Genomic DNA, 53,945 nt, shown 5'->3' on the forward strand with positions numbered 1-53,945 from the left:
GTCCTCGACTTCCTCGAAGCCGACGAATTCGGTCGAGAACTGCACCTGCACCCGGTTGGAATGCTCGATGACCCGGTAGATCTCCTCTTCCACCGCATCCTGTGCCACCACGCTTTTCCACGCCGGCGTCTGCCCGAGATTGGGCTCCGGGCGCGACCGGCTGATCTCGCGACCGGCGATGCTTTCAACCTGCACGAACATGTCGGAATCATCCTGCAGCCCGCGGTCGCGGATCGCCTGCTCAATCCCCCATTGCCGGAAGATCTCCATGGTGCGGACCCAGCAGCCGCGCGATTTCGGATGATCTGTCGTGGTCGGGCTCTTCTCGACGATGACGGCGTCGATCCCGAAGCGGTCGAGCAACAGCCCCATGGCGAGGCCAACCGGTCCGCCGCCAACAATAAATACTGACGTCCGGCGGGGTGTTTCCGCGGCGATGTCCATGCTCGTTTCCTCTCGATCTTCTCTTTGGCAGCAGACTGCCCGGTTTTTGGTATCTCACAAGAATATGTTTGATATGATCTCCATCTCAGACCGAGATGGAGGGTGGAATGGACCTGCGGCAGCTTCGCTATTTCGTGGCGGTGGCCGAGCGCGGCGGCTTCGGCGCCGCGGCCAGTGCCCTCAACGTCGCGCAGTCGGCGCTCAGCCGCCACGTCAAGGAACTCGAGCACGAATTGGGAGGCGCCTTGCTCGAGCGCGGCGCGCGCGGCGTCTCGGTGACCGAGTCCGGCAAGGTGCTGTTGGCGCGCGGGCGCTGGCTGCTCGGCGCCATAGATGACGTCAAGGCGGAGGTGCGCACGGAAAACCGCGAGCCCAGCGGCACGGTGCGGCTGGGAGCGCCCTCGAGCCTCGCCGACAACTTCTACGCGCCGCTCGCAAAGATATTCACCACGCGCTTTCCGCGCGTCCGGCTGGAGTTGAGCGAGGGCCTGACCGAGACGATGTGCGATCATCTGCTGCGCGCGGAGCTCGACCTCGCCATTGTCACCACGCCGCGACCCAACGACCATCTCGACTACGAAACGCTGGTGGTCGAGCCGGTCTTCTTGATCGGTCCGCCGCGTGATCCCAGGCTCAAGCGCGGCCGGCTGACACGCAAGGAGGTCAATGATCTGCCGACCGCCGTCGTACCACTCAGCCGCAACCCGTTCCCGCCAGACGTGCCGTTCTCCTTGCGGGTCGAGAACAGCACGCCGATGAAACAGATCGTGGGCTCGGGGCTTGGCTACGGGCTGTTGCCGTTCTCGGGGATTCACCAGGAAGTGGCGGCAGGCACGCTGTCGGCGGCTCTCTTGCCATGGATGCGCGCCGACCGCGTCCTCGCCCTGCCGCGCGGCCGGCCCGTTAGCCGCGCCACCCGCGAAGTCGTTGCAGCTTTAAAGGAGGTCTGCAGCAATCTTATCGACGACGGCAAGATCCTGACGATGCCGAGGCGCGCGAGATCCCGCTAAACCAAACCTATTCCTGGCTTCACGGGCCACTTCATCCGTTGGAGAAAGACGGGCCGTGAGACAGCGCACATCGCCCGACCAGCCGCCCCCATCGATCGTACGAAATCGTAGACGATCGCAGTATGGCGCACAAAATCGCGCAAATGGCGGAGAGAGTGGGACTCACCCCTATCCGGGCTCTGAAACCCCTTGTTTACAAGTTTAGCCTTCAAATCAAGCGGTTCTTGAACGGCCGGTGCTACACCGAGGTGCTCCACCATGCCGAGTTTCAAGATGCCTACCCCCGTTAAACGTCCGACCTCCGCAAATTATTGGATCCGCAAGAAGGTCCCAGCGGACCTTCGTCCTGTGGTCGGCAAGACCGAGATTTGGGCCACGCTCGGGACCAGTAACGAGCGGCAGGCCAATATCAGGATTGGCGCGGTCAACGCCTCCATCGAGGCTGAGTGGACCCGACTGCGAGCCGAAGCCACCCGCCTGACCGGTGCCGCCCCGCCGCTCGTCCCCGTCCCTTACAAGCTCTCCCATCAGGACCTCTATGCTTTGCGCCGGGAGGAGCATACTCGTATCCGCGATTGCTGGATGAAAGACCCGCCGACCGGTTTCGGCAAGCTTAGGATCACGCTGGGCCATGACGAGGAATCGCTCCAGCTCGATGCCATCGATCTGCTATAGCGCGGCGGCTACGATGTCTCGCCCGCCAACGTGGAACGACTCGTTCCGCTTCTGCTCAAGGCCAGGCAGGATGCCGCTGCGGACGTGGAGCATGCCCGGGTCGGCGACTACGACAAGGTCGCGGACCTGTCAAAAATCCCGGAGCGCGCCACCCCGGCGCTCGATTTCGTCGCCGGCTTCGAGAGTACGCCGCGAAGGGCGGCCTGAGAGGCGGCGCTGCGGGGCGCACCGCGACGCGCTGGCGCTCCAAGGTGCGGGAGTTCTGCGACTTCGTCGGCCACCGCGACCTCAAGAAGATGAAGACCTCCGACGGATACGACTGGGTCGACCATCTCATCGAGAGGGAAATCCCTCGCGACAGCATCCGAAAAGTCTGGATCGCGGCGCTGTCAGCAGCGGCAGGCTTCCTGGTCGAGCGGCGCAAACTCGATCAGAATCCGTTCCTCGGCATCCGCGTCCGCGACAAGGATGATTCGGAGGACGAGGAAGAGAAGCAGCAGGAGCAGCAGAGCGATCCGCCGCGGAAGGGTTTCACGCCTCAGGAAGCCAAACGCATCCTGACGGCCACGCTCGTCGCGCCGAGCGAGTTCATTTCGACCGAGATGGCGATGGCCCGCCGTTGGGTCCCTTGGCTGTGCGCCTACTCGGGGGCCCGGGTCAACGAACTGACGAGCCTCCGGCCGGAGGACATCAAGCCGTACGGCATCAACAAGTGGGCGATGAAGATCAAGCCGTCGCTTGAGAAGACGAAGACTTGGCGCGTGGTGCCGATCCATTCGCACATCATTGAACAAGGAGACGAGGGACGGCACTTCCTCGACTACGTGGAGACCCGCGCCAAGCTGAAGAAGCCGTTGTTCTACGATCCGGAGCGCCGACGCGGCGGAACGGTGAGACACCCGCAATTTCACAAGGTAGCGGAGCGGATCGGCGAATGGGTGCACGGGCCCGGAATCAACATTCCGTACGACGTGAAGCCGAATCATGGCTGGCGCCATCTCTTCAAGAGCGTGGCGCGGCACGTCGGGATGGACTGCGAGGTCGAAGGATTATTCATCACCGGCCACCGTCCCAAGGATTCGAACGCAGGCAACGACTACGGAGATCCCTGGATCGAGACGATGGCGGCGGAGATCCACGCTTCGAGATCGACGCCCTGAACCATCCGCCGGCGCCGCACAAGCGGCGTCGACGCACGAATTTCGACGTCGCGGTCGCGAAAGCCGCGAAGGAAAAGCGCAAGGTGGCGCGCGAGAGGCGAGTTCCGGGTCCACTGGATGATCCAGCCGAAGGAGGGTGAGAAAGTGGGACTCTCTTCCCCTTCACCGTCGTTGCGCGAAAACCCGCGGAAAACAAGGATTCCCAAAAAGCCCAGTCGGATATTGTGACCACGGCTGTGTACCACCGATTCGGGCTGGCGGGCGGTCAACCTCGAGCGATTTCGAGGCGTCCCGATACAGTCCATTCAAACCGGGATAGAGAAGCGGAAGGCATTTGGCGGCCGGAGCTGCCTCAGTAGCTCGCATTGGCTAGGCAGTATGCAGGGGTCCTCGCAGCAGCGCTTCTACACTGGCTGCGATCTCGAACAAGCGCCGGTCGGCGTTTCTACGACCGATGAGCATCAGGCCGACGGGAAGACCATCGACCGGCAACGGCAGCGAAATCGACGGGCAGTCGAGCAAGTTGGCGATGCGTGGATTGCGCAGTACGAGGCCATTGAGATCGTGGAATGCCGCATCCTCCGCAACGGAGGAAAGAAGCGGCGCCCGGATGGGCGTCGTCGGCAGGACGAACACCTCATTGTTGCCGAAACACTGTTCGAACGACCGGATCGCCACCTCCCGAAGCCGCATCATGCGCACATAGTCCGTGGCGAGAATGCCTGCGCAGGCCTCGATGCGGACGCGCGTTCGAGGATCGACCCCATCCAACGCCGAGATGCCTAAACTGCGCAGCGTTGCTCCGACCTCGATCGACGGGAAGGTTCCGATCTTGTCGATTTGGGCGAGATCGTCGAGAGCGGCCTCGATGGTCCCCTCCTTGATCTGCAAGCCGCCGGATCGAAGCCGCTCCATGGCCTTCTCGAACGCAGCGAGTACCTCGGGTTCGCATCGATCGAACAAGCGTCCGCGGGCAACGTTCAGGCGGAACGTGCCCGGGGATGCGGGCCGTAGCGGCGACGGCGTGCCTTCACCTGAAAGTATCTGATCAGCCACGAAGCAATCTGTGACATTCGCGGCGATCGGGCCGATCGTATCGAGGCTCGAGGATAACGAGAACGCACCGGTGGTCGGCACGAAGCCGCTGGTCGGCTTGAAACCGACAGCGCCCGACAGCGCGGCCGGAATTCGCAGGGAGCCCCCGGTATCGCTGCCGATGGCGATGTCGGCCATGCCTGCGATCACCGACACCGCCGCGCCCGATGATGAACCTCCCGGAACGCGGGCACGATCTCGCGGATTGCCTGGCGTACCATCATGCGGGTTCGTACCAAGCGCGGAGAAGGCAAACTCCGTCATCTGGGTCTTGCCGACGACGATGGCGCCCGCAGCCCGCAACCGTTTCACGACTTCAGCATCTTCGCTGGCCGGCGGCAGACGGCGCAGGACGGCGGACCCGGGGTTCGTGACCGTTCCGGCAACGTCGAACAACGCTTTCACCGAGACGATGCGGCCATCGAGCGGGCCGCGGGACGCTCCAGCAGCGGCGCGCCGATCCGCGGCCTCGGCCTCCCACCGGGAGCTGTCGGCAAACACTGCCGTGAAGACATCCTTCGCTTCCGGCGAACGGATCCGCGCAAGTGCCGCCTCCAGCCGCGCGGCGGCCGAAGGGTGCGATGAATCCCTTGTTGCTGTCATGACACCCGCTTAGGGAAAAGATCAGGAGACGACTGGCAGGACGTCGATGTCGTAGCCATGGGTCAGGGATCGGTTAAGGACCGGATCCTCCAGCTCCATCTCGAAACGTGTCCCAGGCCGAATGCCACCGATTGCGCCCGGGGTTCCGCAGAACATCAGCGTGCCGGCCGGCAGCATGTCCGTGCCGGTGTAGCGACGAATGAGATCGCGCGGCGTCCTGAGCGAGGACACCGGGCTGTCCTGGTAGAGCACCCGTTTTCCGTCGATCGTCGCCCACGAACGAAGGACCAGCTCGTCCCAATGACCCTCGACATCTGCATAAGACCAGAGCTGTGGGCCGACCGGCTTGCCGCACAGCTGCTTCGAAAGTGCGATGCCCGACGCTTCCGCCTTGCGGTCGGTATGATCGGATCCGATCCCAACCCAGAGCCCGTCAGCCATCGCGACAATAACGGGCTCAACCTCGCCGGAACTGTCCGGGCCAAGGACGGTCAGGCTGCTATCCTGGGTCAATGTTTGCGCGGCGATGCGATAGTAGAGCGGTGTGGTCGAGGGGCGCGGGATGTCGAGCGCAGCGAGCTCCTCGATATGGTGCTCGATCGCCGCCGCATCCCTGCCCGCCCAGCCAGCGATGACGAGGGAGTCGATCTTGATCCCGACACGGTCAGTCCGGTCCTTCGCGAGGCGTTCAAATTGCAGCAACATGGAATTCCCTATCCTTGCTGGATGTGGTCAGGATTTCGCCACGCTCGATCTGCAGCGTTGTGTCGGCGATGCGGTCGAGCAGCGCGGGCGACGATTCGGTAATCAGCATGGCAAGCTCTGGCCGGTGCTTGCGCAGCTCGCCGAGCGTCCGCGCATAGTCGAGCGCGAGGGCCGGCGCCAGACCCTGGAAGGGCTCGTCGAGCAACAGCACCTTGCCTGCCACCGTCAGCGCCCGCCCCAGCGCCACCATCTTGCCCTGCCCTCCAGAAACGCCGCCGGCAGGCCGGGACCGCATCACCCGCAATTCGGGCAACAGCTGGTAGATCTCGTCCAGCCTGCGCGCGATCTCGGTTCGGTCGAGCTTCAGCGCCAGCGTCGGAAGGCGGATGTTCTCCTCCACGCTCAGCTCCGGAATGAGGCGTCGGTCCTCCGGCGCATAACCAATCCCGGCACGGGCGCGGGTATGGGCAGGCCTGCTGCCGAGATCATCGGCATCGAGACGGACCGATCCCTCGTCAAGCGCGATGAGGCCCATGATTGCACGAAGGGTCGTGGTCTTGCCGGCGCCGTTGCGCCCGATCAACACCGTCGTCTTGCGCGCGCTGATCTCGCAACTGACGCCGCGCAGCACACGGACGCCCCCGATCGAGACGTTGACCTTGTCGAGCCTGAGCATCAGGCCACCCCTACGACGCGTTGGCGCACTTGTGCATTGCTGAACACCTCGTCGGGGCGTCCCTCGGCCATGATGTTGCCGGCGTTCCACACCAGGACGCGGCTCGCGTAGCGCGCGACCACGTCCATGTCGTGCTCCACGAACAGTGCGGTGATGCGGCGCTGGCGCAGAGCGCTCATGAGCGCCTCCATGAGCGGGAACCGTTCGAGGGCGCTCACCCCGCTGGTCGGCTCATCGAGCAGGAGCAGTCGGGGCTTGAGCGCCAGCGCAACCGCGATATCCAGCAGCTTGCGATGGCCTTCCGGAAGCGTGCTGCTGATCCTGTCGGCATCCCCGGCGAGCCCGACCAGGTCGAGCAATTCGCAGGCCTCTTCGCGCCGTCTCGCCGTTTCGAGCGGCCGGACCGCGCTCCAGAGACCATCCGTTGCCGCCAGTGCCAGCATCATGTTGTCGATCACGCGCTGTGCCGAAAACAGCTGCGGGATCTGGAACGCGCGGGCGACGCCACGGCGCGCGATGGCACGCGGCGACAGGTGGGTGATGTCGTGGCCGTCGAACAGCACGCTGCCGGATCTCGGACGGATGTAGCCCGTGCAAATGTTGAGCAGCGTCGTCTTGCCCGAGCCATTCGGACCGATGATCGCGAGAAACTCGCCGTCGTGGATCGCGATACTGACGTCGTCAGCGGCCTTGACGCCGTTGAATGCGACGTGGAGGCCTTTTGCCTCCAGGATGGGACGCGTCATAGGCTCGTCGCCTCCTTGCGCGCAAACAATCCATAGATCCCCTGCGGCATGAACATGATCACGATGATCAGCGTCATGCCCACAATCAAATTCCAGGAATCGGTGACGGTGACTGCGGCGCTGTGCAGCAATTCCAGGAACAGGGCACCGATGAACGCGCCCGGCACGCCACCGATGCCGCCGAGCACGGCGATCAGCACGAGATGACCCGATGCGGTCCAGAACGCGAACTCCGGAACCACCCGGCCGATCGCAAAGCCGGCAATCGCACCGCCAAGACCGGCAAGCGCCGCCGAGACGACATAGGCCATCAGCAGAACCGCCCAGACCGGAATGCCCAGATATTCAAGCCGGATCTCATTGGTATGGACGGCCGAGAGCGCATGACCGAGCGGGCTGTTCAGGTAGCGCTGCACGGCAAGACCGACGAGCACCATCAGCCCCAGGCTGAGATAGAACAGCACACTCTTGAAGGCCGGTTCGCCAAGGACGACGCCAAACACAGCCGGGACCGGCACGGGCATGCCATCGGTCCCGCCGGTGACGCCATAGAGCTTGGCGCACAACGCGTAGAACACCATGGAGACCGCAAGATTCAGCATCGCAAAGAAGATTGCGCGGTAGCGGACGAGAAACGATCCGGCGACGGCGCCCACGAGTGCCCCGCCCAGCATCGACAGGATCAGCATCAGCCCGAGATCGTTGACCCCGGCCCGCGCCAGGAACGCGACCGCATAGGCGCTCGCGGCAAAGAACATCGCGTGACCGATCGAGATCAACCCGGCGCGAAGCAACACGGCGACGCCAAGTGCCGCAAAGCCCTTGGCGATCGCAAGAGTCAGCACGAATTGGAGCCAGGGCGCGGCCACGGGCAGCAGCGCAAGGACGAGGACCGCCGCAGTGGCAACAATCGTTGGCATCATATCCTCCGCGCCGTCACCGATCCGAACAGGCCGTAGGGACGGATCAGGAGAACGACAAGCATGGCTGCATAGGGCGCGACGGCATCCAGCGACGGCGCCAGATAGATCGCGAGCACACGCGCCAGGCCGACGATCAGCGAGGCCAATGCAGCCCCCTCGATCTGTCCCAGCCCTCCGATCGCCGCGACCGCAAAGGCGAGCACCATGGTCTCGGCGCCGAGACCGGGCGCGATGCCTGACGTAGGAGTCGCCAGCGCGCCGCCCAATGCGGCGAGGAACACGCCAAGCGAAAACGCCAGAATGAAGATCCGGTTGGTATCGATGCCGATCGACTGCGCCATCTCGCGGTCGGTCACCACGGCCGTGATCAGGCGTCCCAGCCGGGTGTGGTTGATCAGGAGCCTCAGGCCGATCACGACCAGGAGGGCCATCCCGATCAGCAGGATCTGGTAGTTGAGATAGACGACGCCCCCGATTGAAGTGGTGCCGAGCAGTCGCATCGGCGCGTCTTCGTAGAAGGATTGCACGCCGAAGATCACACGCTGAAGGTCTTCGAGAATGAGGAACAATCCGAACGTGATCAGGATCTGCACCGCCTCCGATTTGCCGTAGGTCCAGCGGACCAGCCCGCGCTCGATCAACGGGCCGAAGATCGCCGCCACGCACACGGCGCTGAGCAGGAGCGCCAGGAACGACAAATACGGGTTGAGCTGTCGGCTCGCGATGAACAGGCAAATGGAGGCCGCGACATAGCCGCCGATCGAATAGAGGCTGCCATGGGCGACGTTGAGGACACGCAGCACGCTGAACACCAGCGTCAGGCCGACCGCCGCGAAGAAGATCAACGCGGCGCTCGCCAGACTGTCCAGCAGCAGGGGGGTGATTGCATTCAACATCGGCTTCCGCCTTCCGTGACTGGAATCAAGGTGAACGTCATCCCGCTCTATTTGTAGCTGCCCGGCTTCGGCAGGCTCTTGGCAAACTCGGGCTTGAGCGTCGCAATCCAGGCGAGCGGATCCTGGCCGGCCTGCGGCATCAGTCTCTCGCCCTTATAACGGACCATGTCGCCGATCACGGGAAACTGCTGCGCTGACGTCTTCACGGTCACGCCGACGATCTGGTCGACGAGGCCGTCATTGTCGGAGCGCGTCTGCGCGGTGCCGGTCAAGGTTTCGACCTTGCTGCCCTTCATGGCGGCGGCGAGCTCGGCACGCGTCGGCCATTTGCCGCCGTTCTTCTGCATCGCGGCCTCATAGGCCGCCTTCACGTAGATCAGCGCATTGGCCATCTTGATCGACGGGAACACTGGATACTCACTGAAGCGCGCCTTGTAGGCTTCGGCAAACCTCACCATCTCCGGCTTAGCCTTCGCATCCGGCGACATCCACCAGCCGTCGCCGAGAACACCAACGATCACGCCGTCAGGCAGCGGCACGCGCTGCAGCACTGTCTCGCCGAGTGCCAGGATGACCTGACTGGAGGTGAAGATTCCACGCGGTGCGGCCTGGCGAACGAAGTTCTCGAGGTCGGCGCCCCAGAGATTTGAGAAGACGACGTCCGGACGCGCGGTGGCAAGGCGCGAGATCTCGGTCTGATAGTTCGGCGAACCAAGCTTCGGATAGAGTTCGGCGACGATCTCGACGTCTGGCTTGAGGGCCTTCAACGCCGCGGTGAAGATCTTGGCCGCGTCATGACCGAAGGCATAGTCCGGATTGATGATCGCCACCGTCTTCACGTCGGGTTTGCGGTCTAGCAGGTAGATCGCGTAGGCGATGAATTCGGGCACGGTGTTGCCGTTTGGGCGGAACACATATTTGCTTTTGCCTTCGATCAGCAATTGATGGGTATCGCAGTTCCAGCCCACGGTCGGGACCTCCAGCTGCTCGGCGAGCGGCGCCAGCGCCAGGCAATTCGCGCTCGACAAGGCGGCGACCATGACCTGGTTCTTCGCGTCCCCGGCGAGCCGGCGATACTCCGCGATCACGCCTTGCGCGCCCTGCGCCTCATCGACATAAGTCGCGCTGACCGGCACGCCCCCGATGCCGCCCTTTGCATTGATCTCGTCGATCATGAGGTCGGCGGCGTTCTTGCCCGGCATGCCGTAGGCTGCGGCAGGACCTGATGTGAACGTGAAGATGCCCAGTCCCAATGCGCTCGGCTTGTCCTGCGCCGTGGCAGGCGTGACGGCGACGACACCGAGCGCGAGTGCCCCGGCAAGTCCATCCACCATCCATCGGACATTCCCCTGCGGCAGGCCGCAATCCAGCCTGAAGAGCCGTTCAAGCGACGACAGGCAACGCGCAACTACGACAGAGATACCTTTGGACGGCATGACTTCTCTTCCCCCTGTGCTGGTCGAATGATGTTGTGCGGAAGCGATCCGGATCAGACCGGATCGAAATAGTGCATCTCGAGAAGCAGACAGCCGTTGACCGACTTGAACGGGCCATGCGGCGCGTGTGGCGGCCGGCAGGCATAGGTGTTCGGCGGGAAGCTTTTGCCGCCCTCGCCCTTCGCATCGTTACCGACGATCAAATCGCCCGAGACCAGATAAACTTCTTCCCAATATTCGTGGGAGAACGGCGCGGTGGTGTAGACGCCGGGCGCAAAGCGGAGCAGCCGCGTCCGCGTTCCGCGCCGGTTTTCCTCATCTAGCCCGCCTGCGATGATCTTCTGCTGGATGCCGGCCGGATATCCCGCAGGCACTTCCCAGCCGCTGGTCATGTCGAGCGTGTAGAATTCGTCGTGCTTCTTGTTGACGGGCATGAATTGTCTCCTTCGGATCAGGCGGCTTTGCTGGCGGTCGAGACGCCGTTGAGGTCGTAGGAATCGAGCATGGTCTGCACCAACCGGTCGGCGTCGGCCCAGTCGTAGGTGCGATAGGAGTGGCCCTTGGTGACGAAGGTCGCGCCGGCGTAGAACATCTCGTATTGCTGGTGGCGCGAGCCAAACTCGGAGCCCACGGCATCCCAGGCGAGCTTGTAGAACTTCACGCGGTCATGCGAACTGGCCTTCGGCGACTGCTGGGTCTTGCCGATCAGGGCCGCGATCTCAGGGTTGTCGAAATCCGCAACCGACGACGGCAGCATGATCATGCCACCGCCGGCGAGCTCCCGAAGCGTATTAACGACGTGGGCGTAGAGCTGCTGCGTCAGCACCTGCGCGGAGTAGAGCGTGTGCCGGTCCGGGATGAAATAGGGACCGACCTGCGTGCCCTTGGCCTCCATCGCAGCCACCAGCGCGTCGACCATGCCGGTCTCGGCCGCGAGCTGGCCGAGCATTTCGCGCACTTGCGGGAATTGGGTGACGCCGTTCATGTCGGCGGTGCGATGCGCAAGGCCGGTCAGAAACTTGAGCTTCACGCTCAGGCGCACCATCGCCTGGTAATTCTGGTAGACGTGGCAAGGCGTGGCGTGGAACTGCTTCTGGCACATCTCGACATTGCCTTCGATGAAGACACGGTCCCACGGCACCTTCACGTCATCAAAATAGAGAACGGAGTCGTTCTCGTCGAAACGGCTCGACAAGGGATTGTCGAACACTGCGCCGGCGGCATCCTCGTAGGATTTCCGCGACAGCATCTTCAGGCCCTTGGTGTTCATCGGAATGGCGAAGGACATCGCATAACGCTCTTCGCCTGGACGCATCGGCTGGATGGTGGTGACGAAGACCTCATCGGCAACCACACCGCCGGTGGCGAGCATCTTGGCGCCGCGAATCGTGATCCCTTCTGCGTCGCGATCGACGACGCCGGCGGTGAGGAACGGATCGGCCTGTTCGGCAGCACCCTTCGAGCGATCGGCCTGCGGATTGATGATGACGTAGGTGAGATAGAGATCCTTGTCGCGGGCGTAGCGGTAGTAGCTCTCGAGCGCGCCGGCGCGGACGGGATCATAGGCCTTGAAGACGTCGAGCCCCATATAGAGCCCGGAAATACAGGACGCCACGTGGTCCGGCGCCCGGCCCATGAAGCCGGCATGCAGCGAGGCCCACGCCTCCAACGCCTTTCGCCGCATCACGAGCTCGGCGTAGGAGGACGGAAGCTGCCAGATACGGTTGGCGCGACCTACGTCCGTATCGAACGTCATCAGCTCCGCGTTCTCCCGCGCGCTCGCGAAGTCGAACAGACCCGCCATGGAAGTGGCCAGATTGCGGAAGGCATGGTGTGTCGCGACATCGCCGACCGAGGCGCCGTTGATGTAGATGGTCCGACCGTCTTTCAGGCCCGACAGATATTCCTTTGCGCTACGCATCGCAGGTCTCCGGTTCAACGCTAGTAATGAATGGGAAGCGGCCAGGTCGGCTCGCGCTGGGTTTCGTCGATGAGATCGCGGTATCGACCGCGGAAGAAGATCAGCGGGGCGGCGGCCTCGGCGCGGCTCGCGTGCCTGATGACCCTGATGACGAAGATGAGGTGGTCACCGCCCTCGTAAATCGCGTACGGCTCGCACTCGAAGTGCGCCATCGCGCCCGAGATCAGAGGCGCCTCGGCATGGCCGACCGACGTCTTCACCTGGTCCCATTTGTTGGAGAGAGCGCGCGCAAACTGGTTGGAGATATTCTCCTGGTCGCGCGCCAGGATGTTGACGGCAAAACCTTTGGCCTCGAGCATCGCAGGCAGGCTGCGCGCCTTGCGATCGACGCTGAAGAGAACCAGCGGCGGATCGAGCGACACGGAGTTGAACGAGCTCATGGTCATGCCGATGAGCTCTTCGCCGCTCCCGCGCGCGGTCACCACCGCAACGCCGGTGGCGAACTCTCCTAGGGCACGCCTGAATGCACGATCCTCCATGGACACCGCCTCGTCGCTCGGCCCTGATTTATAATTCTCAACTAGCTTTCTGGCAAAGCTATTTTGAAATGTCAATACCCTTGCTGAGTGAGCGCATGCGTGCTCTTTAGGCAGCGTCCAACGCTATGATTTTGCGGAGAGAATGCCCGTGTCCGATGCGCTGCTGACGGCCTCGAAGCCCGAGTTGCTCGACAAGGAAGGAGATCGCACGCTTCGCGGTGTCCTCTACGACTATTTCGCGTTTGGACGAAGCTTGGAAGCTGCGCGCGAGATCTTCGCCAGCTTTGTTGGCCTGTCCCCCACTCAGTATCTCATACTGATCGCCATCAAGAATTCGACCGCGGAACAACCGATGGGCGTCAATCAGGTTGCCGAGCGCCTGTATCTAAGTGGTGCCTTCGTCACCAACGAGATCAACAAGTTGGTCTCTGACGGTCTGATCGCGAAAAGCCCACACCCGGGCGACGGGCGGCGCGTGCAACTCACGCTGACCGAACACGGGATAAACCTGTTGATCCGCCTCGCCGCTCTACAACGCCCCGTTAACGATGCGCTGTTTGGAATGTTGACGCGCGAGGAGTTCAAACTCCTCTCGCAAATGCTTTCTCGTCTCGCGTCAAACGCCGAAGGCGCGCTGAAGCTCGCCGAGCACGTTCGGGTGACGCTTACATCGCAAAATAATGAAGCGTACCGCATCGAGCCGCAGAAAGGTCGCAAGAAACAACGAAGAAGCCGGTAAAGTCCGAAGTAGTGACTATTCAGACCAAAGCCTTGGCTGCTTCTCAGATCCCGGACTAACGTTGCATCGTCAACGCGACCCTAGAGACGATGGCGAAGGCGGCACGCCAGCGTGGCCTCGAATATTTTCGGAGTCGCTGACCATTCCAAGTCTGCACACTATACCGGAGGCCTGTCGGTGGAGGAGATCGCGCGGCAGCACCGAGTGTGAATCGGCGCGGCATGTGACTCCCGACCAGCGCGCAACATTGACCCCACCTGATGTGCAGTAAGCGCCTGGATCCATTTCGAACTGGTGCAGTGAGCCGGCGTCAATGCTTGAAGGCTAGGCGGCGGCCTTCAGAGAGTCGAGACGCTTGCGCAGAAATGCCAGAACCATGATCTCGTCCGGCGTGAGCTTGGCGTACTGGCGCTTGAACTTCCGAGCGATCTTGGCTTCGATCATCTTGACGAGGTCACCGGACATGTAGGCGTCCAAGACTTCAGGGTGCACGTAGCACTTGCGGCAGATTGCGGGCGTGTTGCCGAGCTGCTTCGAGACGCTCTCGATCGTGGCGACGACGTTGCGCTTCGCCTCGGCCTGGCTATCGTATTTCTTGAACTCGGCCAGCGCCAACGCCGCCAGAACCGTCCCCGCCCAAGTCCGGAAATCCTTGGCGCTGAAGTCCTCGCCTGTGATGTCCTTGATGTAGGCGTTGACGTCGCCGGAGTCGACGGTGCGGGGCTGTCCGTCGTCGTCGAGGTACTTGAAGAGCTCGTGCCCCGGAATTTCCGCGCAGCGCTTCACGATGGCGGCAATCCGCTTGTCCTCGACGCGAAGTTTCCACTGTTTGCCCGATTTGCCCGTGAAGTCGAACCGAAGGACGCCGCGGCCCACCGCAACGTGCTTTCGTCGCATCGTGGTGAGCCCGTAGGATTTGTTTTTCTCGGCATACTCGGCGTTACCGACCCGGATCAAAGTCTTCTCCAGAAGACTGACGATCGTGGCCAGAACCTTCTCGCGAGGTAGCCCTTCCAGCTTCATGTCGGCCGCGACACGGTCGCGCAGCGCGGGCAGCGCGGCAGCAAACTGGACGATGTGTTCGTACTTGTTCTGGTCGCGCAGCTCGCGCCATTTCGCGTGGTAGCGGTACTGCTTGCGGCCCCGCGCATCGAGCCCGGTCGCCTGGATGTGGCCGTTCGCCGAGGGGCAGATCCAGACGGATTCATAGGCTGGCGGGATACCGATGGACTTGATGCGTCGGATAACGGCGGCATCGGTGATGCGCTTCCCGTCCTTGTCGTAGTAGCTGAAGGTAGTCCCCGTCCGCTTGCGGGTGTAACCGGGCGCGGAGTCGCTGACATAGCGAAGGCCTTCTTCCGCGATGGTGGCTGCGACCTCGGCGGTGCGGTCCAGAACCTGTTCTTCGTTGCGAGTCTCTCTGAGCATGGGCCTCTCCCTCGGAAGCACCCTGGGATCGAGGCTCCACTCCTTTCTAAGGAATGAAGGCAGCGGTTGGTTCCGTTCGGAGATCGGCGGGCCGCAGATGCAGATCAGTAACCGCGCAGAATACTTGACCCCAGCTAGAGCCGGCGGTTCCTCTCGACGGGGCGCTGCGCAGTCTGACGATGGCGGCAAAGCCTAACTTCAGACAATCGCCACAAAGTTGACCGACACGCTTCCTCAATTAGTGTGTGCGAAGGCCGCTATGTCCCAATATTCGCTCGATGTGTTGCGTCAGCGCTATGTCGTCGAGAAACGACCACTCGAGGCCAGCGTCGAGCAGATCCTGCGGGCTGACGGCCGCGCGGGAGCACGTGCCATCCTGGCATCCATCGATAAAAGGCGCTTCGAAAACAGGTCCGAAGGGCAGCGCCTCCGCAAGATGCTCCGTTTCGAGACCTCTCTCTGGGAAAGCGGCCACCATGCCGTGGCAGGCGTGGACGAGGCCGGAGTGAGCCCTCTTGCGGGGCCAGTCTCCGCTGGCGCCGTGATCCTGAAACCTGGCACGCGGATCATCGGAATCGACGACTCGAAAAAGCTCGACGCTTCGGCTCGCGAAGAACTCGCGGAGGAGATCAAGGAGAAGGCTGAGAGTTGGTGTGTGGCGTTCGTCGAAGTCGAGGAGATCGACGCGATCAACATCTACTGGGCCGGCATCCAGGCCATGCAGCGTGCGGTCCGGGGGCTGGGATCGACGCCACAGCATCTGCTGATCGACGCGAAGCGATTGAAGGAAATCGACCTCCCCCAGCAGGCCATCATTAAAGGCGACGCCAAGTCCGCCAGCATCGCCGCCGCCTCCATTCTCGCGAAAGTCGAGCGCGACACCATCATGCGCGCGCTCGACGTGCGTCACCCCGGCTACGGATTCGCCGATCACAAGGGCTACCCGGTGCCGGCTCATTATGAGGCGCTCGCCAGGCTTGGCGCATGCGCAGCTCACCGGCGGTCGTTCGGACCTGTACGCAAGGCTCTAGGGTTGCCGCCCCTGCCGCCGTGGCCGTCTGCATCCGAGCGCGCCGCCGGTTGACCGGGTCGGACGTCTCTTCTCAGCGGCGCTATTTGCGCGACGAACTCTTTTCGCGAACGACATCCTTAGCCTTTTTGTCGGACCGCAGGCCGAGATAGACCGGCTGGCGCAGCTCGCCCTTGCTGGTCCACTCCGCGAACTTCACTTCCGCGACCAACGAAGGACGGACCCACGTCGTGACCCGCTCATTCTTCACCTTACCGGAAAACGGCGACTTGCCTGCCTTGAGCTTCACGAGCTTGCCGTGAAGCTGTTCGAGAACTTGGTGACTGAAGCCGGTGCCGACGTGGCCGATGTACCGCCACGCATCGCCTTCGCTTACCGCCAGCACTAGGGCGCCGAAGAATGGCCGGGTTCGCCGCGGCGCCGTGAAGCCGGCGATCACGACCTCCTGCCGCTGCGCGGTCTTCACCTTCAGCCAATCTGCAGTCCGGCGTCCGGACGCGTACGGACTGTCGGCGCGCTTGGCCATGATGCCTTCGAGATGCCTTCGCTCAGCTTCTGCGAAGAACTTCGTTCCATTGCCTTTGCGGTGGTTGCTGAACGCGATCAGCTTGTGGCGCGGCAGGATGGCCTTGAGCCGCTTCTTGCGCTCCAAGAGCGGCAGCGCGCGCAGGTCTACTCCGTCCGCAAACATGAGATCGAACGCGCAGTACAGAAGCTTGGCCTCATGGCGCAGGGCGTTCTGGAGCAATTGGAAATGGGAGACGCCGTCCTTGCCGATCGCGACGAGCTCGCCATCGATCACGGCGTTCGCCTTCACGCCCTCTAGCGCTTTCGCGACCTCGACGTAGGAGTGGCTGATGATCTTCCCATTACGGCTGTAGAGCGCGACCCGACCATGCCGGATCTCCGCGACCATGCGGAAACCATCGAACTTGTCCTCGAAGACCCAATCGGGATCGTCGAACGGCGCATCCGTCAGCGTGGCCAGCATGGGCTGCAGGCGAAGAGGCAAGGTCGATTTTCGGGCCATGGCAGGGGCTCGCTATAGGGCCGGCAAAGGCCGAAACGAGGAGGATGGAAGGCGAACCCGCGCGCTGTCGCCAGCCACGACCGGTCCCCCGGCCCGGACCACGCCCAGCACCCCGGATTTGAACGGAGGGCCCGTTTCCGCCGACGAGAGCACCTGCCGCTTGAGGCCTGCTCGGAAGCGGTCGATGAGGACGCAGGGCGTCCGGAGCCCCGTCAGCTCGACGGCCGCGGACGGTCCGAGCTCGATCAGGGTCCCGAGCGGCATCCGTTCGAGGTCCAATCCGGCGGTGGTGACGTTCTCGCCGAGGTCGCCGGCGCCAACCTCGAAGCCAACTTCGAGGAGAGACGGGAAGAGTTCGCACGGGATCAGGTGGACCTGCCGGAGATTGGGCTGGCGGGGCCCACGGCGTGCCAAATAGCGGTGCCGGACGAACGGGCCGGCGTGTGCGTCGCCTTCGACGCCGTGGCCTTCCACCAGGATGATGCGGTCCTGAGTTGGTTTGCTGAAATGGTGCCCGCGATCGGCGGCGACCGCTACGACCCTCCCCTCAAGTGCCAGATCGTGCGCTTGGGACATCAGGCGGCAGGGGCGAGCGAGCGCCGCTTCTGGCGCAAGTAGCGCGTGATCTCCGGGAGCGTCATCGCATTCAGGACCCGCTGGGCAGGGACGCCGCCTTTTCGGGCCATCTGGACGCCCCAGTGCATGTGGTCGAGTTCGGGGATCGAGTGCGCATCCGGATTGATGCTCAGCATGCAACCAAAGTCGAGGGCCGCCTGGTGCCAGCGCCAGTCCAGGTCGAGACGCCATGGGTGGGCGTTAATCTCGACAACGACGTCGTGCTTGGCGCACGCCCGCAGCACCTTCTCAACGTCGATTTCGTAGCCCGGCCGCCGCTGGAGTTGCCGCCCCGTCATGTGGCCGATGATGGTGGTATGAGGATCGGAGATAGCCCGAAGCAGGCGCTGCGTCTGCGCCTTGCGATCCAGCTTGAACCGCCCATGGATGCTGGCGACCACGAAATCGAAGCGCTCCAGAACGTGGTCGTCATAGTCGAGCGACCCGTCCGCCAGGATGTCGGACTCGATACCCTTGAGGATCCGGAAGTCCTTGCCGAAGCGCTTGTTCAGTCGATCGGCTTCGCGGTGCTGCTGCGCGATCTCCTCAACGGAGAGACCGCCGGCATAGTGAGCAGACTTGGAATGATCCGCCACGCCGAAATACTCGAAGCCCCGCTGGCGCGTGGCCTTAGCCATGGTCTCCAGGGTCTCCGTGCCATCGGAGGCATCGGTGTGGCAGTGAAGGATGCCGCGCAGATCCTGGTCGGTGACGAGCTTCGGTAACTTGCCTTGCAGAGCCAGCTCGATCTCGCCGCGCCCCTCCCGGAGCTCAGGGTCGATGAAGGGCAGACTAAGGGCGCGGTAGATCTCGGCCTCCTCGCCGGCGACAAGGGCGCGGCCCTTGTGCAGGCCGTCGGCCTTCAACCGCATGCCCTTCTCGGCAGCCAAGGCTTGGAGCTGCTCGATATGTGCGGCGGAGCCGGTGGCGAACAGAAGCGTGGCGCCGAAGTGTTTGCGATCTGACAGCCGAATCTGCAGTCCGTCGGCGGGTGACGGATTCGGTCCCTTGACGGCCTCCGGAGCTTCCGCGACGATGGCGAGATCGCCGACGAGCTCGCAGCCCCGACGGAAATCGCCGGCGATCGTCACGCGCTTGAGTTCGGGGCGAGCCTTGCGGATCGAGTCCTGCGCGTGCGCGAGCAGAGCGGCGGCCCGATGAAGGTGAAGGCGGCCTTCTCCGCTTTTGGCGATCGCCAGGTTCTGCAGGATCTTGGTCTGCAGCGCGGCGCCGAGTCCTTTCGACTTCTTGATGCGGTCGTCCTTGGCAGCGGCCTCCAATTCCGCCAGTGAGGCGATGCCGAGATCCTTATACAGGCGCAGCGCCTTCTCCGGACGAAGGCCGGGCACGGCGAGCATCTCGAGCACGCCCTCGGGAATCTCTTTTCGCAGCTTTTCGAGGCTGGGATGACTGCCCGTCTTGTGAAGCTTGGTGATGATGTCGGCGATAGCATCGCCGACCCCTGGGATCTCCGTAAGACGATCTTCGGCGATGAGCACATCCAGAGGAACGGCAAGGGCGGCCAAGCTGTCGGCAGCCCGAGAGTAGGCTTTCGCCCGGTAGGGATTGCCGCCTCGCAAGGCGGTGCGCTGCGCGTACTCTCGCAAGAGACTTGCCACACCGCGAGCGTCGAGCGAAGGCATTCAGCCAGCCTCCCGGTCCGCGCTTTGCGAGACCGCCGGAGCAACGCGGCCGCCAGAGCGGTCGCTTGGCCCGCGTTCGAGAGAGCTCTCGAGCTTCTGAGCTGCGCGAAAATCCTCGAGGTGCTGCGTATTGGGGCCGTAGGCGGCCTCCTTCTTGAGGAGATTGTAGATCCGGCCGGCCACCAGCTGCAGGTGCTTCATCCGGCCCTTCGGCATCGCTCGCGCCTTGCAAAGAGCTCGGACGGCATAGGCGCGGAAGTAGTCGAACGCGTCTGACATGGTCGGTAAACGCCTGTTCTCGCCGATAGTTCGGCCGCACTCGCCTCTCAAAGGTCCTCGCGCAGCCCCTTGAAAAACGGGTGCCTCACCTTTCCTTCCGCCGACTTGGTCCGATATTCGACCCTCGGCGAGCAGCTTCGGCTCCACCCAGATGCCCTTGTGGGCGATCCGCTTCGCGTACGGCTGCGTCTTCCGGATTAGTGGCTTCAGTCGCCTTTGCAGGTCGGTTGCGGAGACCTTATCGAAGCCGTGGTCGACCTTGCCGGCGTAGACCAGATTGTCCCCCTCGCGCCGACCGAGATAGATGCCGTCCCATTTGCCTTCGTCGAGCGCGAAACCGGCGATCGTCAGGGTCTCGCGCTGCGCGCAGGTTTTCTTGACCCAGTTGTTGCCGCGGCCGCTGGCGTACGCGCTGTCGCGTACCTTCGAGACAACGCCCTCCAATCCGATCTTGCTGGCGTGCGCGAACATCTCGCGGCCTTCAATCTCGAAGCTTTCGCTGAACTGGATCTCGGTGCCGTCGATGATCTTCTTGAGTTCGGTCTTGCGTTGAAAGAGCGGCACCTTTCGGAGGTCGCGGCCGTTCAAGTACAGGAGATCGAAGGCGACCAGTACGATGCTGGTCGACCTGCCTTTCAGTTCGTTTTGAAGGACCGAGAAGTCCGTCGTGCCATCCGCAGCGGGGACCACGACTTCCCCGTCCACGATCGCCGACCCAGCCTTGATGTGCCAGGCGTCGTCGGCGACCTTCTTGAAGCGGTTGGTCCAGTCGTGACCGCGGCGGGTGAAGACCTTCACGGCTTCGTTCGCCAGATGGACCTGCACGCGGTAGCCGTCGAACTTGATCTCATGAATCCATCGGGCTCCGGACGGCACCTTTTCGATCGATGATGCCAAGGCCGGTTCTACGAACCCGGGGAACGGCGCCTTGACGCCGATCGCCGCCGGTTTACGCCGCTGAAACGCCACTCGACGAACTCCAACGCAACAACACGCGGATTCAAACCGGCACGGCAGGATTCGTTTCCGGAACCCGCGAATCCTTGCGGCGTTGCATCGCCGTCAGTTCGCAAGAGGAGGAGCCGATGGCGGCAGCGAAGAAAACCGCGCGTGGGCGGAAGCAGGACCGGGCACGCGTCGCCAAGGGACAGGACTACGAAGTCCGCTACGAAGCGAAGAAGACCGGCCGCTCGGCATCGGCCGTGAAGGCCGTCAAGAAGGTCGGCAACAGCCGCAAGCGGGTCGAGAAGCGTCTCGGCCGCTAGGCCGCCTCAGATCCGGCCGGAGAACCGTGTGAATGCGGTCAGCCTCTGCACGGTTGGCTCGACGTCCTGCATGTAGATCTGGGTTCGCAGGAACACGATCTCGTCGGCGAGAGCGGTCTCGTCGACGTCGATGTACCAGGACTTGGGTCGCCCGTCGCTTCCGTCGTTCCAGCGGTAGCCGCGGCGCTTCAACGAGTCCTTGAGTTCGAATGCGGTCTGCTCCGCCCATACCCGCAGCGTCGGCTTGCGGGCGGTCTCCAGCAGGAGCGCGAGCGCCGGCGCCCCCGTTGTCGGCAATTCGAAGGCGAGGACCTCCAGCAGTGCGTGGCAGTCGTCGACGGCGCGGTGCGCCTGGTGGAAGTACCCCGCGCCGTTCAGCAGGTATCCGAGCTGCGCGCCTGCGAAGCCGTGCGAGCGCCAGTCGATCTCGGTCGCGCTGCAGCCCCAGGCCTTGCGCTCGAAGATCGGCCAGTATCTCTCGGCGAACTTTCTGTCGAAACCGCTGTTATGCGCGATGACCACGACCACCGAATCGTCGACGAAGGCGTTCACAGCGGCCTCGTCGAATTTGTGACCCGCCACGATCTCGTCGGTGATGCCGGTGAGCGCCGTCACGTCGGGCGGGATCGGCGCGGACGGCTCGTTGAAGGCGGAGAACGTGTCTCTGACGCCGACGATCCGCCCGTCCGGAGTGTATTCGAATTTGACCATCCCCAATTCGATGATCTCGTCCTTGGTGTGGTCGAGGCCGGTCGTCTCGGTGTCGAGCAGAATGCCGGTCCTGACCTCCAGTCCCGGAGTTGGGATGCAGGTCGGTCGGGCAACCAGGCGCCGCAGGACCCGGTAGTCGGGCGACCGGGCCAGCGCCTCCGCCAGCGCTTCCAGATCGCTCGGGTTCGGTAGCATCTCGCCTTGCGAGGCTTGGGAAAGGATCATGGGCCTTGTCTGGCACACGAAAGGTTCACGGGGTACCGGAGACTCGGGCGATCCACCGCCTTTTCGAGCAGGTCGCCCCCGTTTGGCTGGGCTGGCCTCGGTCCAGGGCTCCCGGCGAGCGCCGCGAGCGACGGCAGGCCGCAAAGCTGCGCGTGAGCCGAGAAGCTGCGCCGCCGGGTAGCCCGACCGCCCCCCGGCGCCGGAAACAGTTCAGAACAGGTCCGGCACGGAACTGACGCCGAAGGCCATGGCCGCCACAAGGGACAGCAGGAGGCCGGCGACGCAGAAGATCGCGACGATCTTCAGATTCTCGGCATCGACCTCCGCGCGGGCGGTTCGCGAGAACGCTCTGGCCAAGGTGGCTATCATCGGTCGCCTCCGAAGAACGGGAGAGGACACCATAGGCGGCGGAGCGGAGGCGCAGTGTGAACTGGGTCTCACACGCTGCGCGATTTGCGCGAGCCCGGTCGGCATGGCGGCTGGCAATCGCAGCGAGCAGCAGTCGCGCCTCGATTCATCCGACTCCCAAAACCTGAAAACGCCGCTATGCTGGGGTTTTCCCGTCCAGGGGCAACTCATGTTCGATACCGCCACCACCGCACTTTTGCGCGCGGTCCTCGATGAAGTCTGCGAGAGCCTTTCGCACCGCGAGATCGGGGCGCGGACGCACGTCGCCTCGAAGATCTTGGAAGCCGCCACCAAGGGCGAGACCTCGCCCGAAGGTCTCCGACAGGTCGGTCGCGAAGCGCTCTCCCGCGGGCCGACGATGTGGCGCTGACCGAGGGACCGCGGTGAACTTCCAGGTCACGGTGCTGAAGATCCTGGTGAGCTATCCATGCGGCTTCGCCGTCATGGCCGACCTCAAACGCGACATGGCGATCCTGGCGACCAGCGGCCGGGATTGGGCTGAGCGCACGAAGCGGCTTGCCGCGCGCATGCCCGATCTCGACATCTTCTCGCAAGGCTTGGTCGAGCGCGAAAGCGGCGGGTGGAAGATCACCGAGAAGGGGCGCGCGGTGCTGGAATTCCTCGAGGCTCGCCCCGGGACCGACCAGATGCTCGCGGAGCCTTCGGCCCAGACCGTCGCAGCGCCGGTGCCTGCGCTGCGGCAGCCGGCCGACCGGGCGAAACGGCGGCGCGAACGCCGCGAGCGGCGCCGGGAGGCCCGCGAACGAGCTCGGGCAAACGCTTCCTAACGTCACCGTGCTCCGTGTTTCGCAACGCCTCTCCACGATAAGGCCGCCCTCGCGGATTCTACGGAGAACAGTTGTAGAAACCTGGGAAATTTCCCGGCGCTCAAATCGCGAACGCGGCGGTTGGCGTAGGGCACGGAACTGGTACGCAAGACAAATTGCGCGCGAGCCGATTTACGGAGTGAGGTCGTCGCTTTCGCCGGGCGCCCGAACCGCGCCGGCGCGCCGCTGGAGCTGCTGCCCGGCGGGCCGCGGCACGGCGCGCTCGCGCGAGGGTGGCCGCTCCGAGAGGTCCCGGCCGACTTTGGATCGCAACTCCACCAGGTCGATGAAGACATCGGCTTGCCGCCGAAGCTCGTCGGCGATCATCGGTGGCTGGCCGGAGATGGTCGAGACCACGGTCACCCGGACGCCGCGGCGCTGCACCGCCTCGACCAGAGAGCGGAAGTCGCCGTCGCCGGAAAACAGCACCATCTCGTCGATCTGCCCGGCCAGGCACATGGCATCGACCGCGAGCTCGATATCCATGTTGCCCTTCACTTTCCGGCGTCCGTAGGAATCGACGAACTCCTTCGTCGCTTTGGTGACGACCGTGTATCCGTTGTAGTCCAGCCAGTCGACCAGAGGACGGAGCGAGGAGAACTCCTGATCCTCGATCATCGCGGTGTAGTAGAACGCTCGAACGAGCGGGCCGCGGCTCTGGAATTCGATCAGTAGCCGCTTGTAGTCGATGTCGAAGCCCAGCGTCTTCGAAGTGGCATGCAGGTTGGCGCCGTCGATAAAGAGAGCGACCTTGCGAGGAACGGGCGACATGACAATCTCGGCTTGCCCCGCGCGGAGCAACGCGCTCCCGCAGGAGGTCTGGTTATCGGTAGCTGAAGGTGGGACTGGGGCGGCTTAGATGCTGCCGCTCACTCGCAGTGCCGACGCGAGGCATGCGGGCTCCGACGCGCATGAACGTAGCTTTAATCGATTGGGCTTTCAATCTGTTTGATCCTTGCCGTGCTTGAACCTGCGACGGGAAGGAAAGACAGACCATAGATGGAAGTCCCTCTGGCCGATCCTACGGTGGCAATGCCCGACCAGCTGCCCGTTTTCGAGACCCACGTCAAAAAGCGCGGCCGCGCCTGGAAGTGGTACGTGTGTACGACTGAAGGCGACGTGGTCATGCAGGGGGCGGAGAGCAGGAGGCGGGCCGCCAGGTACAATGCTAATCGCGCGCTTCTGCTGACGCTGCTGTCGGCCGCCCATCGGACCGTGTGGCGCGGTGAAGCGGAGCCGAGCCGCCACGTCTCGCGCCGCAGCCGCTCGGCCAGTTGAGCGCAGCGGGACCGCTCACCGGCAAGATGTCCTAGGCGCATTCAAAACTCGGACGACGCTTCTGAAGGACTGGCCGCCGGCGCCGACAGCGTCCTAGTCGCGCGCTCGCCCTAGGACCGATGGCGCCTTCGACCGAGACCGCCGCCGCCTCGGTGCCTTGTCCTGCGGCGGGCGCGCGGGCGCGCGAAACGACGCGCGAACGCCGCGAGCGGCGCCGGGAGGCTCGCGAACAGCCAACACATCTTGGGTTCGGACCTTCGCGAGCTCAAGGCTTGCCGTCATGGCTTCCGCTGCTCCTGGCCGGAGACAAGAGGAACGAAGCGGACCTCCTCTATCCTTTCCTCGACGAATCGACCGTCCGCCTCTCTTGTCAGCTTCGTCAGCCACTGCACACCGTCCGGATGGCCGAGCGGGATCAGGAGTCTTCCCGATGGAGCTAGTTGAGCCTTGAGAGCCCCGGGCGTCTGCGCGGTGGCGGCCGACACCAGGATCACGTCGAACTCGCCGCCATCTGGCCATCCTGCAGTCCCGTCGCCCGCGCGCAGATCCACGTTGCGGCAGCCAAGGTGACGAAGGCGCGATCGGGCGCGCTGCACCAATGCTTCGTGGCGCTCGATCGCGCAAACCTCCTGTCCGAGCTTGGCGGCGAGTGCCGCCAGATAACCCGAACCCGCGCCGATCTCCGGAACCCGGTCCGACTTCGCGATCGCGGCAGCCTCAAGCATCCTGGCGACGATGTAGGGCTGAGAGATGGTCTGCCCTTTCGGGATCGGCACGGCGCAGTCTTCGTACGCGGCTTCCGCGAACCGCCGATCGAGGAAAATCTCGCGGGGACCTGCCGCATCGCCAGCAGGACCCGTCTGCTGCGGATGCCGCGGCTGGCAATCTGCACGTCGACCATCGCGTCGCGGAGAAAGCGGGACCTTCTGGACCGTTTGCTCTCCTTGACCGCGCGCATGACCTCTCCGAGCGGGAAAGATTTCGTTCCAACAGAGGGAAACTCGGAGGCCAGCGAGTTGCTCCTTGACGAGAGGGGGTGGACGGCGACTCTCGCCGACGAGGCCGGCTCCGCTGCCGATGAGCGAAATCGCGGAGCTGCAGTCACGACCGCGCTCGCAGCGGGAACGACCGCCTCCGGATCGAATTGGTCTCGCGGATTCCGATCCCGAAGAAGAACCCGAACAATTCGAATGCTCAGGCCCCGCCGGGCTAGAAGTGACCTTCCGGATCTGCGGGCCGTTCGTCGTGACGCTGCCTTGCGCCGGAGGCTGACCCGAACGTGGCACCATGATGATCGAAGCCGAGACGCCGCTCGTCGGGTCTTCATGATTCCCGGGAGGACACGCGATGAAATGGACAGTGCCGGCGCTCGTTCTTCTTGCCGCTTCGATCGCGACGGTCTCGGCCCAACCGGTGAGATGGACGACCTATTCCATCCCGCAGACGGGTACCTCGGTGGATTTTCCGGCCTCGATCTTTACCGAAGAAGCGGGCCGTCCGGACGGCTACGGACAGCGATTTCGGACGGCTGACGGCCGAGCCGACCTCACGATACAGGCCGCACCCAACGTCTCGAACGATTCGCCCGCTGCATTTCTCGCAAAGAAGCATCCGCCCGCGCGCATTCAGTACAAGCGAACGACGCCTCGGTTCTTTGCGGTGTCCAGCTATAAGGGCGACAAGGTCTGGTATAACCGGTGCAACTTCTCGAGCGGATTGATTCACTGCGTCCTGATCAACTACCCGGCGAGCGAAGAGCGCGAGTGGGACGACATCGTAACGCGCATCAGCCTCTCGCTAAGGGGCAGATAAGTCGGGTGCGGGATGGCCCTCGCGCGGGCCAGGCGGTCGCGTAGGCGCGCGGCTCCGGAGAACACGGAGGTCCGGAGAGGCCGTCGCCTTTGGCTATCCTCGCGAGCGCTAGTTCTGAATAGCGGGCGTGAGGCCTTTGGCTATCCGCGACAGGCGCCGTAGTTCAACGGCGGGCGACGGTCCCTGCAGGGTCAATGGGGTGGCAAGGTTATCGTTCCTCCTGCCCGCGGCTCGCCGATCTGTGGTTCACGCGGTAGCCGCCGCCCGCCCGGCCTCGGTGATGCGGTACTCGATATCTCCGGATGGAAGCGGTTCGGTTTCCAGGAGACCCAGCTCCACAAGCCGCGCCACGATTTCGTGGTCGAACGTCGGCGGGCTGACCCAGGATTCGCCAAGGAGCTTCCTCAGAAAATCGCGCTCCAGATCGGTCAGCTCCATCCTCGAACTCCGTCGCCGACTGCTTCCGGCACGCATTGCAGCGCGTCATGCGATCCGGCCGCTTCATCCCTGGAAACCAAACATTTCGCCGCGGATTGCGCTAGGAACGGACGCATCGTCGCACCGTTGATTTCCGAAGACAACATCCAGGAGGTCAACCATGGCCATGGAAGATCGCGAGACGTTCAGCCTGATCGGCAGCGACAAGGTCGAGGGCACGAACGTGTACGGGGCCGACGGTGAAAAGGTCGGCTACATCGAGCGCGTCATGATCGACAAGGTCAGCGGCAAGGTTTCGTACGCGGTGCTCAGCTTCGGCGGCCTGCTCGGTATCGGCGACGATCACTATCCGCTGCCCTGGCAGGCGTTGAAATACGACACCAACCTCGGCGGCTACGTCACCGGCATCACCCAGGATCAGCTCCGCGGCGCCCCCAAATACGCCGACGAGAGCAGTTGGAATTGGAGCGACCCGGCGACCACGCGCTCCGTGAACGCCTACTACGGTGTGCCGGTGGCCTGAGGCGGGACGACACTCTGGCGTCTGGCTGCTCGACGCACCGCCGCCCGGTCGACGATCAGGCCTGATCGCCGAGGAGACTTGAAAGTGAGTGATGCCGTTCGTGTTCTGGTCGTGGAGGACGAGGCTCTCATCGCAAGCTTCGTCGAGGACGCCTTGTCCGACGTCGGTTTCGAGGCCTGCTCGGTCCATTCGGGGGAGGAGGCCATGTCCACTTTTTGCGATGGCCGCGAGGGATGTCGGGTCCTGCTGACGGACATCAACCTGGGTGACGGCATCAGCGGCTGGGAACTGGCGCGGAAGATCAGGGAAATCACGCCTAGCTTTCCTGTGCTCTACATGACGAGCGCCAGCGCGCCGGACTGGGAATCGCAGGGTGTCGGTGGCAGCGTCCTGATTCAGAAGCCCTTTGCGCCGGCGCAATTGGCTGCCGCCGTCTCGCAGCTACTCGATACCGGGGCCTCACCGACTTGAACCGTGAATCGTTGTGAGTTTCCGATCCTTCGATCGAGCCTGTAAGGGTGGCAGCGGATCGTCGCTTGCTCGCGCTATCCCTTAGCCCTGCATGCGGCCGCGGCGCGAGCCGCCGCGACGGCCATCCAGTCCCGCAGCAGGCCTCTATCCTCTCTCGAAAACGACGCTCGCCGCTTGAGATCCTCCAGCGTCTCGCCGGGATGGCATCGCTCGAAATCCTCGCGGATCAGCGACTCGAGGTAGGTCCGGTCCCAGGTGCCCCCTGAATCGAGATGCTGGCGCGAGTTGGTCGTCATAGCGACGTTGGTATGCGAGCGGCCGGCGGGATCAGGATGCTCCGGCGGGAGCCGCCGAACTGAGTTCGGTCCTACTGCCGCGTCGTCCGTTCAGGCACGCGACAAATGGGATGGCGAAGGCCGCGGTTGCGTGCCCGAACAACACCATCGTGAAATAGCCTGCGTGAACATCATGCGGACTGCCGCCGCGCGGCGGCCCAAGGCCGCCGCAGCCGCATGGGGACGCCGCCGGGACGGGGCGGATCGTCGTCCTCTCCATCCAGCCGCCGCAACGCGGCGAGAATATCGGCCAGACGAAGGGTGTGGCCCATGCCTGGGATTTCTCGCAGGGCGGGACAGGATTCGACCGCGAACATGTCGGATGCCCAGGACGACAGGATGATCCTCTTCTCCGGGACGGAGAGGTCACCGTCGTGCAGGACATCGGCCGGAGATGCATAGTGCGCCGCGGGATGAAACAGTGCGTCGAGACCGCTAGATTTTGTATTTACGTTCGTCATATCTCCACCTCCCTTTCGCTCCTTCCTTGGAGGGGTTCGGGTTGGACGGACGGCGGGCCGGTACCCGCCGTCCGGGATCATCGTCACTGCTTATTGATGGCGATGCGTTTGACGCCCGCCTGCGGCTTGTCGGACTTCGGCAGCGAGATCGTCAGGACGCCGTCCTTGAACGACGCCTCGGTCTTGTCTTCCTCGACGTCCTGCAACGGAATCTGCCGCTCGAAGGCGCCGTAGTAGCGCTCGGTGAAGTATTTTCCTTCGTCTTTGCGCTCGTTCTTCTTCTCGCCGCGGATGGTGAGGACGCCGTTCTTGATTTCGACGTTGACGTCCTTTTCCGTCATGCCCGGCAGCTCGGCCGACACGGTCAGCGCCTTGTCGGTCTCGTTGAGCTCGAGCTTCGGCCAGCCGAAGCGGCCTTCCATGAGCGGCGAAAGGTCCGACCCGCCGAAGCCGCGGAGGGCTTGGTCGAACAGACGGTTCATTTCGCGGTGGAGCGTCATGAACGGATCGTAGTTGCCACGGGACGTGGCGACGTCCTGATTCCTCCAGGGAATGAGGTCGCGAACAGCCATGTCTTTTCTCCTTCCTTCGATGGTCTCCCGAGCGCGGAGGCTGCGTGCCTCCGCGCTCCCAGGCCAATGCTCCAGATCGGCTTAAGCTGCTTTCTTCTGCTCGATCTGCGACGAAGGAGATGCGCCTGCGATCTGGATGCGGCGAGGCTTCATGGCTTCCGGAACCTCGCGCAACAGATCGATCACCAGGAGCCCGTCCTTGAAGGACGCCTGCTTCACCTGGACGTAGTCGGCGAGGTTGAACACGCGCCGGAACGGACGTGCAGCAATCCCCTGGAAGAGATATTCGCCGCCCGGCCGTTCGGGCTTCCTGCCTTCGATGGTGAGCGCATTCTGCTCGGCCGTCACGGTGATGTCGTCCGCGCCGAAGCCTGCGACGGCCAACGTGATCCGGTAGTGATCCTCGCCGGAGCGCTCGATGTTGTAGGGGGGATAGTTGTCCTCGTTCGTCTGGCGCAGCGTGCTGTCGACGAGGTCGGCCAAGTGGTCGAAGCCGATGGTAGAGCGCCACAGGGGCGCGAAGTCAAACGTGGTCCTCATAACCAAATCCTCCAAAAGAGCAACATGGGTACGAAGGAGCGCAGGGCGGAAATCCAGACGGGTCCGAAGTTTCCAGACCGACGCCCGCGCCGGACCCAAGCTGGCATCCGGCACACCGCTCTCGCGGCAAGAAAAAAACTAGAAAAGCGCAAAAGCGTTTCAAGATGCCGCCGAAAAAAAGATTGGACGGCGCGCACGGCGCGGAAGGAGTCAGGCCCGATGGCGGAGACCGCACGCGGCAGCGGATCACGCGGAACGATTCGGTTCGTTCGTAATTTTGCGTTCGCCGCCGGAACGACGTCGCGGGCGCCGAAACCAGGGCCCAAGGAATCGCTGGCGGAGCTCGAACCAGAATTGCTCCTTGGAGGATTCGCTATGAGCACTCTGTCGCTTTCGTCGCAAGTTCCAACCGTCCGTTCGGAAGCTGGGCTTTCTCGCTATCTGACTGCGATCCGCGAGTTTCCGCTGCTCGAACCCGCCGAAGAAACGACGTGTGCGCGTCGGTGGCGCGAACATGGAGATCGCGAAGCGGCCTATCGCCTCGTCACAAGTCATCTCCGCCTAGCGGCCAAGATTGCGCTTCGCTACCGCGGCTATGGCCTACCCGTTGGCGACCTGATCTCGGAAGCGAACGTCGGCCTCATGCAGGCGGTCAAGAGATTCGATCCCGACAAAGGGTTTCGGCTCGCCACCTACGCCATCTGGTGGATCAAGGCGACCGTGCAGGAGTACGTCCTGAGGTCTTGGTCTTTGGTCAAGATGGGCACCACGCCCGCACAAAAGAAGCTCTTCTTCAACCTGCGCAAGCTCAAGAGCCGGCTCGGCGTCCGGGACGACGCCGAGTTGACGGCCGACCAGGTCGATTATGTCGCTCAGGATCTCGGAGTCGCTGATCGCGACGTCGTCGAGATGAACGGCCGGATGCGGGGCGACATGTCGCTGAACGTGCCCGTCACTGAGGATGGCTCTCCAGAGCAGATGCTCGACCTGCTCAGCGACGATTCCCCGGATCCGGAGACGCTGATAGCCGAAGCGGAGGACCGGCAGCGCGCCCGAGCCGCCGTCAGTCGCGCTTTGGCTGCTCTGTCGGAGCGCGAACGGCGCATCATCGAGGCGAGATTCATAGCCGAACCGCCGTCAACGCTCGACGAACTCGGTCGAAATCTGGGCATCTCGCGCGAGCGCGTGCGTCAGATCGAAGGCCGCGTCCTGCAGAAGCTCAGGGCCGCCGTCACAGCCGAGATGGAAGGCAGCTCTCTCCGCCACGATAGCAGCCGTGAGAGTCCGGCCGCTGCGCCCCGGCGCCGGCCACGACTGCCGGTCGGCACCCCGCCGCGCATGAACGGTCGGACCGCGGCGGACCTCGCGGCCTGAAACGGGTCTCCCGCACCGGTGGAGCATGACATCAACAGAACCCGCTTCAACGTACGGGAGCCGGATCGAGCGGCAGCAGGCACTCAAGACCTACCAGACCTCGCTCGGGTTCTACGATCTCCCGATCGCCGCTGCCGCCGGGCTCGGCGTCGTGCGCCGGCTACTGACCGGTGCCACCGCAGGCGTCGCATTTGATCTCGGCCGAACCGCCTTCCTCATGCTTCACCGGAGCCGGAAGAGCGTCGAGGGCGGGGTGGTGCGCGGTGGCGGCAGCGGTCGGGTGCTTACGGAAGGTTTGCTCTTCGCGTCGTACCTCTTGGCCAGATCGAGAAGCCGCCGCCGAGTGAACGGATCGGCCTTCTCCGCCAGATCGCGCGCTCGCTGCGCGAAGCCACCGTAGAACTCTTCCATGACGCACCCCACAACATCGCCGAAGCCCGATCTTCGATGGTCGGCGAGGCTCCCGTCAAGAGATCGCTTGTGCCCGCCCGACAAAGGGCACTACCCTGACCGAGGCGGGGGAGTCCAAATGTCGCTGCTGCACCATGTCCGGAAGCCGTGCTCGCACTGTGGGCGGCCGATGAAGCTCGTGCGCGATGAGGTCACCAGAGGCGGTGAGCGGTACGTCTGCCCAGATTGCGACGACGATCCGCTGCACGATCCCGCCGCCCGGAAGTGGGTGGACGGCCCGCTGCGGCCGCCGGCGAAATAGTGGCCGAAAGAAATCGCGCCGGGCAGGGTCCGGACCGCGCAGCCAGGGCTGGCAAGTTCGTCGCGGGCGCACCACGTCGTTTGTAGACCAAACAATTGGAGAGGCGCGATGTCGACGGTCGCAAACCTGCTTGCGCGGAAGCAGGCGCTCCTGGAGCGACTGGAGAGCGGTACCGGACCGAACGAACGCGAGGAAATCGAGCGGCTGCTGGCGCAGATCGAGACCGCGCTGAACCTGCTCGAGCCCGGAGATGCCACAGCTCCGGGCGAGGAATGATCTCGGCTCGTGCCGATTAGAGCGAACTCAGGTCGTCCGGCACCTCGCCGAACTTCCGGATCAGCTTGGCGTCGGTGAAGTCGCCGCTGGACGGATCCCCGGTCCGGGAGAATGCGACGGCCCCGGCGTGGCCCGGCTTCCGGGACAGCGCCTCGGCACGCATGACCGCAGCGTTGGCGCTAAGGCACTCGGTCGCCTCGCCGGCGGCCACGCCGTCGTCGGAGAAAACGAACGGTAGAGCGACATAGTACGTCACGTCAGTCATCTGGCTCGCTCCTCTGCTCCCGCGCCCCTGAGAGCCGTCCCCGGGCGTAACCCGTCGAGACCTTCTTCCGGAGCTCGTCGAGCTGGGTCTCGAGAAAGTCGTTGGCCACGATCAGGGCCTTCACCGCTTGCCTGGCATCGCCGCCACAGGCCGCGATCGCCTGGTCGGCGGCGGCATCCAGGTCGTCGATAGTCGGCTCGGGCTGCTCGCGGGTGGCGTTCATGGGATTATGTTCCCGTTTCGTTCTGAAGAGTCAAGAGGCCTACAACCGAATTCCCGAGGCGCGGAAACCGGCGCCGGATGAATCTCGGGGATGGTGACTGGCATGTCGGAACCGGCCACCCTCGTTCGTCTTGAATCCAGGCTGCCTCAACGGAGTTCTGCGTATCATGGCCCCGCGTGCCAACTGAAAGGCTTCCTGCGTCTGTCCCTCGTCACCTGCCCCGTGGCGCTCTATCCGGCCACCTCCGAGTCCGAGAAGATCAGCTTCAACCAGCTCAACCGGGCGACTGGCCATCGCATCAAGTACCTCAAGGTCGATGCCGACACCGGGAACGAGGTGCCGAACGAAGACATCGTCAAGGGCTACCAGCTCGAGAAGGACCAGTTCATCGAGGTCACCAAAGAGGAGCTCGAGGAGATCGCGCTGGAGTCGACCCGCACCATCGAGATCGACGAGTTCGTCGACAGGACCGACATCGACCCGCGCTACCTGATCCGCCCCTACTACATCCGGCCCGACGGCAAGGTCGGCCACGACGCCTTCGCGGTGATCCGCGAGACCATCCGCGAGATGGACAAGGTCGCGATCGGGCGGGTAGTGCTGACCAACCGCGAGCACATCATCGCCCTGGAGCCCATGGACAAGGGCCTGGTTGGCACCCTGCTGCGCTATCCGTACGAGGTGCGCAGCGAGCAGGAGTATTTCGACGAGATCCAGGACGTGAAGGTCACCAAAGACATGCTGGACCTGGCCAAGCACATCGTGAACCAAAAGGCGGGGCGCTTCGATCCCCAGAAGTTCGAGGACCACTACGAGACCGCGCTGATCGACCTCATCAACCAGAAGCGCGCCGGCAAACCGATCACGCCGAAGGAGCGGCCGGCATCGACCAACGTCGTCGACCTGATGGAGGCGCTGCGCCGATCCGTCGGCAAGGAGGCCGCGCCGGCGAAGGCCGCCAAGCCGGCCAAGGAGCCGCGCAAGCCGGCGGCAGCCGGCCAGAAGGAAATGCTGATGTCGATCGAGGGCAAGAAGCCGGCGAAGGAAGCGGCGACGAAAAAGCCGTCCAAGCTGCAGCGGAAGTCTGCGTGATCTTCGAAATACCAGGGGATTGGAACGAATGGGTTCGCGAAGCGTCGAATCCATGCCCCCGGCCCCCCAAAAGCCCCACCCGGGGGAAAACCTACCCCCTAGGTTGGCGGTCCGAATGCGCATGATAGCGCAAGGACCGTTTGCGCCCGAAGGAGGGAGCAATGAACAACCACATATCGAACCGAAGGATGCCGACCGCGGCCGAACGGGAGGCGCGAAAGGTGTTTCGCGACGCGAGCGCGAAGGCGCCGGTCTCCGAGCATGAACGCGACCAACAGGCATTCCATGCAAACTGGGAGCGCCTGAAGGCGGAGCGGTTGGCTCGCGAAGCGGTAGAAAAGCAGAAGCCAAACTCCTGACGCGTCGAATACGCGCCCCTGTGATTTTCGGTCGCCGATCAGGATCATCACTCATGAAAGGTGCGCAAGGGCCGCTGCCCGAAAGCCACCAGATTCATTACGCTTGCCAGGGTCACGCGGGGGTGGGCACACTATGCGTCGGCAACGGGGAACGGCATCTGCTTACGGCTTGGATCCCATGAACAGGCTCTACCCGCTGGTTCTGGAGCACAGGCTTCCGAACCCGGTCCGGTACGGCATCTCCGCGTGCATCATGGTGGCGTGCGCCGTGCTGCAGATGGCGCTCCAGATGCAAACCGGAGTGCCGGGATATTTCCTGCTGCTGCCCGGCGTGTTTCTCTCCGGCCTGATCTTCGATCGCGGCTCCGGAATATTCGCGGCGATCATAGCGGTCGGCGTCGGGGCTTATCTCAGCTACGCCGGCAGCTTCGGCCTCGATTTCCTCGCGACGAACGCACTCTTCGCGATCACTGCGGCGGGAACGGCAACCGTCGCCGAATTCCAGCGCGCCGAGCTCCGGCGCGTCATGCTGGCGGACCAGACCAAGGCCGTGCTGCTGCAGGAGATGGCGCATCGGACCAAGAACAACCTCGCCATCCTCAGCGGAATGATCCGTCTGGAGGCCAGGCATGGCGGCCAGGAGGCCAAGGCCGCGCTGGAAGCAACCGCGCGCCGGCTGCAGGTGATGTCCGAGGTGTACGACCATCTCTCGCTCAAGGAGGACTCGCGCTCGGTGAACATGCGCTACTTCCTGACGGAGGTGGTAGAGAAAGTCTTCCAGTCCCTGGCTCCGTCCGGGCCGGTCGCCTTCAAGGTGCTCTGCGACGACATCCACCTGCCGAACAGCCATGCGCTCGCGATCGGCATGATCGCGAACGAACTGGTCACGAACGCGCTGAAGTACGCCTTTCCCGGCGACAGGCCGGGAAACGTCCTCGTCTCTTTGTCGAAAGGAGACGGCATCGAACTATCGGCGTCCGACAATGGCATCGGCCTGCAGGACAGCACCGACCCGGCTGGACTGGGGTCGCACATCGTCCAGCTCCTCGCCCAACAGCTCGAGGGTGAAATCGCCTATGAGCGGCTGGACCCGGGTCTGCGCGTCCGGGTACGGGCGCGTCCGCGGTAGCGTGACCTGGCTCCGTCCTCGGACGCACCGAGCGATCGAACTCAGAGAAGCGCCATGACCATGATGACCACGACCAGACCCGTCGCGGTCACGCACCAGCATGACAGTTCAAGGAGTTGCACAATCTGCCCCGGTTGAAGGGCCTGCCCTTCGGCGACCCTATACCCGGAACCCGGCAGGCGGAACCGAAACTTTTCCGCGGCTTCATGTGTTCACGACAGGGGGCGCAGCACACGCGAGGCCTTGCCCATGCCCCTCATGCCTATAGGCGATGTGTTTTTCACGGTCGGGATCATGACGTTGGCCTTCCTGGGGGAGGTCGCGGTTTTCGCTCTCCTTGGCATCTTCTGAAGCAAGCCCGTGCCTCGGCGCCGGCGTGACGGGCGCACCAAGTCATCCTTGGAAGAACGTGCGAGGCGCGATGGACACCGTCGCCCTGACCAGCCCCGGATTCCTACGGTCGCATCGATGCGTGATCGTTTACGATCCGCGATTATATTTCGGCGCATGGACCTCGAGTACGACCCCGAGCGCGAGGCGTTTGCGGCGATGAAGCTCGCCGCCGACGCCGATGGAGCCGAACGGCAGAGATGGATCAATGCTGCGCTGGCGTGGATCGAACTCACTCGCCTGCGGGCGCCGGCTCGCCGCGAGCGCGGCTTGACGGAAGAGGCGGTCTAGTCGGCCTCGGAGGAGCACTCGGGGCAGGTGTCGCCGATCGAATTCAGCACGTGCCTAATTTCGACTAGGGCTTGCTCCTGCGAAAGGCCTGGGGGCGCCTCTTGGCGAGCCAGTTCGAGGGCACGTTCCCGCGCGTGCGGGTCCGCCCGGTCCTGCATCCAGCCGTGCTCCTCGCACTCGCGGATGGCGCCGGCCTCCTGCAGCACCGAGATCGCCCAGCCGCGCAGCGTCCGGATCGCGGGCCGTCTTTTTTCCTTCGTCATCAGCATCGAGATAGCTCCTGCCGGGACGAATCCTTCCGCCCGCCTGCTCGTTCCGGGCGGTAGCACGGGTCAGGGATTCGCAATTGGCAGGGCTTCGGCTTGTCCACGTGTTCCGCAGCGCTGTGCAGAACGCTACGTCGCCGGCGCGGGATCTTCCTTCACGCCGCGGGCTACGATTCGCAACGTCCCGTCCGGTAGCGGCCGCTGTAGCTTCAGGGCCTTGTCCGCCGGCGCGGTCATCCAAGTCTCGACCTCTTCGGGCGTCGTCAAAATCACCGGCATCGCCTTCGGATGGATGGCACCGACCTCCGCGTTCGGCTCCGTCGTCAGGAACGCGTAGAGGTCGTTGGTGGTCTCGCCTTCCTTGACCTTGCGGACCGAGGTCCAGTTGGTCCAGATGCCGGCGAAGCAGACGAGCGGACGGCTCTCGTCGAGTGCGAACCAGATATCGCCGCCCTCGGCCTTATTGAACTCGCTAAACGAATTGAAAGGGACTACGCAGCGGTGCTCTGACCCCAGCCAGCGCGTCCAGTGCTTCGACTTCGCGTTTCGGATATTGGTGGTGCCGCCGTCCGGCTCCACCCGCAGCAACTCCTTGAAGTCGACCGTCTTGCCCTTGGCCTGCAGTTTCTGGGCTCGTTTTTTGGTCGCCTGCAGGAGAGCTTGCTGGGACGACGGCATCCCCCATCTTGCGGTCGCGAGCTCCCGGCCATCGGCGCCATTGCGCACGATTGGTGCCTTGTAGTCCGGAAAGACGCCGGGCATCGGCGCGAGATTGCCGACGTAGCGGTTGACGACGCGGAACAGCGCGCTGATCGCAGCTTGGTTGGTGGTGATCGAATACAGATTGCACATCGTCAGGTCTCCGGAGCGGCCTGGCGAGGGCGCTGCGTCAACTGTAGCAGCGTGGCCGCGGGCCGGCGATTGGCTTTGGCGCACTTGCTGCAGCGAAGTCGGCTCGCCAAGTCGTGGACGAAGGTTGTCGGTGGATGGGGCAGCGCGGCCAAGTCGACGTCCCGCTTGGTCTTGCAGCGCGAGCATTCGATTTCGATCCATGGATAGCCGCCGTTGACGGCTTGGTCGATCGTCGGCGACGGATATATCGGCTCACCGTCCGCCCACATGCGCTCGTTCCAGCTTTCGCACAGCAGCTTGTCCGCGGTGCGGATCAGCGCTTCCCCCTTGGCCCGGGCCTCGGCGGCCTGACCAGCGAGGATCGTTGTCATTGCGCGTGCGCGACCAAGCTCCTTGGCGAGCGCCTTGCGGTCACCTCCGGATAATGGGGTCGGATGGTGCTTGGGCGCCATCGCCGGCGCCTTCAGTCGTATGACGGCCAGCAGCCGTCTTCCTCATGGCGTCCGGTCCGCAGCGTGCACGTGTTGTCCAGGAGCCGCCGCGCGACATCCTTCCACAGCGCCTCACGACCATAGAGGCGCACGGCGTCCACCTTTTGGATCTCGACGATCCTGCCGCAGCGCCCGCAGCCCACCCGGAGCAGATACTTAGGAATTTGGTCCAGCCGCAGCGCCGTTCCGGAGGGGACTGAGCGCGCCTCGGCGCGAGGGTCGTCCGAGAGCGCCTGCCAATATTCCGCGGGCAGATCGGCGTCGGGAGCCAATCCGGGCTTCTGCGGCACGTTTCCGCCGACGAGAGCGGCCATTTTGTCCATCTGCTTGGTGGTCGGCATGCGCCAACTCGCGGGTCGATCGGTCATCCCGCATATAGAACATAACAAGAACACTACTGTCGATAGGAGCCTAGAAAAATATCCGCCGCGGTCATACGGACGGGCTGTTGGAACCGGCGGATTGCGTGAAGTGACGGAGATCGCACGCTTCGCGGTGTCCTCTACGACTACTTTGCCTTCGGACGAAGCCTCGAAGCCGCTCGCGAGACATTCGCGAGCTTTGTCGGGCTATCGCCGACCCAGTATCTGATCCTGATCGCCATCAAGAATTCGACGGCGGACCAACCGATGGGTGTCAACCAGGTCGCCGAGCGGCTGTACTTGAGTGGCGCCTTCGTCACCAACGAGATCAACAAGCTGGTCTCTGACGGCCTGATCGGAAAAAGCCCGCACCCTGGCGACGGACGCCGCGTGCAACTCACACTGACCGAGCACGGGATAAACCTGTTGATCCGTCTCGCCGCCTTGCAACGCCCGGTGAATGACGCGCTGTTTGGCATGTTGACGCGCGAAGAGTTCAGAGTGCTCTCACAAATGCTGTCTCGTCTTGCTTCCAACGCCGATAGCGCGTTGAAGCTTGCCGAGCACGTCCGGGCGACGCTCACGTCTCAAAATAACGAAGCGTCCAACACCGATCCGAGAATTCGCAAGAAGCGACGAGCAAGCCGTCAAAGCCTGCGGGAGTGACTATCTCGACCAAGGCGTTGGGTGCTAGCGACTGCGTCGTCATAACGAGGGCAGCGCGACCAACCCAGCGAGAGTCTTGGCTCTCGATTGAGTCCGTGAGTAGCCCAACCGCATTGAGGTGGAAACCAATTCAGCCGCAGGACTGAGACTGTTGGTTCAGCACTTGCCCTTCCCCTCAGTCAGAATTTGGCGTGTAGGCTGAACCACAAAGCCCCACACGTTGGCTGTCATGAGATTATTCTTGATCTCTCGGTGCACACATCGTGCACACGCCGCCTTCTAACCAATTGAAAACCCTGAGCTCTCGCTCCAATCCATCATGGGCAAGTTTGAGCTATCTCCAGCAATCGATATCCGATTGGAGCCAATTCAAGGAGGTTTAGTCCATCACCTCTTCCCAAGAGCCACCGCACGGGAGAGTGTCAGTCAACCCCCATTGAAATATGTGCCGCTTTTCAATTCAGCACAGGGCAAGCTACGATCTTGGCTACGGGTAGCGAGCCCCACTTCAAGCACCAGGGCGCGATAGATGACCCGTGCAGTCATCGACTGCTGCTCTCAAGTCCCAAAGGCCTCGCGAGAAGTGTTCGACAGCGGCGCAAGCTGCCGACAATCGCAGCAATTCGGCATTGGTTTCTTCTGAATGACCCCACAACGGCAGCCAATGCGGCACAAACGCGCAAAGATGACCCGATGCCAATCGGGAGCTGAGCATGTCCCAGTCAGTACACGTTCGGGCCTTTCGCGACCTTGTAGGCGACGGAGGCGTCATTGACGACCCGGAGCGGATGGCTGTCTACGTGACGGATCAACACCAGCTTTCTACGGGCTCGACGTTTGCCGTGCTGAAGCCGACGACGACGAAGCAAGTCGCCGACATCGTGCGGTGGGCGGCGCACCACGGCATCGGAATCGTTCCGCAAGGCGGCAACACCAGCTACTGCGGAGGCGCGACGCCCGACGCCTCCGGACGCCAAATCGTCGTGAGCCTCGAGCGGATGGACAGGATTCGCGAAGTCGATCCCGTCTCCATGAGCATCTCTGTGGACGCCGGCACGATCCTGAAGAACGCACAGGACGCCGCGGCGGCCGCCGGACTCCTGTTGCCGCTCAGCCTCGGCGCGGAAGGCAGTTGCCGGATCGGCGGTAACATCGGGACGAATGCCGGCGGACTATCGGTCGTCAGGTACGGGATGACGCGCGATCTTCTGCTCGGAATCGAGGCGGTGCTGGCGGACGGCACGGTGGTTTCCGACATGCGCAAGCTGCGGAAAAACAATACCGGCTACGACGTCAAACAGTGTTTCGTCGGCAGCGAGGGAACTCTCGGCATCGTCACGGGCGCGGTGCTGCGTCTGGCGCCCTTGCCGACCCGCCGCGCGACGGCCTGGCTAAAACTGGCGCGGGGCGCGCCGCTCGCCGATCTTCTCGCCCTGATCCGTCGTGAATCCGCGGACCTGCTGACCGCATTCGAGTTCATGGCGGCCCGATCGATCGCGCTCGCGACCGAAGCAACGACCGATCCGTCCACTCTTCGAGCAGGCCCAGAAGGCGCCGTCCTCGTCGAGTTCGCCTCTTCCTCGCGCCATCTCGATCTCGACGAACCGATGGAAGCCGTTCTGGCGGAGGCGATCGAGGCCGGATGGATCGAGGACGCGTTGCTGGCACAGAGCGGATCGCAGCGGACCGCGATGTGGCGGCTCCGCGAGACCATCCCGGAGGGCGAGAAGCGCCGGAACGGATCGGTCAAGCACGACATCTCGGTACCGCTTTCGTCCATTCAACGCTTTCTGGATCTAGCCGGCTCGCAGGTGCGATCGTATGACGCCGACCTTGAGCTCTCCGTGTACGGGCACGTCGGCGACGGCAATCTGCACTACAACGTGCTCGTTCCTCCTAATGTCGACCGGCTGGAGTTCACCAAGCGGATCGAAAGCAGCCTGTCTCTGCAACTCTACGATACAGCCGCGGAGCTCGGCGGCACGTTCAGCGCAGAGCATGGCGTCGGCCGATTCAAGAAGCATCTTCTGGAGCGGTACGGCGATCTCGGGCGTATCGCGGCGATGCGCCGGATCAAGACCGCCTTTGATCCGGCGGACATCATGAACGCCGGCGCGATCGTTTGCCCATTGGGCGAGAAGTCTGCCCGTTGAACCATCGGCCGGCGAGTTGGCGATGCTTTTCAAGCGGTGGGTCTTCGGCCGATGCACCTCGATCAGCCAAATCGACTTGTCCATAAAGAAAGAGCCACTCCGAAGGAGTGGCTCAAGTTGGGGAGGAAACGCAACTTAGGGACTGCTAAAACCGCGATCAGATCCCGCACGCAGATGAGGATCTTCGCGCACAGCTCCGAATCCTTTGCTCGCCACGGTACGCGTCGGGCCTGAGTCCGGCTCGATCTTCAGATGGCGGAGATGTCCAGCTTCGAGCCGTCGACCAGACGTGACAGCCGGAACGGTGTGGCATCGACGCAAGGCGTGTCGTTGACTACAAGCTCTGAGGCCAGATAGCCGAGCCCCGGGCCGAGACCGAAGCCGTGACCCGAGCAGCCCGCCGCGAGCACGAGGCCTTTCACCCCGTCCACCTGCGACACCACAGGCACTGCGTCCGGCGTGCAATCGACGAAGCCGCCCCAGGCGCTGTCGATCTTGATCTCGCCGAGTTGGGGGAAGGTTCTCCGGACACTCTCCACCACTTGGCTCACCAGCCATTTCAATGGCGGAGGATCCAGCACGCGATTCTGCTCAAAGATCCGATCATCGTTGGCCAGAAGCGCCGTTATCGAATCCGGCCCCGAAACGAACGATTGGCCGATGCCGAGCCTGACGTTCTTCAGGCGACGCAGGAACTGCGGCATAAATTCCCGGCTATACCGGATAGCCTGGGGCGTGATTTCGAGGTTCGCCTTGCCGCTGATCGCAAGCGTGTAGCTGCCATCCAGTCGGCGCGTGATCGTGCAGTAGGGTGTCGAGACCGCCTCGCCGATATTGATTGTGGGAGTGGAACGCAGCGCGGTCTGCCGGATGCTCGCTTGGGGGAAACTGACCCCGAGCGGCCGAAGGAAGCGCGAGGACCAGGCGCCGGCGGCGCACAGCACCGCGCTGGTTCTGATGTAGCCCTTCTCCGTGTGCACGCCCGCAATCTTGCCATTGGCCAGGTCGAGCCCCCGCGCGGCGCATCCCTGATGGATCGTGGCGCCCAGAACTCTGGCCCCCTCAGCGATAGCCGGCGCGGCGAGCGCAGGTTCGGCCTTGCCGTCTCGCTCCGAATAGGTCCCACCGACCCATTTGTCGCGCGCTTCGGGGACGCGCTCGGCCACTTCCGCCCGGCTCAGCAAGCGGGTATCGACGTCGTACTCCCTGGCAACCTCGCGCCACTTTTCCCAGCCGGCGAGCACAGCCTCGTCGTGGGTCGCATAGACGAGACCGCAGCGACGAAATCCAAGGTCCCGATTGATATCGCGCGTGAGCTCGTCCCACAGCCGCATGGAGAGCACCGAGAGCGGCAGTTCGCGCCGGTCGCGGTTCTGCTGGCGGCACCAACCCCAGTTTCGGCTCGATTGTTCACAGGCGACGTGCCCCTTCTCGAGGAGCGCCACGGAGAGGCCGCGCTTCGCCAGGTAATAGGCCGCGGTAGAGCCGAGAATGCCGCCGCCGACGACGACGACGTCGGCCTCGGCCGGGAGATGCTCATCGCTGTGGATACGCTCGACGCGGGGCGACATGGTCCAACGAACCTCGGCAGCCAAGTGCGGAAGCAAATTTTCCGATCAGCCCTTCATCGCATCGTGCGCTCGGTAGAATGTGCTGAAATCATCCAGGACTTCGCAAGATGTTCGGTTTTCTGGCCGTTTGAGCGATACGAGATGCTCAAGCGCGAGAGTGGTAAAATCCGAGGACGGCCTTGGTCTCGAGATACTCCTCCATGCCCTCGATGCCGTATTCGCGACCGTTGCCAGAACGCTTGTATCCGCCAAAGGGAGCATTGGGGTCCCAGTCAGGATAATTGAGATGGACTTGACCCGAGTGGATCTGCCCGGCGACGGTCCGCACCATCTCCATATCGGTGCCTTGCACATGGGCGCCGAGACCGTAGACGGTGTCATTGGCGATCGCGATCGCTTCGTCCACGGTGTCGTAGGGAATGATCGACAGCACCGGGCCGAAGATTTCCTCCTGCGCGATCCTCGTGTCGGGACGGACGTTCGAGAAAATGGTCGGCCGCGCATAGAAGCCAGTCCGGAGATCGTCGGGCCGCCCTCGCCCGCCGATGACGAGCTTGACGCCTTCTTCCAGTCCGACGCCGATCATGGTCTGGATGCGCTCGAACTGCGGCCGGTTGGCGATCGGACCATGGGTCGTGCTTTCCGCAAGGGGATCGCCGACCACCAGTTCAGAAGCGGCCGCCGCGGCCAAGGTCTCGACCTCCTCGATCCGTGAACGGGGCACGAGCATGCGCGTCGGCGCGCTGCAGGATTGGCCGAGATTGCGGAAGGCTGCGGCGACGCCAAGCGGAACAGCACGGCTGAGATCGGCGTCCGGCAAGATGATATTTGGCGACTTGCCGCCGAGCTCCTGGGCAACGCGCTTGACGGTGGGCGCTGCCGCTTGCGCGACGAGAACGCCGGCGCGCGTCGAGCCGGTGATCGAGATCATGTCGACCAACGGATGCGACGCGAGAGCGGCGCCCACGATCGGACCTGTCCCATTGACGAGGTTGAAGACGCCGGGCGGACAATTGGCATCGTCCATCAACTCCGCGAACAGCAACGCGCTCAGCGGCGACAATTCGCTCGGCTTCAACACCACCGTGCAGCCCGCCGCGAGCGCCGGGCCGACCTTGGCTGTGATCTGGTAGAGAGGCCAGTTCCAGGGGGTGATGAGGCCGCAGACGCCAATTGCCTCGCGCATGATCGCGGTGCTGCCGCGCGCGGCGATGAACGGATAATTCGCGAGATTGTCGCGGGCGACGCGGATATGTTCGGCGGCCAACGGCACCTGGGCGCGGCGCGCGTAGCTGATCGCAGCTCCCATCTCGCACGCAAGCGCCTGCGCGAACAGCTCCAGCCGCTCAAGGAGCAAGGCGTGAATCCGGTCGAGCAGCGCCGCTCTTTCAGCAAGCGGTGTCATGGACCAGCCGGCGAAGGCTCGTCTTGCGGCTGCGATGGCGCAATCCACGTCATCGTCATCGCCGAGCGCGACGTCGGCGATCGGCTGCTCCGTCGCCGGATTGACGACAATTGCTGCTGCCGCGACTGATCCGATCGGCTTCCGCCATTCTCCGTCGATGTAGAATTTTCCGAGAAAGCCGGCTTCCGTCAAATGTCGAAGGGGCGAGGTCATTGGAAGCTATCCTTGATCCGGCAGTGGGCGCCGATCCGCGGCAGGAACCAGAGAGAGCCGGGAATGGCCGGCCAGCCCTACCAGCCGCGCATCCGGGGCCATCGGGCGTGAATCGCGTCGCTGCCCGCGGAGACGACGTTGTACAACTCATGTTGCGACGCCGTCGCACAGGCGTGATTGGGGAGAATTCTGACCTTCGCGCCGATCGAAAGATTGGGCAAAGCGTGCGCCGAACCGGGCCTGTTGGCGAGGATCCCGTGCTCCTGGCTTGCCTGCGAAACGATCAGGTCCGGATAGACCTTGCCGGCCAAGTCGCAGACCAGACCATATCCCTGGTCGACCCGCTGCGCCGCGGTGCCGCGGTCGCGCGACAGCGCCATCCACCCGGCATCGACCAACATCCAGCCCTTCTCGGGCTTGGTGCCGATCACAGTGGCAAGCACCGAGATCGCGATGTCGTCCGTCGTGCAGACACCTACGCCGTGCATGACCAGATCGAAGAACATGTAGACTCCCGCCCGCATTTCCGTGACGCCCGTCAGGTCTTCGGCGAAATGCGCGGTCGGGGTTGAGCCGACGCTCACGATGGGGCATTGGTGCCCGGCCGCTCGCAAGGCCTCCGACGCGGCAACCGCCACCGCTCTCTCATTCTCCGCGGCCGAGACGAGAGCCTCCGGCGTGAACAGGCTGTAGGATTCGCCGGCATGGGTGAGAACGCCGGCAAGCTTGACGCCGGCCTCGCCCAGCGCGACCGCAACTGCAATGAGCTTTGGATCGTTCGCGGTCAGCCCGCCGCGGTGACCATCGCAGTCGATCTCGATGAACGCGGTCGGTGTGACACCAGCGGCACGACCGGCGGCGCCGAGCATTCTCGCCTGCTCCGGCGAATCGAGCAGTACCTTGAGGTCAACGCCTGCTTTGCGCAGACGCATCGCTCTTTCAGCCGTGTGGGGCGCCAGACCCACCGCATAAGTCATGTCGCGAAAACCGTGCCTCGCGAAATACTCGGCTTCCGCCAGGGTAGAGACAGTGATCGGCCCCGATCCGGACGGATGGGCCCGTCTGGCCACGTCGATGGATTTCGCGGTTTTCATGTGGGGACGCAGCACGACGCCCCGCTCCGCCATGCGCGAGGACAGGCGGGCGAGATTGCGATCGAGCCGATGCACGTCGAGCAGGAGAGCCGGCGTTGCCAGCGTGCCGAGCGTTGCGGCCGTCTCGGAGTTCTGGTGATCCGTTCCGCTCATCTCCTCGCGTCGCACGTCGATGTCTCCTAGCCGAACGACTGATTGGGAATCGCAAACACGCGCGCCGGCCCGCTTGATGGTGCCGGCGTGCCCAAGATCATTGTGGTGGCATCGCCGACCTGCTCCAGGCCGATGCCTTCAAGCCAATTCCCGAGCTGCGATGTGGCAGAGGTGTCGATGCGGACAAAACCACTGCCGAGCCGCGCGAGCGCAGCCTCGATCAGCGCCTGTGCATCGGTCTCGGTTTCGGCGACGACGGGACCGATGACATGCCCGCGGCCAAAAAGCCGGGAGATGGCGTAGCCGCGGGCCATGCCGTCACGCTGCAGGAGATAGCTATCACCGCTTTGGAGTAGCTTTTCGAGCATCTGTCGTCTCTCCAAGCCCGTAGCGTCGCGATCGAGTCGCATGATCACCTCGAAATCCGAGGCAGCCATTGGCCTGACGAGCCCCGGCGGCGACTCGTGGCGTCCTCTGGGAATTCCCTGATGCTGGTGGATGACCCCGATGGGGACGAAACCGCGCCGCTGGTAAAGCGCTTGGCCTTCGGCGGTCGAATTCAGCGCAATGCTTCGTGGACGCGCGGACGTCAGCAACGCATCCATGAGCCGGGCCCCATAGCCACGGCCCTGAGCGGTCTTCGCGACGATGATCATACCAGCGGAAGCATGGGTTTCGCCATACGGCCACCATGCCGCGGTCCCGATCACCGTCCCAGCGTGTTCCAGAACAAAGCCTTTGCCCAGCTGCAGCGCGACATCCCAATCTTCGAGCCGATAGGGCCAGGACATCTCCTGCGAGAGCTTCAGGGCGCCTTCCAGGTGTGATCTGGCGAATGGAACCAGCACCGCGGCTCGATCGTCGCGATCTCCGGCCTGGTAAGCTGCGGGCTTCATCATTGGTCGACGTTTCTCTTGCTCGCGGTACTTGTCGCCAGTACCTGATTGACGGCGAGGTCCACCTGATCCTCGCATCGTCCGCACTGTACGTTTCACCAGACAGCATTACACAATTGGACTGGAGCAAAGTTCGGCATAGAATTTCATTGTTCGCGGCTCGACGCGGCCAATCTGCCGTCAGCGGCGGGCGCGCCAGGACGGCGCTCGAAAGCGGGCCGTCAGAGCTGACGCCTCACATGCGGCGGGAGCACCACTGCAAGCGCCAGACGGTGCGGATTGACGTCGGTTATCACGACGTGTCGCGCGCCGACGCGTCGGGCGACCGCGGCGCGGCCTTCGAGAGTCGGCGTCATAATTCCCCCCAATCTCCGCTAGGGCGCCATTTCGGCGATCATCATGGGGATCTCTCCACGCAGCACGCGCAACATGCGCTCGAAGTGACCCGGATCGTGTGGCTTTAGGAGCGTAGCTTTGCGGGGCAGATATACGTCCCACAGGCGCGACAGTAAAAACCGAAATGCCACAGCGCGCTGCATCGCGGGAAGCAGCAAGCGCTCCGAAGGAGTCAACCTCCGGACGCTCTCATATGCGTCGAGGAAGGCGATGACTCGCTCCTCGTCGTAACGGCCGGCGGGACCATCGATGCACCAATCATTGACGCACACTGCAATGTCGAACAGAAGCGCGTCGCACCCGGCGAAATAGAAATCAAGAACGCCGGACAGTTGCCCCCGCTCAAACAAGGCGTTGTCGCGAAAGAGATCAGCGTGCACCGGTCCCCTGGGCAGTTGCCGGTAGGTCGAGGACAAAGCGACCTGGTTCTGAAACGCCAATTCACTCGCGAGCAGCGAGCGCTGTCCAGCAGATGCATAGCGGCTGACCACCGGCACAACCTCGTTCCACCACTGGAGGCCGCGCGGATTTATCTGTTGTCGCGGGTAATCGGCCCCAGCCAGGTGCACCTGCGCGAGGAATTTTCCGACGGCACCACAATGCGCGACCGTAGGCTCCATCTCGCTTGCACCGGGAAGCCTGGTAACGACGGCGGCAGGCCGCCCCTTCAGTGAGTGAAGGATTTCGCCGTCACGGTTGGCGACCGGATTGGGGACGGGCATGCCCCGCACCGCAAGATGCTTCATGAAGTGGAGGTAAAACGGCAACTGCTCGAAGGGGAGGCGCTCAAAAATGGTGAGCACGTACCCTTCCCGATCCGTATCGACGAAGTAGTTGGTATTCTCAATTCCGCTGGTGATCCCGCGAACGGAGCGAGGCGCGCCGAGACCCAGCGCTCGAAAGAACGCTGTGACTTGGTCGAATGACAGCTCCGTGAATACGGCCATGGGTTGACGCGACCTTCGTTCCGATATCTGCCGTTCAGCAGGCTTTATCGCGCACAATCTCGGTGATGTAGTTCTTGACAGCCTGGGCATTCGCGGGAAGGACTTTGACCCGCCTCGGCAACTTCTCAATGCCATCGTAGCTTTGCGGGCGATCGGGCTCACGGCCCAGAGCTTCCTTGATCGTCGCGGCGAATTTGATCGGCAGAGCAGTTTCGAGCACAATCATCGGCATCTCGGGACTCGCGTGCATGCGCCCGACCTTCACGCCATCTGCCGTATGTGGATCGATCACGGTGTTCCGACGCTTCCACGTGTCACGGATGGTCGCGAGCCGATCGGCATGTGTGCTCCTTCCGCTACGGAAGCCGAAACGGGCTGTAGCCTCTGCAAATCTGGATTCTCCACTCAGATCGAACGAGCCTCGCTCCCCGAGCTGATCAGCAAACAGCGATTTCGTTCGCTCTGCGTCCCGATCTAACAAGTCGAATACAAAGCGTTCGAGATTTGAAGCCTTGGAGATGTCCATGGACGGGCTTGAGGTTTCGAGCGTGTCTGCGCGACTTCGGACGCGATACACCCCGGTACGGAAAAACTCGTCGAGCACGTCGTTCTCGTTGGTCGCAAGGACCAACCGGGATATTGGAAGCCCCATCATGCGCGCAACATGCCCCGCGCAGATGTTGCCGAAATTCCCCGAAGGCACTGCAAAGCTTACACTTGTCGTCCCCCGTTCGGACGCCTGCAGATAACCGGAGAAGTAATAGACGACCTGCGCAAGGAGCCTCGCCCAGTTGATCGAGTTCACCGCACCGATTTTGTATTTCTGCTTGAACTCCAGATCGCTCGCCACCCGCTTGACGATGTCCTGGCAATCGTCGAAGACGCCTTCTATCGCGATGTTGTGGATGTTGTGGTCCTGGAGGCTGAACATCTGAGCTTGTTGAAAGGCGCTCATTCGTCCGCGGGGCGAGAGCATGAACACCCGCACCCCTTTCTTGCCGCGCATGGCGTATTCTGCCGCGCTTCCGGTATCGCCACTGGTCGCACCAAGAATGTTCAAGTTCTCCTGCCGGCGCGCCAGCTCGTACTCGAGCAGATTGCCGAGCAACTGCATGGCCATGTCCTTGAACGCCAACGTGGGACCATTCGACAGTTCCTGGAGGTAAAGTCCCCTCTCCAGCTTTCGCAGCGGCGCGATGTCAGGCTTTCCGAATATCTCCGGCGTGTAGGTCTTTGCACAGATGGCATTCAGGTCGGCGGAGGGAATATCGCCGACATAGAGCGACAGGATCTCGAAAGCCAGGTTGGCGTAGGACAGCGTACGCCACGCATCCAGCGTGGCGTGGTCCACACGTGGATAGGTTTCCGGGACGTACAGCCCGCCATCCGGGGCGAGGCCTTCAAGCAATGCCTCGCAGAATTGCTTGCGGCCTGAATGGCCGCGCGTGGACACGTACTGCATCGTTAATCTTCTTTAGAGAGGCGGAAGTGCCTCCGGAACTCAGACCTGGGTTGTAAGCTGTGCTGCCGGCCGTCAACGGCTGGCGCGCCACATCGCGATCCGGTCACGCATCCGGTAGCCTTGAATGAAGGCAGGCATGAACCACGGATTGCCTCGATAGAACGGGATGAAGGCCGGAGGCCTGAAGTCGAACGCGGTGCGCGCCCTCTCCTCGTGTCCCATGAGCTTGTGGGCCGCATGCATACCGACCCATGGCGCCCAGACCACGCCCGACCCGCAGAAGCCGCTGGCATAGACGATACCTTCCTTCTCGAAAATGCGCGGAATCATGTCGCGGTTCATGGCCACATGGCCGAACCAGGTGTGAGAGAGGCGAACGGCCTCCAGTTCAGGGAACAGATTCACCAGGCCCTTGCGCAGAAGCAGCTTCGGGGCGACGGGGTCGCCGACACGAGAGCTGTCGCGGCCGCCCAGCAAGATGCGTTTGCCATCAGGCGAGGGCCGATAATAGAAGCCGACCTCCCGGTTCTCCGTGATCATCATGCGTTTCGGCATCAGCCGCGCCATGACTTCGGGCGCAAGCTCCTCCGTCGCAATGATCCGGCTGCGAACCGGGACCAGCCGACGGCGCAGGAAGGGCACGGCGCCGTCGGTGTAACCGTTGGTACACACCAGCACCTGACGCGCCTGCACCGGACCGGCCGCGGTGACAACGCGGAAACCGGAGCCATCTCTGTCGATCGAGATCACGGGCGTCCGGGCGTGGACTGTCAAACCGGAAGCGAGCGCGACCCGCAGCAGTTCGGCGTGGAATTTCGCCGGGTGCAGCCCGCCGATGTCCATCCGAACCGTACCGCCGCGATAGACATCGGTGCCGATATACTGGCGCTGCTCGGCATAGGGAACTGCGTAGGCTTCGATCCCAAGCTTCTTTGCGAGCCGCTCGGCGGTGCGCGCGATGGCTTCGTATTGCTCATAGCCGAAGGCGCCCTTAAACTGCCCCACCGGCTGGAAGTCGCAGGCGAGTCCTTCCGTCCTGATGAAATCGTACAGGAACTCGCGTGCGGCCTTACCTTCCGCCTCGATCGCCAGCGCCCTCTCCTCTCCGAACCGGCGCGTGAGCGTCGCGTAATCGGGCCGAATGGATCCGCTGGTGATACCGCCGTTGCGCGTCGAAGCTCCTTCACCAGGGTCCATGGCATCATAGGCCGCAACCGAGCGGCCCTCGCGCGCCAGCACCAGACCGGCCGAGAGCCCTGCATAGCCCGCGCCCACGATCAACACGTCGAGCTTCTTGGCTATTGGATGCTGAGGCGGCGGCATAAGCGGCGCGGCTTCCCACCAATAGGGCGTGGCCTTCTCGGCAACTCTAGGCGCATGCATGGCTTTGCTTCTCGTATGGTTGCTGGGTTCAGCCGCGGCTCGGTTCAAATCGTTCAGATGTGGTCGTTTCGAACGTCGAGGGCATCTCGCAGACCGTCACCGATGAAATTGAAGCTCGTCACCGCCATCGTAATGGCGGCACCGGGAATGATGGCGAGCCAGGGAGCGCTCGCCAGATATTGCTGGGCGCCATTGAGCATGTTGCCCCAGCTGGGCAGCGGCGGCTGGATGCCGTAGCCGAGAAAGCTGATATAGGCCTCCAGAAGGATCGCGCGCGCCACGGCCAGACTTGCGGCGACGATGATGGGACCCATGGCATTGGGCAGGATCTCGCGGAACATGATGTGCGACCTGCGAAGCCCGACCATGCGCGCAGCCTGGACGAACTCGCGCTCGCGCAGCGAACGGACCTCGGCCTCGACGATTCGCGCAGTCTCCATCCAGCTCGTGACCGCAATGATCACGGTGATCATCGCCGGGCTCGGCCGCAGCGTTGCGGCCAGCGCCAGCACGAGAAAGATCGAGGGATAGGACAGGAAGCCATCGACCGTCCGCATCAATGCCGCCCCGACCCAACCCCCGCGATAGCCGGCCGTCACGCCAATGAGCGTACCGATCAACGTCGACAGCAACATCGCGGAGAATCCCACCGCCAGCGAGACGCGCCCGGCCATCAACAGCCGCACCGCGAGGTCTCGCCCTAAGGGATCCGTGCCCAAGTAATGGTTGCCTGTCAGGGGCGGAGCAAAGCGGGCGCGCAGATCGATGTGGAGCGAATCGTAGGGCAAGGCATAGGGACCGATGGCGCACGCCAGCACGAGCAGGGTGATCATCGCGATTCCCAAGAGCGCCAGGTGGTGACGCATGAAGCGGATAACAGCACGGCTGTGCCACCAGCGGGCCGGAGCTGCGTGCGCGACGATGGCGGTCATATCTACTCGCTCCTCTTATCTGTCGTGAGTCCGCAGGCTCAGGCCAGGCGAATGCGCGGATCGACGGTGGCGATCACGATGTCTGCGATCAGATTACCCAACAGGACCAGGATGGCCGAGAAGATCAACAGCCCCATCACGACCGGATAGTCGCTGTAGCCAAGGCTGTCGAGAAACAGCCGCCCCATGCCCGGCCAGGTGAACACGGTCTCCGTGACCAGCGCGCCAGTGAGAATGCTGGGCAATTGCATCCCTGCCAGCGTGATCATCGGCAACAGCGCATTGCCGATGACATGCTTCAGCAAGATGCGGCGTTCGCTCACGCCCTTGGCCCGGGCCGTCTTGACGAAATCCTGACTGAGCGCATCGAGCGTTGCCGTCCGCATGTAACGGCTCCAGATAGCGACATGAACGAGGGACAGCACCAGGCTCGGCAAGATCAGGTGATGCAGATAGTCCAGTATCGAGCCGTCGCCGATCGTGTACATGTTGCCCGCGGGCACCCAACCCAGCTTCAGGGTGAAGATGTAGATGCCGATCAGGCCGAACCAGAACGTCGGAACGGACAGCGCCACCATGGCGCCGACAGTCGCGCAGTAGTCGAACAGCGAATAGCGGTGGGTCGCGCCGCGGATTCCGATCCAGGCACCGACCCCGATCGCAAATGCGGTGGACGTACCCATAAGCAGTAGCGTCGCCAGCAAGTGTCGACCAATCACCGTCAGCACCGAAGAGCCATCGCGGAACGAGTGTCCCCAATCTCCCTGGAGCAGCCGCCAGGCCCAATCGAGATACTGCATCCATAGCGGCCGGTTCAACCCGAGTTGCGCTGCGAGCCGCTCCACATCCTTCTGGGTCATCCCCGGATCGAGCCCGAACTGCGCGAGAGGACCACCCGGCATGAGGTTGAGAACCGTGAAGCCGATGATCGAGACGATCACCAGCAGCACGATGCTCTGCAGGAGACGATTCAGCAGGAAGGCGGACATTCGAGTCCTCCATTAGCGTGACAACACCGTCCGACGCGGTCCGTCCGGCGAGACATCAGCTCGCCCAATACCAGGCGAGCGCGTTCCAGGACTCCGTGCGCGTGTTGCCATTCGGCACGAATCCATTGATCCCCTTCTTGAGACCTTGGACCGAGTTGCTCTGATACAGCGGTAGGAAAGGCAGATCGCGGCGCACGAGTTCCTGTACGCGAAAGTAGATCGCGCGCCGCGCTTCGGGATCGAAGGTGCGCGCGCCTTTGTCAAGGAGGGCATCGACCTCCGGATTTGCGTATTGGGCATTGTTCGAGCCGCGGCCGCCCTTCGCTGCGATCGAGCGCGAGTGGAGGCGATTGGTGACGTCCGGATCGGCGCCAATCAGATACGAGCTGCCTACGATCACGGAATCGAACTGCGATTGCACCCAGAAATCGCCCCACATCACGGCCGCGGGCAAGTTCGATATCTTCATCTCAACGCCGAGCTGAGCAAAGGTCTGCTGCAGGAACTGCTGCACCTGTTCACGAAGGGGATCGCCCGACGTGGTCGAATTGGTAAAGGACAGGCGAACGCCGTTCTTGGCGCGAATGCCGTCCGCGCCCTTTGCCCAGCCGGCCTGGTCGAGGATCTTGCCCGCGCGCTTTACATCAAATTGGTGCAGGGGCAGATTGGCGTGGAAGAAGAAGGACTGCCGCGGCATGAACGTCTCTGTCGGGGTAGGCACCCCGTAATAGAGCCCCTGAATGATCGCCTCCTTGTCGATCGCCGCGTAGAGCGCCTCGCGAACGGCAAGCTCCTTGAACTGCGGGCGCTCAAGGTTCAGGTAGAAGGATTCGAACGAGGTCCTTGGGACGAGCGTCACCACACGGTTTGGCAGCGTCTTGGCTTCCCCGTAGTGATCGGGCGTGACGTAAGGCTGGCCTACGAGATCAATGTCGCCGCTCTTGAACTGGGTGTAGAGGACCGTGAGATCGGGAATGTATTTGAAGACCAGCCTCTCGATGTGAGGACCATCACCGAAGTACTCGGTGTTCGCAACGAGTTCGAGATGATCACCAGCAACCCTCTTGCCCCACTTGAAGGCGCCGGTACCAACCGGCGCCTGGTTGAAGGCGGCGTTGTTGGGATTGGCCTCTTTCTCGAGGATGTGCTTGGGGACGATGAAGGTTTCGGTCAGGAACGACAGATATGGCGCAAAGGCCTCCTCCATTCGCCACGTGATCTCCGTCGGCGAGACCACCGTGATGTCGCGCACGAGAGCATGGCCGGCCGTGCGCCAACTCCGGAAGTTCGGATTCGTAATCAGCTCGAGCGTGAACTTCACGTCCTCGGCGCTGAACGGTTTGCCGTCGTGCCAGCGGACATCGTCACGCAAACGAATACGCCAATTGAGACCGTCTTCCGAAATGCCGCCATTCTTCTGGTTCGGCACTTCCACGGCCAGGTTGGGCTGAATAACGCCCTGAGGATCGATGCGAAACAGCGCGTCGAAGACCGAGAAATGCACGCCATCATCGACTTCAATGTGTACCATCAGCGGATTGAAGACGGTCGGCTCTTGTCCAAGCCCGACGATCACGCGGCCGGTTGGCTTTGTCGGAGAGGTGCGCGCGTTGGCCGGCTTGCCCAATAGATTGGGCGCGATCAGGCCGGCAGCTCCGCCGATCGCCACCATTCGCAGAGCATCACGCCGCGAGTAGCTCGATGTCGTTGCAGAACCCTTGGTCATAACGTCTCTCCTCCCTTGTGCTGTCCGCCATACTCTGCATGTTCGGGCATGCTCAGGGGTTGCTCGCCCGGGATTGCTGCCACCAGTTCTCGCGTGTAGGTGGATTTCGGATCGAGGAATATCTGGGACGGCGGTCCGCGTTCCACGATTTGTCCTCGATGCATGACGGCGATTTCATCGCAGATTTGGCTTGCGACGCGCAGATCATGCGTGATGAAGATCATCGAGACGCCGGTCTCCCGCTGGATCTGGTCGAGCAGCTTCAAGATCTGGGCCTGGATCGATACGTCGAGCGCTGAGACCGCTTCGTCGGCAATCAGCAATTTTGGCTTGAACATCAGCGCCCGCGCGATGCCGACGCGCTGGCGCTGCCCGCCGGAGAACTCGTGCGGATAGCGCTCAAAGGCGCCTGCATCCA

62 protein-coding genes and 3 pseudogenes (2 of these 65 cut by a window edge) are annotated in these 53,945 nt (G+C 63.2%); 21 read left to right on the top strand and 44 right to left on the bottom strand.

The genetic code is table 11. From position 1 onward, the window contains the following. Window positions 1–444, bottom strand: the start of a protein-coding gene (locus RAD04_RS25945) for an FAD-dependent monooxygenase (protein WP_461626042.1). The gene continues 1,179 nt to the left of window position 1, outside the view; the window shows 444 of its 1,623 coding nt (coding positions 1–444); the start codon lies at window positions 442–444; the stop codon falls past the left edge of the window. Window positions 445–551: 107 nt separating this feature from the next. Between RAD04_RS25945 and RAD04_RS25950 the strand changes: the two genes are divergently transcribed. The 4 genes from RAD04_RS25950 (at window position 552) to RAD04_RS25965 (ending at window position 3,289) form a co-directional block, all read left to right on the top strand. Next, the gene (locus tag RAD04_RS25950; protein ID WP_461626043.1) at window positions 552–1,454 is read left to right on the top strand and encodes a LysR family transcriptional regulator; all 903 of its coding nucleotides are present in this window, start codon (window positions 552–554) and stop codon (window positions 1,452–1,454) included. 258 nt (window positions 1,455–1,712) lie between these two features. Further along, entirely contained in the window at window positions 1,713–2,129 is a 417-nt protein-coding gene (locus tag RAD04_RS25955; protein ID WP_461626044.1) for a DUF6538 domain-containing protein, read from the top strand. Between the two features lie 30 nt (window positions 2,130–2,159). Next, window positions 2,160–2,336: a hypothetical protein gene (locus RAD04_RS25960; protein WP_461626045.1), complete on the top strand. Its 177-nt coding sequence runs from the start codon at window positions 2,160–2,162 to the stop codon at window positions 2,334–2,336. Window positions 2,337–2,380: 44 nt separating this feature from the next. After that, the gene (locus tag RAD04_RS25965) at window positions 2,381–3,289 is read left to right on the top strand and encodes a site-specific integrase (protein WP_461626046.1); all 909 of its coding nucleotides are present in this window, start codon (window positions 2,381–2,383) and stop codon (window positions 3,287–3,289) included. Window positions 3,290–3,658: 369 nt separating this feature from the next. On the opposite strand, the gene RAD04_RS25970 is transcribed toward RAD04_RS25965, so the two are convergent. Genes RAD04_RS25970 through RAD04_RS26015 form a run of 10 tightly spaced genes read right to left on the bottom strand, consistent with a single transcriptional unit; the run spans window position 3,659 to window position 12,829 of the window. Beyond that, entirely contained in the window at window positions 3,659–4,987 is a 1,329-nt protein-coding gene (locus tag RAD04_RS25970) for an amidase family protein (protein ID WP_461626047.1), read from the bottom strand. A 21-nt stretch (window positions 4,988–5,008) separates the two neighbouring features. Next, window positions 5,009–5,692, bottom strand: a complete 684-nt coding sequence (locus RAD04_RS25975) for a DUF2848 domain-containing protein (RefSeq protein WP_461626048.1) — start codon at window positions 5,690–5,692, stop codon at window positions 5,009–5,011. Continuing rightward, window positions 5,676–6,368 carry an ABC transporter ATP-binding protein gene (locus RAD04_RS25980; RefSeq protein ID WP_461626049.1) on the bottom strand — a complete coding sequence of 231 codons (693 nt, stop codon included), beginning with the start codon at window positions 6,366–6,368 and terminating at the stop codon, window positions 5,676–5,678. The genes RAD04_RS25975 and RAD04_RS25980 overlap by 17 nt, the downstream gene beginning before the upstream one ends. Beyond that, window positions 6,368–7,114: an ABC transporter ATP-binding protein gene (locus RAD04_RS25985; protein ID WP_461626050.1), complete on the bottom strand. Its 747-nt coding sequence runs from the start codon at window positions 7,112–7,114 to the stop codon at window positions 6,368–6,370. Before RAD04_RS25985 ends, RAD04_RS25980 begins: the two co-directional genes overlap by 1 nt. Beyond that, the gene (locus tag RAD04_RS25990) at window positions 7,111–8,034 is read right to left on the bottom strand and encodes a branched-chain amino acid ABC transporter permease (RefSeq protein WP_461626051.1); all 924 of its coding nucleotides are present in this window, start codon (window positions 8,032–8,034) and stop codon (window positions 7,111–7,113) included. The genes RAD04_RS25985 and RAD04_RS25990 overlap by 4 nt, the downstream gene beginning before the upstream one ends. Then, window positions 8,034–8,933 (bottom strand): branched-chain amino acid ABC transporter permease, encoded by a 900-nt coding sequence (locus RAD04_RS25995; RefSeq protein ID WP_461626052.1) that lies wholly within the window; start codon window positions 8,931–8,933, stop codon window positions 8,034–8,036. The genes RAD04_RS25990 and RAD04_RS25995 overlap by 1 nt, the downstream gene beginning before the upstream one ends. Window positions 8,934–8,980: 47 nt before the next feature. Further along, the gene (locus tag RAD04_RS26000; protein WP_461626053.1) at window positions 8,981–10,369 is read right to left on the bottom strand and encodes an ABC transporter substrate-binding protein; all 1,389 of its coding nucleotides are present in this window, start codon (window positions 10,367–10,369) and stop codon (window positions 8,981–8,983) included. Between the two features lie 53 nt (window positions 10,370–10,422). Continuing rightward, a complete protein-coding gene (locus RAD04_RS26005; protein WP_461626054.1) occupies window positions 10,423–10,803 on the bottom strand; it encodes a cupin in 381 nt (126 codons plus the stop codon). Window positions 10,804–10,820: 17 nt separating this feature from the next. Then, window positions 10,821–12,290: a 4-hydroxyphenylacetate 3-hydroxylase family protein gene (locus RAD04_RS26010; RefSeq protein WP_461626055.1), complete on the bottom strand. Its 1,470-nt coding sequence runs from the start codon at window positions 12,288–12,290 to the stop codon at window positions 10,821–10,823. 20 nt (window positions 12,291–12,310) lie between these two features. After that, complete coding sequence (locus RAD04_RS26015) at window positions 12,311–12,829, bottom strand: flavin reductase family protein (protein WP_461626056.1); 519 nt, start codon at window positions 12,827–12,829, stop codon at window positions 12,311–12,313. Window positions 12,830–12,971: 142 nt separating this feature from the next. Here RAD04_RS26015 and RAD04_RS26020 point away from each other — a divergent pair, with 142 nt between their 5' ends. Then, window positions 12,972–13,568 (top strand): MarR family winged helix-turn-helix transcriptional regulator, encoded by a 597-nt coding sequence (locus tag RAD04_RS26020; protein ID WP_461626057.1) that lies wholly within the window; start codon window positions 12,972–12,974, stop codon window positions 13,566–13,568. 324 nt (window positions 13,569–13,892) lie between these two features. Here the strand turns inward: RAD04_RS26020 and RAD04_RS26025 are convergent, their stop codons facing one another. Next, window positions 13,893–14,996: a DNA topoisomerase IB gene (locus RAD04_RS26025; RefSeq protein ID WP_461626058.1), complete on the bottom strand. Its 1,104-nt coding sequence runs from the start codon at window positions 14,994–14,996 to the stop codon at window positions 13,893–13,895. Between the two features lie 259 nt (window positions 14,997–15,255). Between RAD04_RS26025 and RAD04_RS26030 the strand changes: the two genes are divergently transcribed. Further along, window positions 15,256–16,080: a ribonuclease HII gene (locus tag RAD04_RS26030; protein ID WP_461626059.1), complete on the top strand. Its 825-nt coding sequence runs from the start codon at window positions 15,256–15,258 to the stop codon at window positions 16,078–16,080. Window positions 16,081–16,108: 28 nt separating this feature from the next. On the opposite strand, the gene ligD (RAD04_RS26035) is transcribed toward RAD04_RS26030, so the two are convergent. The 5 genes and pseudogenes from ligD (RAD04_RS26035) to ligD (RAD04_RS26055) form a co-directional block, all read right to left on the bottom strand. Next, complete coding sequence (gene ligD, locus RAD04_RS26035; RefSeq protein ID WP_461626060.1) at window positions 16,109–17,056, bottom strand: non-homologous end-joining DNA ligase; 948 nt, start codon at window positions 17,054–17,056, stop codon at window positions 16,109–16,111. A gap of 12 nt (window positions 17,057–17,068) precedes the next feature. After that, on the bottom strand, window positions 17,069–17,632 hold the full coding sequence (locus RAD04_RS26040) for an MOSC domain-containing protein (RefSeq protein WP_461626061.1): 564 nt from the start codon (window positions 17,630–17,632) through the stop codon (window positions 17,069–17,071). Beyond that, on the bottom strand, window positions 17,632–19,314 hold the full coding sequence (locus RAD04_RS26045; RefSeq protein ID WP_461626062.1) for a PHP domain-containing protein: 1,683 nt from the start codon (window positions 19,312–19,314) through the stop codon (window positions 17,632–17,634). Before RAD04_RS26045 ends, RAD04_RS26040 begins: the two co-directional genes overlap by 1 nt. Continuing rightward, window positions 19,315–19,593, bottom strand: a complete 279-nt coding sequence (locus tag RAD04_RS26050; RefSeq protein ID WP_461626063.1) for a hypothetical protein — start codon at window positions 19,591–19,593, stop codon at window positions 19,315–19,317. It lies immediately after the preceding gene. Window positions 19,594–19,640: 47 nt separating this feature from the next. After that, window positions 19,641–20,562, bottom strand: a pseudogene (ligD, locus tag RAD04_RS26055) (non-homologous end-joining DNA ligase). 116 nt (window positions 20,563–20,678) lie between these two features. On the opposite strand from ligD (RAD04_RS26055), the gene RAD04_RS26060 reads away from it, so the two are divergent. Then, window positions 20,679–20,858, top strand: a complete 180-nt coding sequence (locus RAD04_RS26060; protein WP_461626064.1) for a DUF3606 domain-containing protein — start codon at window positions 20,679–20,681, stop codon at window positions 20,856–20,858. A 6-nt stretch (window positions 20,859–20,864) separates the two neighbouring features. Here the strand turns inward: RAD04_RS26060 and RAD04_RS26065 are convergent, their stop codons facing one another. Next, the gene (locus tag RAD04_RS26065) at window positions 20,865–21,764 is read right to left on the bottom strand and encodes a 3'-5' exonuclease (protein WP_461626151.1); all 900 of its coding nucleotides are present in this window, start codon (window positions 21,762–21,764) and stop codon (window positions 20,865–20,867) included. A gap of 240 nt (window positions 21,765–22,004) precedes the next feature. Continuing rightward, window positions 22,005–22,163 carry a hypothetical protein gene (locus RAD04_RS26070; protein ID WP_461626065.1) on the bottom strand — a complete coding sequence of 53 codons (159 nt, stop codon included), beginning with the start codon at window positions 22,161–22,163 and terminating at the stop codon, window positions 22,005–22,007. A 208-nt stretch (window positions 22,164–22,371) separates the two neighbouring features. Here RAD04_RS26070 and RAD04_RS26075 point away from each other — a divergent pair, with 208 nt between their 5' ends. Both RAD04_RS26075 and RAD04_RS26080 read left to right on the top strand, forming a co-directional pair. Continuing rightward, window positions 22,372–22,572 (top strand): hypothetical protein, encoded by a 201-nt coding sequence (locus tag RAD04_RS26075; RefSeq protein WP_461626066.1) that lies wholly within the window; start codon window positions 22,372–22,374, stop codon window positions 22,570–22,572. 13 nt (window positions 22,573–22,585) lie between these two features. Beyond that, the gene (locus RAD04_RS26080) at window positions 22,586–22,990 is read left to right on the top strand and encodes a hypothetical protein (protein ID WP_461626067.1); all 405 of its coding nucleotides are present in this window, start codon (window positions 22,586–22,588) and stop codon (window positions 22,988–22,990) included. Window positions 22,991–23,161: 171 nt separating this feature from the next. Here RAD04_RS26080 and RAD04_RS26085 read toward each other — a convergent pair whose 3' ends face one another. Then, a complete protein-coding gene (locus tag RAD04_RS26085) occupies window positions 23,162–23,800 on the bottom strand; it encodes a LabA-like NYN domain-containing protein (RefSeq protein ID WP_461626068.1) in 639 nt (212 codons plus the stop codon). A gap of 785 nt (window positions 23,801–24,585) precedes the next feature. Beyond that, window positions 24,586–25,083 carry a protein-L-isoaspartate O-methyltransferase family protein gene (locus RAD04_RS26090; RefSeq protein ID WP_461626069.1) on the bottom strand — a complete coding sequence of 166 codons (498 nt, stop codon included), beginning with the start codon at window positions 25,081–25,083 and terminating at the stop codon, window positions 24,586–24,588. A gap of 571 nt (window positions 25,084–25,654) precedes the next feature. Here RAD04_RS26090 and RAD04_RS26095 point away from each other — a divergent pair. Next, window positions 25,655–26,119, top strand: coding sequence for a hypothetical protein (locus RAD04_RS26095; protein ID WP_461626070.1), 465 nt, complete (start codon window positions 25,655–25,657; stop codon window positions 26,117–26,119). Window positions 26,120–26,365: 246 nt separating this feature from the next. Here the strand turns inward: RAD04_RS26095 and RAD04_RS26100 are convergent, their stop codons facing one another. Further along, window positions 26,366–26,557: a hypothetical protein gene (locus RAD04_RS26100; RefSeq protein WP_461626071.1), complete on the bottom strand. Its 192-nt coding sequence runs from the start codon at window positions 26,555–26,557 to the stop codon at window positions 26,366–26,368. Window positions 26,558–26,717: 160 nt separating this feature from the next. Here RAD04_RS26100 and RAD04_RS26105 point away from each other — a divergent pair, with 160 nt between their 5' ends. Beyond that, on the top strand, window positions 26,718–27,080 hold the full coding sequence (locus tag RAD04_RS26105) for a PRC-barrel domain-containing protein (RefSeq protein ID WP_027574697.1): 363 nt from the start codon (window positions 26,718–26,720) through the stop codon (window positions 27,078–27,080). Window positions 27,081–27,164: 84 nt separating this feature from the next. Further along, window positions 27,165–27,551, top strand: a complete 387-nt coding sequence (locus RAD04_RS26110) for a response regulator (RefSeq protein ID WP_461626072.1) — start codon at window positions 27,165–27,167, stop codon at window positions 27,549–27,551. A 466-nt stretch (window positions 27,552–28,017) separates the two neighbouring features. Here the strand turns inward: RAD04_RS26110 and RAD04_RS26115 are convergent, their stop codons facing one another. The 3 genes from RAD04_RS26115 to RAD04_RS26125 all read right to left on the bottom strand — a co-directional run bounded on the left by RAD04_RS26115 (window position 28,018) and on the right by RAD04_RS26125 (window position 29,459). Beyond that, window positions 28,018–28,347: a hypothetical protein gene (locus tag RAD04_RS26115; protein WP_461626073.1), complete on the bottom strand. Its 330-nt coding sequence runs from the start codon at window positions 28,345–28,347 to the stop codon at window positions 28,018–28,020. An 83-nt stretch (window positions 28,348–28,430) separates the two neighbouring features. Then, window positions 28,431–28,919 carry an Hsp20/alpha crystallin family protein gene (locus tag RAD04_RS26120; RefSeq protein WP_461626074.1) on the bottom strand — a complete coding sequence of 163 codons (489 nt, stop codon included), beginning with the start codon at window positions 28,917–28,919 and terminating at the stop codon, window positions 28,431–28,433. Between the two features lie 81 nt (window positions 28,920–29,000). Next, window positions 29,001–29,459 carry an Hsp20 family protein gene (locus RAD04_RS26125; protein ID WP_461626075.1) on the bottom strand — a complete coding sequence of 153 codons (459 nt, stop codon included), beginning with the start codon at window positions 29,457–29,459 and terminating at the stop codon, window positions 29,001–29,003. Between the two features lie 384 nt (window positions 29,460–29,843). On the opposite strand from RAD04_RS26125, the gene rpoH reads away from it, so the two are divergent. Next, entirely contained in the window at window positions 29,844–30,833 is a 990-nt protein-coding gene (gene rpoH / locus RAD04_RS26130; protein WP_461626152.1) for an RNA polymerase sigma factor RpoH, read from the top strand. 215 nt (window positions 30,834–31,048) lie between these two features. Here the strand turns inward: rpoH and RAD04_RS26135 are convergent. Beyond that, a pseudogene (locus RAD04_RS26135) lies at window positions 31,049–31,244 on the bottom strand (hypothetical protein). A 118-nt stretch (window positions 31,245–31,362) separates the two neighbouring features. Between RAD04_RS26135 and RAD04_RS26140 the strand changes: the two are divergent. Beyond that, window positions 31,363–31,545: a hypothetical protein gene (locus tag RAD04_RS26140; protein WP_461626076.1), complete on the top strand. Its 183-nt coding sequence runs from the start codon at window positions 31,363–31,365 to the stop codon at window positions 31,543–31,545. 108 nt (window positions 31,546–31,653) lie between these two features. Continuing rightward, window positions 31,654–31,821, top strand: a complete 168-nt coding sequence (locus RAD04_RS26145; protein ID WP_461626077.1) for a hypothetical protein — start codon at window positions 31,654–31,656, stop codon at window positions 31,819–31,821. A 16-nt stretch (window positions 31,822–31,837) separates the two neighbouring features. Here the strand turns inward: RAD04_RS26145 and RAD04_RS26150 are convergent, their stop codons facing one another. Both RAD04_RS26150 and RAD04_RS26155 read right to left on the bottom strand, forming a co-directional pair. Continuing rightward, complete coding sequence (locus tag RAD04_RS26150) at window positions 31,838–32,086, bottom strand: hypothetical protein (protein WP_461626078.1); 249 nt, start codon at window positions 32,084–32,086, stop codon at window positions 31,838–31,840. Continuing rightward, window positions 32,079–32,309 carry a hypothetical protein gene (locus RAD04_RS26155; RefSeq protein WP_461626079.1) on the bottom strand — a complete coding sequence of 77 codons (231 nt, stop codon included), beginning with the start codon at window positions 32,307–32,309 and terminating at the stop codon, window positions 32,079–32,081. Before RAD04_RS26155 ends, RAD04_RS26150 begins: the two co-directional genes overlap by 8 nt. Before the next feature lie 166 nt (window positions 32,310–32,475). Between RAD04_RS26155 and ku the strand changes: the two are divergent. The 4 genes and pseudogenes from ku to RAD04_RS26175 all read left to right on the top strand — a co-directional run bounded on the left by ku (window position 32,476) and on the right by RAD04_RS26175 (window position 35,570). Next, a pseudogene (gene ku / locus RAD04_RS26160) lies at window positions 32,476–33,401 on the top strand (non-homologous end joining protein Ku). A 161-nt stretch (window positions 33,402–33,562) separates the two neighbouring features. Beyond that, window positions 33,563–33,760 (top strand): hypothetical protein, encoded by a 198-nt coding sequence (locus RAD04_RS26165; RefSeq protein WP_461626080.1) that lies wholly within the window; start codon window positions 33,563–33,565, stop codon window positions 33,758–33,760. A gap of 178 nt (window positions 33,761–33,938) precedes the next feature. Continuing rightward, a complete protein-coding gene (locus tag RAD04_RS26170) occupies window positions 33,939–34,889 on the top strand; it encodes a sensor histidine kinase (protein ID WP_461626081.1) in 951 nt (316 codons plus the stop codon). A gap of 507 nt (window positions 34,890–35,396) precedes the next feature. Beyond that, on the top strand, window positions 35,397–35,570 hold the full coding sequence (locus RAD04_RS26175) for a hypothetical protein (RefSeq protein WP_461626082.1): 174 nt from the start codon (window positions 35,397–35,399) through the stop codon (window positions 35,568–35,570). Here the strand turns inward: RAD04_RS26175 and RAD04_RS26180 are convergent. The 4 genes from RAD04_RS26180 to RAD04_RS26195 form a co-directional block, all read right to left on the bottom strand. Continuing rightward, complete coding sequence (locus RAD04_RS26180) at window positions 35,567–35,839, bottom strand: hypothetical protein (RefSeq protein ID WP_461626083.1); 273 nt, start codon at window positions 35,837–35,839, stop codon at window positions 35,567–35,569. The two genes, RAD04_RS26175 and RAD04_RS26180, sit on opposite strands and share 4 nt — an antisense overlap. Window positions 35,840–35,965: 126 nt before the next feature. Continuing rightward, complete coding sequence (locus RAD04_RS26185) at window positions 35,966–36,688, bottom strand: SOS response-associated peptidase (RefSeq protein WP_461626084.1); 723 nt, start codon at window positions 36,686–36,688, stop codon at window positions 35,966–35,968. Between the two features lie 2 nt (window positions 36,689–36,690). Next, a complete protein-coding gene (locus RAD04_RS26190; RefSeq protein ID WP_461626085.1) occupies window positions 36,691–37,140 on the bottom strand; it encodes a hypothetical protein in 450 nt (149 codons plus the stop codon). 11 nt (window positions 37,141–37,151) lie between these two features. After that, window positions 37,152–37,520 (bottom strand): hypothetical protein, encoded by a 369-nt coding sequence (locus RAD04_RS26195; RefSeq protein WP_461626086.1) that lies wholly within the window; start codon window positions 37,518–37,520, stop codon window positions 37,152–37,154. A 261-nt stretch (window positions 37,521–37,781) separates the two neighbouring features. Here RAD04_RS26195 and RAD04_RS26200 point away from each other — a divergent pair, with 261 nt between their 5' ends. Beyond that, window positions 37,782–38,207, top strand: coding sequence for a MarR family winged helix-turn-helix transcriptional regulator (locus tag RAD04_RS26200; RefSeq protein ID WP_461626153.1), 426 nt, complete (start codon window positions 37,782–37,784; stop codon window positions 38,205–38,207). 713 nt (window positions 38,208–38,920) lie between these two features. Continuing rightward, window positions 38,921–40,360: an FAD-binding oxidoreductase gene (locus tag RAD04_RS26205; protein WP_461626087.1), complete on the top strand. Its 1,440-nt coding sequence runs from the start codon at window positions 38,921–38,923 to the stop codon at window positions 40,358–40,360. Between the two features lie 248 nt (window positions 40,361–40,608). Here RAD04_RS26205 and RAD04_RS26210 read toward each other — a convergent pair whose 3' ends face one another. The 12 genes from RAD04_RS26210 to RAD04_RS26265 all read right to left on the bottom strand — a co-directional run. Beyond that, a complete protein-coding gene (locus RAD04_RS26210; RefSeq protein WP_461626088.1) occupies window positions 40,609–41,931 on the bottom strand; it encodes an NAD(P)/FAD-dependent oxidoreductase in 1,323 nt (440 codons plus the stop codon). Window positions 41,932–42,076: 145 nt separating this feature from the next. Beyond that, the gene (locus tag RAD04_RS26215) at window positions 42,077–43,549 is read right to left on the bottom strand and encodes an aldehyde dehydrogenase family protein (protein WP_461626089.1); all 1,473 of its coding nucleotides are present in this window, start codon (window positions 43,547–43,549) and stop codon (window positions 42,077–42,079) included. Between the two features lie 77 nt (window positions 43,550–43,626). Continuing rightward, the gene (locus RAD04_RS26220) at window positions 43,627–44,796 is read right to left on the bottom strand and encodes a DSD1 family PLP-dependent enzyme (protein WP_461626154.1); all 1,170 of its coding nucleotides are present in this window, start codon (window positions 44,794–44,796) and stop codon (window positions 43,627–43,629) included. Between the two features lie 26 nt (window positions 44,797–44,822). Continuing rightward, the gene (locus RAD04_RS26225) at window positions 44,823–45,695 is read right to left on the bottom strand and encodes a GNAT family N-acetyltransferase (protein WP_018321793.1); all 873 of its coding nucleotides are present in this window, start codon (window positions 45,693–45,695) and stop codon (window positions 44,823–44,825) included. Window positions 45,696–45,913: 218 nt separating this feature from the next. Then, a complete protein-coding gene (locus tag RAD04_RS26230) occupies window positions 45,914–46,048 on the bottom strand; it encodes a hypothetical protein (protein WP_461626161.1) in 135 nt (44 codons plus the stop codon). 18 nt (window positions 46,049–46,066) lie between these two features. Further along, window positions 46,067–47,035 carry a homoserine kinase gene (locus tag RAD04_RS26235; RefSeq protein ID WP_461626090.1) on the bottom strand — a complete coding sequence of 323 codons (969 nt, stop codon included), beginning with the start codon at window positions 47,033–47,035 and terminating at the stop codon, window positions 46,067–46,069. A gap of 34 nt (window positions 47,036–47,069) precedes the next feature. Next, window positions 47,070–48,497: a threonine synthase gene (gene thrC / locus RAD04_RS26240; RefSeq protein ID WP_183234877.1), complete on the bottom strand. Its 1,428-nt coding sequence runs from the start codon at window positions 48,495–48,497 to the stop codon at window positions 47,070–47,072. A 72-nt stretch (window positions 48,498–48,569) separates the two neighbouring features. Then, entirely contained in the window at window positions 48,570–49,880 is a 1,311-nt protein-coding gene (locus RAD04_RS26245) for an NAD(P)/FAD-dependent oxidoreductase (RefSeq protein WP_461626155.1), read from the bottom strand. A gap of 53 nt (window positions 49,881–49,933) precedes the next feature. Continuing rightward, complete coding sequence (locus RAD04_RS26250; RefSeq protein WP_091966930.1) at window positions 49,934–50,812, bottom strand: ABC transporter permease; 879 nt, start codon at window positions 50,810–50,812, stop codon at window positions 49,934–49,936. Window positions 50,813–50,850: 38 nt separating this feature from the next. Then, entirely contained in the window at window positions 50,851–51,801 is a 951-nt protein-coding gene (locus RAD04_RS26255) for an ABC transporter permease (RefSeq protein WP_091966932.1), read from the bottom strand. Between the two features lie 55 nt (window positions 51,802–51,856). Further along, the gene (locus tag RAD04_RS26260) at window positions 51,857–53,527 is read right to left on the bottom strand and encodes a peptide ABC transporter substrate-binding protein (protein WP_461626091.1); all 1,671 of its coding nucleotides are present in this window, start codon (window positions 53,525–53,527) and stop codon (window positions 51,857–51,859) included. Beyond that, window positions 53,524–53,945, bottom strand: the final stretch of a protein-coding gene (locus RAD04_RS26265; RefSeq protein WP_049815061.1) for an ABC transporter ATP-binding protein. Its footprint extends 1,270 nt past the window's final position; the window shows 422 of its 1,692 coding nt (coding positions 1,271–1,692); the start codon falls outside the window, past its right edge — the gene reads right to left on this strand; it ends in the stop codon at window positions 53,524–53,526. The genes RAD04_RS26260 and RAD04_RS26265 overlap by 4 nt, the downstream gene beginning before the upstream one ends.

Source organism: Bradyrhizobium sp. 25ACV (assembly GCF_054863005.1).

Bases quoted from the DNA above. Each gene is read 5' to 3' on its own strand.
- RAD04_RS25950 (WP_461626043.1), top strand. From the start codon at position 552: ATGGACCTGCGGCAGCTTCGCTATTTCGTGGCGGTGGCCGAGCGCGGC.
- RAD04_RS25955 (WP_461626044.1), top strand. From the start codon at position 1,713: ATGCCGAGTTTCAAGATGCCTACCCCCGTTAAACGTCCGACCTCCGCA.
- RAD04_RS25970 (WP_461626047.1), bottom strand. From the start codon at position 4,987: ATGACAGCAACAAGGGATTCATCGCACCCTTCGGCCGCCGCGCGGCTG.
- RAD04_RS25975 (WP_461626048.1), bottom strand. From the start codon at position 5,692: ATGTTGCTGCAATTTGAACGCCTCGCGAAGGACCGGACTGACCGTGTC.
- RAD04_RS25980 (WP_461626049.1), bottom strand. From the start codon at position 6,368: ATGCTCAGGCTCGACAAGGTCAACGTCTCGATCGGGGGCGTCCGTGTG.
- RAD04_RS25985 (WP_461626050.1), bottom strand. From the start codon at position 7,114: ATGACGCGTCCCATCCTGGAGGCAAAAGGCCTCCACGTCGCATTCAAC.
- RAD04_RS25990 (WP_461626051.1), bottom strand. From the start codon at position 8,034: ATGCCAACGATTGTTGCCACTGCGGCGGTCCTCGTCCTTGCGCTGCTG.
- RAD04_RS25995 (WP_461626052.1), bottom strand. From the start codon at position 8,933: ATGTTGAATGCAATCACCCCCCTGCTGCTGGACAGTCTGGCGAGCGCC.
- RAD04_RS26000 (WP_461626053.1), bottom strand. From the start codon at position 10,369: ATGCCGTCCAAAGGTATCTCTGTCGTAGTTGCGCGTTGCCTGTCGTCG.
- RAD04_RS26005 (WP_461626054.1), bottom strand. From the start codon at position 10,803: ATGCCCGTCAACAAGAAGCACGACGAATTCTACACGCTCGACATGACC.
- RAD04_RS26010 (WP_461626055.1), bottom strand. From the start codon at position 12,290: ATGCGTAGCGCAAAGGAATATCTGTCGGGCCTGAAAGACGGTCGGACC.
- RAD04_RS26015 (WP_461626056.1), bottom strand. From the start codon at position 12,829: ATGGAGGATCGTGCATTCAGGCGTGCCCTAGGAGAGTTCGCCACCGGC.
- RAD04_RS26020 (WP_461626057.1), top strand. From the start codon at position 12,972: ATGCCCGTGTCCGATGCGCTGCTGACGGCCTCGAAGCCCGAGTTGCTC.
- RAD04_RS26025 (WP_461626058.1), bottom strand. From the start codon at position 14,996: ATGCTCAGAGAGACTCGCAACGAAGAACAGGTTCTGGACCGCACCGCC.
- RAD04_RS26030 (WP_461626059.1), top strand. From the start codon at position 15,256: ATGTCCCAATATTCGCTCGATGTGTTGCGTCAGCGCTATGTCGTCGAG.
- ligD (WP_461626060.1), bottom strand. From the start codon at position 17,056: ATGGCCCGAAAATCGACCTTGCCTCTTCGCCTGCAGCCCATGCTGGCC.
- RAD04_RS26040 (WP_461626061.1), bottom strand. From the start codon at position 17,632: ATGTCCCAAGCGCACGATCTGGCACTTGAGGGGAGGGTCGTAGCGGTC.
- RAD04_RS26045 (WP_461626062.1), bottom strand. From the start codon at position 19,314: ATGCCTTCGCTCGACGCTCGCGGTGTGGCAAGTCTCTTGCGAGAGTAC.
- RAD04_RS26050 (WP_461626063.1), bottom strand. From the start codon at position 19,593: ATGTCAGACGCGTTCGACTACTTCCGCGCCTATGCCGTCCGAGCTCTT.
- RAD04_RS26060 (WP_461626064.1), top strand. From the start codon at position 20,679: ATGGCGGCAGCGAAGAAAACCGCGCGTGGGCGGAAGCAGGACCGGGCA.
- RAD04_RS26065 (WP_461626151.1), bottom strand. From the start codon at position 21,764: ATGCTACCGAACCCGAGCGATCTGGAAGCGCTGGCGGAGGCGCTGGCC.
- RAD04_RS26070 (WP_461626065.1), bottom strand. From the start codon at position 22,163: ATGATAGCCACCTTGGCCAGAGCGTTCTCGCGAACCGCCCGCGCGGAG.
- RAD04_RS26075 (WP_461626066.1), top strand. From the start codon at position 22,372: ATGTTCGATACCGCCACCACCGCACTTTTGCGCGCGGTCCTCGATGAA.
- RAD04_RS26085 (WP_461626068.1), bottom strand. From the start codon at position 23,800: ATGTCGCCCGTTCCTCGCAAGGTCGCTCTCTTTATCGACGGCGCCAAC.
- RAD04_RS26095 (WP_461626070.1), top strand. From the start codon at position 25,655: ATGAAATGGACAGTGCCGGCGCTCGTTCTTCTTGCCGCTTCGATCGCG.
- RAD04_RS26100 (WP_461626071.1), bottom strand. From the start codon at position 26,557: ATGGAGCTGACCGATCTGGAGCGCGATTTTCTGAGGAAGCTCCTTGGC.
- RAD04_RS26105 (WP_027574697.1), top strand. From the start codon at position 26,718: ATGGCCATGGAAGATCGCGAGACGTTCAGCCTGATCGGCAGCGACAAG.
- RAD04_RS26115 (WP_461626073.1), bottom strand. From the start codon at position 28,347: ATGACGAACGTAAATACAAAATCTAGCGGTCTCGACGCACTGTTTCAT.
- RAD04_RS26120 (WP_461626074.1), bottom strand. From the start codon at position 28,919: ATGGCTGTTCGCGACCTCATTCCCTGGAGGAATCAGGACGTCGCCACG.
- RAD04_RS26125 (WP_461626075.1), bottom strand. From the start codon at position 29,459: ATGAGGACCACGTTTGACTTCGCGCCCCTGTGGCGCTCTACCATCGGC.
- RAD04_RS26140 (WP_461626076.1), top strand. From the start codon at position 31,363: ATGTCGCTGCTGCACCATGTCCGGAAGCCGTGCTCGCACTGTGGGCGG.
- RAD04_RS26145 (WP_461626077.1), top strand. From the start codon at position 31,654: ATGTCGACGGTCGCAAACCTGCTTGCGCGGAAGCAGGCGCTCCTGGAG.
- RAD04_RS26150 (WP_461626078.1), bottom strand. From the start codon at position 32,086: ATGACTGACGTGACGTACTATGTCGCTCTACCGTTCGTTTTCTCCGAC.
- RAD04_RS26155 (WP_461626079.1), bottom strand. From the start codon at position 32,309: ATGAACGCCACCCGCGAGCAGCCCGAGCCGACTATCGACGACCTGGAT.
- RAD04_RS26165 (WP_461626080.1), top strand. From the start codon at position 33,563: ATGAACAACCACATATCGAACCGAAGGATGCCGACCGCGGCCGAACGG.
- RAD04_RS26170 (WP_461626081.1), top strand. From the start codon at position 33,939: ATGAACAGGCTCTACCCGCTGGTTCTGGAGCACAGGCTTCCGAACCCG.
- RAD04_RS26175 (WP_461626082.1), top strand. From the start codon at position 35,397: ATGGACCTCGAGTACGACCCCGAGCGCGAGGCGTTTGCGGCGATGAAG.
- RAD04_RS26180 (WP_461626083.1), bottom strand. From the start codon at position 35,839: ATGCTGATGACGAAGGAAAAAAGACGGCCCGCGATCCGGACGCTGCGC.
- RAD04_RS26185 (WP_461626084.1), bottom strand. From the start codon at position 36,688: ATGTGCAATCTGTATTCGATCACCACCAACCAAGCTGCGATCAGCGCG.
- RAD04_RS26190 (WP_461626085.1), bottom strand. From the start codon at position 37,140: ATGGCGCCCAAGCACCATCCGACCCCATTATCCGGAGGTGACCGCAAG.
- RAD04_RS26195 (WP_461626086.1), bottom strand. From the start codon at position 37,520: ATGCCGACCACCAAGCAGATGGACAAAATGGCCGCTCTCGTCGGCGGA.
- RAD04_RS26205 (WP_461626087.1), top strand. From the start codon at position 38,921: ATGTCCCAGTCAGTACACGTTCGGGCCTTTCGCGACCTTGTAGGCGAC.
- RAD04_RS26210 (WP_461626088.1), bottom strand. From the start codon at position 41,931: ATGTCGCCCCGCGTCGAGCGTATCCACAGCGATGAGCATCTCCCGGCC.
- RAD04_RS26215 (WP_461626089.1), bottom strand. From the start codon at position 43,549: ATGACCTCGCCCCTTCGACATTTGACGGAAGCCGGCTTTCTCGGAAAA.
- RAD04_RS26220 (WP_461626154.1), bottom strand. From the start codon at position 44,796: ATGAGCGGAACGGATCACCAGAACTCCGAGACGGCCGCAACGCTCGGC.
- RAD04_RS26225 (WP_018321793.1), bottom strand. From the start codon at position 45,695: ATGATGAAGCCCGCAGCTTACCAGGCCGGAGATCGCGACGATCGAGCC.
- RAD04_RS26230 (WP_461626161.1), bottom strand. From the start codon at position 46,048: ATGACGCCGACTCTCGAAGGCCGCGCCGCGGTCGCCCGACGCGTCGGC.
- RAD04_RS26235 (WP_461626090.1), bottom strand. From the start codon at position 47,035: ATGGCCGTATTCACGGAGCTGTCATTCGACCAAGTCACAGCGTTCTTT.
- thrC (WP_183234877.1), bottom strand. From the start codon at position 48,497: ATGCAGTACGTGTCCACGCGCGGCCATTCAGGCCGCAAGCAATTCTGC.
- RAD04_RS26245 (WP_461626155.1), bottom strand. From the start codon at position 49,880: ATGCATGCGCCTAGAGTTGCCGAGAAGGCCACGCCCTATTGGTGGGAA.
- RAD04_RS26250 (WP_091966930.1), bottom strand. From the start codon at position 50,812: ATGACCGCCATCGTCGCGCACGCAGCTCCGGCCCGCTGGTGGCACAGC.
- RAD04_RS26255 (WP_091966932.1), bottom strand. From the start codon at position 51,801: ATGTCCGCCTTCCTGCTGAATCGTCTCCTGCAGAGCATCGTGCTGCTG.
- RAD04_RS26260 (WP_461626091.1), bottom strand. From the start codon at position 53,527: ATGACCAAGGGTTCTGCAACGACATCGAGCTACTCGCGGCGTGATGCT.